The organism is Umezawaea sp. (assembly GCF_036375055.1).
Classification (GTDB): Bacteria; Actinomycetota; Actinomycetes; order Mycobacteriales; family Pseudonocardiaceae; genus Umezawaea.
The window spans coordinates 1-56,649 of the sequence record NZ_DASUSQ010000139.1 but is presented as its reverse complement, the minus strand read 5'-3'; the positions used below and the strand labels follow the sequence as shown (position 1 = coordinate 56,649).

Sequence of the window (56,649 nt, the reverse complement as noted above, 5' to 3'; positions counted from 1 at the left end):
GTTGAGCATCCCCCGTCCGGCGTGCGTGGGCCTCTGGCAGATGAACACCGATCGGTGCTCGGCGAGGTCCCACACGGCTTCGGTGTCGCTCGCGACGAAGGAGGCGGGGAAGCCGAACAACTTCTCGTACCAGGTGAGCGCCGACGGGAAGTCGTCGACGGGGATTCCGGCGTAGAGGTCAAGGGCCATCCGGCCATGCTAGGCGGCCGAGTCGGTCCGGTGGCCGCACGGACGAGCGAATCCCGCGTGCGGCACCGAAGTCGAGGTGTCCTCTCGATCCGGCGCTTCACGTCGACTCGCGGACGACCAGCTCGGGGCGGAACATGATCTGCTGGTGCGAGTGCGCCGCGGGCTGGTCGCACTCCTCCACGAGCAACCGCGCCGCCGTCCGTCCTATGTGGAGGGTCGGTTGGCGCACCGACGACAGCGGCACGGCGGCGTCCGCGGCGAACTCGATGTCGTCGTAGCCCAGCAGGGCGACGTCGTCGGGCACCCGGCGGCCGGTGCTGACCGCCGCGCGCAGCACGCCCAGCGCCAGCAGGTCGTTGGCGCAGAACACCGCCGTCGGCGCGGCACCGCCGTCGAACAGCTCGCGCGCGGCCTCGTACCCGTGGCGGGCCTTGAGCGCGGGCACCTCGACCACGTCGACCGCCACGCCCCGGTCGGCGACGGCGCGGCGCAGCCCGGTGAGCCGGTCCTTGCACTGCCGCAGCGACAGCGGGCCGGTGACGTAGGCGATCCGCCGGTGCCCCGCGGCGACCAGGTGCTCGCCTGCCAGTTCACCGCCTGCCACGTCGTCCACCGCGACCGAGCAGCAGTCCACCCCCTGGTAGTGCCGGTCCACCAGCACGGTCGGCGTGCCGCGGCGGCGCAGCGCGTCGAGCCGTTCGGACATCGGCCCCACGGGGGTGATCAGCATTCCCCTGACCCGCTGCTCCTCCAGCAGTCGCAGGTACCGGTCCTCGCGGGCGGCCTGCTCGTCGGAGTTGCACAGCACCAGCGCGTAGCCCAGTTCGGTGGCCACGTCCTCGATGCCCCTGGCGATGTCGTGGAAGAACGGGTTGGCCAGGTCCAGCACGATCAGGCCCAGCGACCGGCTGGTGCCCGCGCGCAGCTGCGCGGCCTGGGAGTTGCGCACGAACCCCAGTTCCGCGATGGCCGCGAGGACGACCTCCCTGGTCGCCTCGGACACCTTGTCCGGCCGGTTGAGCACGTTGGAGACCGTGCCGAGGGAAACCCCGGCACGTTCCGCCACGTCCTTGATGCTCGGCGCCATCGCGCGATCCTATTCGTCGGGCGACGATTCTGCTGAAACGATTCACTGCCGTCCGGTGAACCGCCACGTCCCGAACGGCACCCGGTGCACCGCGAAACCCGGCTCGACGCGGACGAACTCCGCGCCCGCCGGAGCGGTGACGGCCTCGCGCGACGCGGCCGGGACGTGCACCTCGGCCGTGGACCCGACGGGGACCTCCACGGTGAGCCGCACCTCCGCGCCGACCAGCGACCAGCCGACCGACGCGGTGCCGCGCACGGTCCGGATCGAGGTCCGCGCCCACGTCACGCCGACGCGGGCGTCCGGCCGCACGACGAACGTCTTGTAGCCCGCGTCACCGGGGCGCAGGCCGGCCACGTTCTCGTAGAGCCACTGCACGACCGTGCCCTGGAAGTAGTGGTCGCGCGACCGCGAGTCCGCGGGCCACATCTCCCACATCGTGTCGGCGCCGTTGTCGAACCAGAATCCCCAGCTCGGGAAGCCGCGCTGCACCGCGATGGCGTGCGCCACGTCGGGGAAACCGTGCTGGGTCAACGCCCTGAGCAGCACGCTGGTGCCCAGCGCCCCGGTGTTGAGGTGGTCGCCGCGCGCCCGGACGTCCGCGACCAGCGCCGCCACGACCGACGGCACCTGGCCCGCCGGGACGAGCCCGAACATCAGCGGGATCGCCTGCGAGGTCTGGCGGAAGTCCGGGTCCCGCGCGCTGCGGTAGTGCCCGTCGACGAGGAACTCCGCGTTCAGCGCGTCGCGGCAGGCGTTCGCCGTGGCCCGGTAGCGGGCCGAGACGTCCGCGTGCCCCAGCAGGTCGCCGAGTTCGGCCGTGGCGACCAGCGCGCGGTGCAGGTACGCGGTCGCGGTGAGCCGGGTGTCCTCCGGCGGGTTGCCGCCGTAGCCGGGCGGCAGGTAGTCGCCCAGCGCCGTGGTGGCCAGCCCTCCTCGCAGGCGGCCGACCTCCCAGTCCAGGTACTTCGTCAGCGTCGCCCAGTGGTCGGCCGCGAGCCGCTCGTCGCCGTAGACCCGGTACATCTCGCGGACCAGGAACGGGTACACCGTCGTCCACTCCGGCGAGGGCGCGGCCTCCTGGTAGCCCCAGCCGCCGCTGGGCACGATCACCGGCAGCGCACCGGGACCGGTCTGGCTGTCGGCGAGGTCGCCGATCCACTTGGTCAGGAACCGCTGCACGCCGAACGCGTGGGCCAGCACCGGCGCGCCGAGCTGCGCGTCGCCGGTCCAGCCGTTCTTCTCGAACATCGGGGTGTCGGTGGGGATGCCGTGCAGGTTGTTGAGCAGGGTCCGCTTCATCGCGCGGTCGAGCTGCTCGAAGAACGGCTCGGAGCAGCGGAACGTCCCGGTCTCCGGCACGTCGCTGTGCACGACCCGGCCGACCACGTCGCCCAGCCCCGGCTTGGTCGGGAAGCCGGTGACCTGGACGTAGCGGAAACCCTTGTAGGAGAAGCGGGGCTCCCACGTCTCGACGCCCTGCCCGGAGCAGGTGTACTCGTCGACCTGGTGGCGTCCGGGCACGTGGCCGTTGGTGTTGAGCACGCTGCCGTCGGGGTTGAGCCGCTCGCCGTGGGCCAGCCGGACGACCGTGCCCGCGGGTGCGGTGACGGTGATCCGCGACCACCCCGCCATCGTGCGGCCGAGGTCCACGACGTAGACCCCGGCTCGCAGCTCGGTGACGGCGGTGGCGCGCACGGTCTCCACCACGCGGATGGGTTCGTGCTGCTGGGCCCTCAGGGTGCCGGTCGGCGCGGTGACCAGCGTGGGCTCGCTCCAGCCCTCGACCGCGCGGCGGGCGTCGTAGGACTCCCCCGCGTACAGCGAGTTCGTGACGGTCCGGCTCTCCGCGACCCGCCAGCTCGTGTCCGTGGCGACGGTGGTGCGCGAGCCGTCGGTGTGGGTGATCTCCATCTGTGCCAGCAGCTTCGGCTCGGCGTGCCAGTGCGCCTGCTCCCAGCGCCAGACGTTCGGCGTGGTCATGCCGTAGAAACCGCGGCCCAGCGTCACGTCCAGGGTGTTCGAGCCTTCCTTGAGCTGCGCGGTGACGTCGTGGGTGGCGTAGAGGACGGTCTCCTCGTAGTCGGTGAAACCGGGGTCCAGCACCCGGTCGCCGACCTTGCCGCCGTTGAGCCGGGCGTCGTGGTAGGCCAGCCCGGCGATGTGCAGCCGGGCGCTCGCGACCGGCTTGGCGAGGCTGAACTCCTTGCGCAGCACCGGCGCCGGGGGTTCCACGACCAGGCTCACGCCCCGACCCCACGGGCCTTGGCCGTACGCCGCGAGCACGGTCGCCGCCACCCACCCCGAGTCGTCGAACTCCTTCCGCTGCCACCCGTCCTGCTCGGTCTCGGCGACCTTCCACCCGGTTCCGGTGACCAGTTCCCGTTGCCCGGCACCGGATTCGACGACCAGCCGCACGAGCAGGCCGCCGGGGTTGACCGAGACGGTGCCGCGGTTGGTGGCCAGCGCCGCGAGCACGACCCGGCCACCGGCGGCGCGCACCCCGGCGGTGACGTCGGCGGACCTGCCGAGCTTCCAGCCGTCGACCTGCTCCGGCGAGGACAGCACCTGCTGCCCGTTCAGGAAGAGGGTGAAGTCGTCGTCGGCCGTGGCGATGATCCGCGCGCGGGTGGTCCCCGGTGGCACGTCCAGGCCCGCGCGGAACCAGCGCGGGCCCGCGGGAGCGCCGGACGGGGTCGCGCCGGGCGACCAGATCCACGACGCCGGGTCGAACGACAGCCCGGCGACCGGTGGCGCGGCGCCGATCCACCTCGCGGTCCACGCCGTGCCGAGGAACGCCGTCTCCCACCACTTCGCCGCGCTCCACGCCGAGGGCCTGCCGCGCTGGTCCCACACCCGGACCCGCCAGGTGTACCGGGTGTGCGGGCGCAGCGCGGGACCGTCGTAGACGATCCCGACGCCGCGGTCGGACACCACCTTGCCGGTGTCCCACACCCCGTCCACCCGGACCTGGTACGCGGTCTGCGCGCCACCCGCGCCGTCCGCCGCCAGCACCCACGACAGCCGCGGCTTCGCGACGTCCGTGCCCAGCAGCGTCTCCGCGTACTCGACCGTCGTCGACTCGACCCGCACACCGCCCGCCGGTTCCACATCCGCCGCCGCCGTGCCCATCGGAAGTGCCAAGGCCCCCGCCCCCACCGCCGTGCCCACCAGGAAGTCCCGCCGGTTGACCCCGCCGCTCATCGGTTTCCCCTCGTGAAGGTCATCGGTTCAGGCGCCCCACCCGGCCTGGTCGCCGCCAACGCGGTCCGCGCTGATCCGATCGCCGTAACCGGACCGGCGGTAGGCCCGGACGGGATCGGGGTCGAGCCCCATGTCGGTCCGCAGCTCGGCGAGCAGCGGACGGACGTCGGTGTTGTAGGCGTCCATCAGCACGTCGTTCGACTCCAGCACGTCACCGGAGTCCTGAGCCGCGTCGAGCGCGTCCGCGTCGACCAGCAGCGCCTTCGCCGTGGCCTCCTGGACGTTGAGCACCGAGCGGATGATCGCCGGGATCTTCGCCTCGATGTTGTGGCACTGGTCGAGCATGAAGGCGATGCCCGCCTCCGGCCCCAGCGCGTCGGCGCGGACGATCTCGTGCATGATCCGGAACAGCTGGAACGGATCGGCCGCACCCACCATCAGGTCGTCGTCGGCGTAGAAGCGGGAGTTGAAGTCGAACGCCCCCAACCTCTTCTGCCGCAGCAGGAACGCCACGATGAACTCGATGTTCGTGCCCGGCGCGTGGTGACCGGTGTCGATCACCACCTGCGCCTTGGGCCCGAGTTCGACGCAGTGCGCGAACGCGGTGCCCCAGTCGGGGATGTCGGTGGCGTAGAACGCGGGCTCGAAGAGCTTGTACTCCACCAGCATCCGCTGGTCGTCGCCCAGCCGGTCGTAGACCTCCCGCAGCGCCTCGGCCAGCCTGTCCTGCCGCCGCGCCAGGTTGTCCTGGCCGGGGTAGTTCAGCCCGTCGGAGAACCACAGCTTGAGGTCGCGCGACCCCGTCTGATCCATGATGGACACGCAGTCCAGCAGGTGGTCGGTCGCCTTGCGCCGGATCCGGGGATCCGGGTTGGTGACGCTGCCGAGCTTGTAGTCGTCGTCCTGGAACACGTTGGAGTTGATGGCGCCCAGCGCCACGCCGCGCTCGGCGGCGTGGTCGGCCAGCGCCCGGTAGTCGTCGACGGTGTCCCACGGGATGTGCAGCGCCACCGTCGGCGCGACGCCGGTGAAGGCGTGCACCTGCGCGGCGTCGTCGATCTTCTCGAACGGCGTGCGCGGCACTCCCGGCTGGGTGAACACCTTGAACCGGGTGCCGGAGTTGCCGTACGCCCACGACGGCGTCTCGATCCGCTGTGCGCGCAGGGCGTCCTTCACCCGGTCCGCGGTCTCCGTCATCGTGCCCCCAGGGCTAGAAGTTGAACTGGTCGATGTTGCTCGCGGTGAACTCGGTCGGCGGACCGAGCACCAGTTCGCCCTTGGCGCCGATCGTGTAGTCGCCGAGGTCGCCCGCCTTGAACTCCTCGCCCTCCGCGCCGGTGATCTGGCCGGACGCGAGCGCGCCCGCGGCGTAGACGGCCAGGTAGCCGAGCTTGCTCGGGTCCCACAGCGCGAACGACTTGACCGTGCCGTCCTTGACGAAGTCGCGCATCTGGTTGGGCGTGCCCAGGCCGGTGAGCGCGACCTTGCCCTTGTACTCCGAGGAGCTGAGGTAGCGGGCCGCCGCGGCCACGCCCACGGTGGTCGGCGAGATGATGCCCTTGAGGTTCGGGTGCGCCTGGAGCAGGCCCTGCGTCTTCTGGAACGACGTCTGGTCGTCGTCGTTGCCGTAGGCCGTCTCCACGAGCTTCAGACCGGCGTTGGCGGGCTTGGCCAGCTCGGTCTTCATGATCTCGATCCAGGCGTTCTGGTTGGTGGCGTTGGGGGTCGCCGACAGGATCGCGATCTCGCCCTGGCCGCCGGTCGCCTCCGCGACCATCTTCACCTGCACGGCGGCGATCTCCTGCGCCGTGGCCTGGTTGACGAACACGTCGCGGGCGTCGGCAGCGGCGTCGGAGTCGAACGTGACGACCTTGACGCCCTGCGACCGCGCGGTCTTCAGCGCCGGGGCGACGGCGTTGGCGTCGTTGGCCGACAGCACGAGCGCGTTCTGCTTCTGCTGCGCGGCGGTGTTGATGTAGGTGACCTGGGAGGACGCGCTGGCCTCGGACGGGCCGGTCGCCTTCAGCTCGGCCTTGATCGCCGACGCGGCCTCGTCCGACCCCTTCTGCGCCACGGTGAAGTACGGGTTGTTGACCGCCTTGGGCAGGAAGGTGATCCTCAAGCCCTCCTTGATCGTCGCGTTCGGGTCGGCGGCGGCCGTGCCGCCCGCCGCGGGGGCGTCGGACTGGACGCTGTTCTTGCTGGTGCCGCTGCACCCGGCCAGCGCGACCGCGCCGGACAGCAGCAGCACCAGCGTGGTGACCGCGGGGCGTGGGGTCATGGTGATCGCCTTCCTGTGCTTGACGTGCGAACGCGGGCCGTCAGCGCCGGCGCGAGCACGCTCACCAGGAGCAGCAGGCCGGTGACGACGGTGAGGATCTCGGTGGAGACGTCGTCGAGGATGAGGACGTTGCGCAGACCGCCGAGCAGGAGCACTCCGGCGAGCACACCGCCCAGCGTTCCGCGTCCGCCGAAGATGGAGACGCCGCCGAGGAGGACGGCGGCGACGACCGCGAGTTCCAGGCCGACTCCGTTGTCGGCGCGGGCACTGGAGAAGCGGAACGTGTAGACGATCCCGGCCAGCGCGGACATCGCGCCGGTCAGGACGAACAGCGTGAGCTTGACCCGCTTGACCCGGATGCCGGAGAAGCGGGCGCCCTCCTCGTTCGAGCCGATCGCGTAGACCGACCGGCCGAACGAGCTGGTGTGCAGGGTGATCGCGAACGCGACGGCGAGCACCGCGCACAGCAGGATCGGCCACGGCACCCAGGTGCCGGGAACGGGTGCGGTGCCGAACTCGGTGAAGCTGGCGGGGAAGTCGGCCACGGCCCGGTCGCCGAGCACGACCAGCGCCAGACCCCGGTACAGGGCGAGGGTGCCGATCGTGACGGCCAGGGACGGCAGGCCGAGGCGGGTCACCAGCAGGCCGTTGACCGCTCCGCACACCGCGCCGAGCACGACCACCGTCGGCAGGATCGCCTCCAGCGTCCAGCCCGCGTCCCACAGCTCGCCGATGACCGCGCTGGACAGGCCCAGCACGGACGCGACGGACAGGTCTATCTCGCCGGACACCACGACGAGCGTGAGCGGAAGCGCGATCAGCGCGACCTCGCCGATGTCCAGGCCGAGGTAGAACAGGTTGCCGCCGTCCAGGAACGCACCGCCGGTGCGGATCTGGCCGACGACCGCCACGAGGACCAGGAGAGCGACCAGCGCGGTCTCCCAGCGGGCGAACCGCTCAAGCATCGTGGTCACTCCTTCCGCGCAGCTCCCTGGCGAGCCTCAGCGCCAGGAGCCGGTCGACGGTGATGGCGCCGATGAGCAGTGCGCCGCTGATGGCCTGCTGCCAGAACGCCGGGACGCGCAGCACGACCAGGCAGCTCGCGATCGTGCCGAGCAGCAGCGCGCCCAGCGCCGCGCCGACGACCGTGCCGGAGCCGCCGAAGATCGCCACGCCGCCGACGACGACCGCCGCGACGACCTGGAGTTCCAGGCCGGTGCCCGCCGCCGCGTCGACCGTGCCGTACCGGGCGACCCACAGCGCGCCCGCCAGGCCCGCGACCGTGCCCGACAGCAGGAACGCGGTGAACACCCGCCGTGGCACGGGAATCCCGGCCAGGACGGCGGCCTCGGGGTTGGAGCCGATCGCGTAGAGGTCGCGGCCGGAGCGGTAGGACCGCAGGTACAGCGCGGCGGCGGCAACCACGGCGAGCGTGATCAGCACGAGCACCGGGACGCCGAACAGCCTGCCGTTGCCCAGGTCCAGCAGGTCGTCGGGCAGGTTGGAGGCGTTGATCTGCGTGCCCTGCGCCAGCGCGAAGTCCACGCCGCGGAACACGTGGAGCGTGCCGAGGGTGACCACGAGGCTGGGCACGCGGCCGACCGCGACCAGCAGGCCGTTGACGACCCCGCAGACCAGGCCGACACCCACGCCCACGAGCAGGCCCAGGACGATCGGGACGTCGGGGTGGTCCGCGAACACCCTCGCCGTCAGGAACGCCGAGAGCCCCAGCGTGGAGCCGACGGACAGGTCGACGTTGCGGGTCACCACCACGAGCGTCTGGCCCGCCGCCAGCACGGCCACCACGGAGGCGTTGAGCAGCAGGTCGCGGATGCCCTGCGCCTCCACGAACCTCGGGTTGACCAAGGCGGTCGGGATGATCACCAGCGCGAGCGCCACGACGATGCCCAGCTCGCGGGCGCGGCCCACCAGCGCGGCGACGCGGCGGGCGCGCGAGGGCGCGACGGCGGTCACGAGGCCACCCCCGGCCTGCCCGCCGCGGCCAGCGCCACCCGTTCCTCGGTCGCGTCGGCACGGGCGATGTCGTCCACGAGTCCGCCCTCGTGCATGACCAGCACCCGGTCGGCCATGCCCAGCACCTCGGGCATCTCCGAGGAGATCATCAGCACCGCCACGCCCTCCCCGGCCAGCTCGGACAGCAGCCGGTGCACCTCGGCCTTGGTGCCGACGTCGATGCCGCGCGTGGGCTCGTCGACGATCAGCACGGAGGGCTTGCGCGACAACCACTTCGCGAGCACGACCTTCTGCTGGTTGCCGCCGGACAGCGTGGCGGCGGGCGCGCCGAGGCGCGCGGTCTTGATGCGCAGCTTGAGCGACCAGTCCTGCGCGAGCCGCCGTTCGGCGCCGCGCGGGAGCAGCCCGAACCGGGACAGGCGGCCGAGCGAGGCCAGTGCGACGTTGCGCTCCACCGAGGCGTCCACGACCAGGCCCTGCTGGCGGCGGTCCTCCGGGACCAGGCCGATGCCCGCGGCCATCGCGGCGGTCGGCGAGCCGAGCCTCAGCGGCCTTCCGCCGACCCGCACCTCTCCCGCATCGACGGGGTCGATGCCGAAGATCGCGCGGGCGACCTCGCTGCGGCCCGCGCCGACCAGGCCGGACAGCCCGACGATCTCGCCCGCGCGGACCTGGAACGAGACGTCGGTGAACACGCCTTCCCTGGTGAGCCTGCGGACGTCGAGCAGCACCTCGCCGGGGGTGGTGTCCTGCTTGGGGAACAGCGCGGACAGCTCGCGGCCGACCATGCGGCGCACCAGCCCGTCCGGCGTCTCGCCGTCCAGGGGTCCGTCCCACACGTGCTCGCCGTCGCGCAGCACGGTCGCCCGCCGGCACAGCGCGAACACCTCGTCGAGCCGGTGCGACACGAACAGCACGGCGGTGCCCTGGGCGCGCAGCACCTCGACGACCTCGAACAGCCGGTCGACCTCGCGGGCCGACAGGGCGGCGGTCGGCTCGTCCATCACGACCACCCGCGCGTCGAACGACAGCGCCTTGGCGATCTCGACGACCTGCTGGTCGGCGATGGACAGGCCGCGCGCGGGGCGGACCGGGTCGAGCGCGACGCCGAGCCGGTCGAACAGGGCCGCGGTGTGCGCGTGCATGGCCCTGGTGTCGATGCGGCGCCCCGCCCTGAGGGGCTGGCGTCCGGTGTAGACGTTCTCCGCGATCGACAGGTCGCCGAAGAGCATCGGCTCCTGGTAGATCACCGCGATCCCGGCGGCCCTGGCGTCGGCCGGTCCGGAGAACCGCGCCTCCTCGCCGTCGACCAGCACCCGTCCGCTGTCGGGGCGGTGCACGCCCGCGAGGGTCTTGATCAGGGTGGACTTGCCCGCGCCGTTCTCGCCCAGCAGCGCGTGCGCCTCGCCGGGCACCAGGGCGAGGGTGACGTCGGTCAGCGCCGCGACCGCGCCGAAGGTCTTCGAGACGCGGTCGAGCACGACGAGCGGCTGCTCCTGGGGCAGGTCCACACACGACTCCCGGTACGTGATGAAACGTTTCAATCATGAGGCGTAAGGGAGTGTGCTACGCGTCACATCCGCTGTCAATGGTGCGAACGGACCAGCCTAGGGGCGGCGTTCAACCCTCTGCGATCTCGACCGCGGCGACTCGTGGGGCTCCGGGTGGCGATCGACGGGGTCCCCCGGCTCCACCGCGCCGGGATCGCCGTGCTCGGCGACGAGCGAGGTGTAGATCGGGTTCGGATCGGGCTGCGTCACGGGGCAGACCTCCTGGTTCCGTGGTCGGATCGCCCCTGGTGGGGTCCTGTCGACCGGTGATCCCGCCCATCCTGCGCCGCGCCCCCGGCATCCGCAGGCCATCCGGCGGAAACAGGGGTGGGCGTCGCGGTGGAGATCAACCGGTTCACCGGTACGCTCCCCGGCTCGTCACCCGTTGAGCCGACCGCACCGCGTGACGCGGTCACGGGCTCGATCCGGGGCCCCGTCAAGGTCTTTCACGCCTGGACGAATAGGCGTTCCCGGCCTCCGGGCCGCTCGCGGGCCCCACGTGGCCTGGCCTTCCGCCTTCTCGCGCTGTTCGCGGACGGTATTCACCGAACTGATCGGGATCTCACTAGCTTCCCCCTGGTGACCACGAATCGAGCAGTGCGGCGACACGTCCCGGTCCCCGGAGGGGGCGGACCGAGGCGCTGGGGCCCGCCGCTCGGACTGGCACCGTGGACGGGGTGCGCCACGCGGTCCCGGCGTCGGACATGACGGTGGAACGGCGGTCGGACGGGTGCTCGGGCGGCTCCGCCAGGAGCGCGGGGAAGCCCGCCGCCCGCGAGGTGGCACCGTTCGCGTAGAGGTGGGCGGGTGGCCGGTGCCCGCCACCCGCTCCACCAGACCCACGACGACCGGCTCGGCCGCTCCCCCTACTCCTCCCCGGCCGGGCGGAGCACCCGGCGCACGGCGTCCCGCAGCCACCGGTGGGCCCCGTCGGCGGTGTGGCGCGGGTGCCAGGCCATGCCGATCGTCAGCGGTGGCAACGGCAGCGGGATGTCCAGCAGCCGCAGCCCCAGCGAGTGCGCCGCGTCGCTGAGCGGTGACGGGGGCTCGCCCGGCAGCGCGGTCGGCACCAGGCAGACGACGTCCTCGACCGCGGCCAGCGCCATCGCCCCGAGGTGCCCGGACAGGACGACACCGATCCGCCTGCGGAGCCCCACCCCGGCCAGGGCGGTGTCCAGCGGGCCGGTGAAGCGGCCCCGGCGGCTGACCGCCACGTGCTGGGCCGCGGCCAGCCCGGCGGGCGTCAGCGGGCCCTCGGCGAGCGGGTGCGCGGCCCGGACGCCCGCCGCCATCCGCAGCGTCACCAGTTCCTCGACCCTGGTCTCCGGGTCGACGTGGTCGATGATCCCGATCTCCAGGTCGACCAGGCCCTCGCGCAGCGCCGGGCCCGCCTCCCACTCCTCGGACAGCACCCGCAGCGAGACGCCCGGCGCCCGGCGGCGGGCGAGCCCGAGCAGCCCCGGTGCCAGCGCCGCGCCGACCACGTCCGAGGCCTGCACGGTGAAGGTGCGCCGCAGCGCGGCGGGGTCGACCCTCCCGCTCGGGGTGAGCAGCGCCGCCAGGTCGCGCACCACCGCCGCGGCCTCGCCCCGGAGCACCTGGGCGCGCGGCGTGGGCACCATCGTCTGCCCCGCCCGCACCAGCAGCGGGTCCTGGAGCAGCCTGCGCAGCCGGGCCAGGGTGCGGCTCATCGCCGCGGGCGAGGTGTGCAGCCGCGCGGCGGCCCTGGTGACGCTCTGCTCGGTCAGCAGGGCGTCGAGGGCGACGGCGAGGTTGGCGTCGAGCTTCGAGTCCGGGCTGCTCATCAGCGTTGTTCCATTTCAGGCAATGATCTGATGCTGAAGTTCCCATTGTGGCAAAAGCGGTGGTGTCCACACGATGACGAGGTCACACCGACCCGAAGCAGAACGCGAGGTTCCATGATCGTCATCACCGCACCCACCGGGAACATCGGCAGGCGGCTGCTGCCGCTGCTGCTGGAGGCCGCGCCCGCCCGAGGAGAGGAGCTGCGCGTCGTGGTGCGCGACCCCGCCCGGCTCCCCGAGGCCGTGCGCGGACGGGTCGAGGTGGTCACCGGCTCGCACGGCGACCCCGCGACCGTCGACCGCGCCTTCGCCGGGGCCGACGCCGTGTTCTGGCTGGTGCCGCCGAACGGCTCGCTCCCACCGGACGAGGCGTACAGCGGCTTCACCCGTCCCGCGGCGCAGGCGTTCGCCGCCCACGGCGTCAGCCACGTCGTCGGCGTCTCGGCCCTCGGCCGGGGCACCCCGCAGGCCGACAGCGCCGGGCTGGTCACCGCCACCCTCGCCGTGGACGACCTGATCGCGGGCTCCGGCGTCGCCTACCGCGCGCTGGCAGGCCCGTCCTTCTTCGAGAACCTGCTGGAGGAGGTCGACTCGATCCGCGAGGACGGCGTCTTCACCGACACCGTCGCCGCGGACCGCGCGGCCCCGCTGGTGGCCGTCGCCGACATCGCCGCGGTGGCGGCCGAGCTGCTGCTGGACCGCTCGTGGACCGGCGTCGACAGCGTGCCGGTGCTCGGCCCGCAGGACCTGTCGCCCGAGGACCTGGCCCGCGTCATGACCGAGGAGCTGCGCCGTCCGGTCCGCTACCGGCGCCAGGCGCTCGACGACCTGCGCTCCGCCCTGCTCGGCCACGGTCTCGACCCGGCGTTCGTCGAAGGGGTGGTCGGCATGAAGCGCGCCAAGGACCAGGGCCTGGACGCGGGTGTCGTCCGCGAGCCGGGGGCGCGGCCCGGCACCGGGTTCGCGCGGTGGTGCGCGGAGACCCTCAAGCCCGCCGTCCTCACCGCACCGGAGGCCGTCGGTGCCAGCTGAGCGGACCGAGTCGCCGGTCACCGCGTTCATCCTGGTCAAGACCACGCCCGAGTGGCTGGCGATGACCGTGGCCGAACGCGTCCACGCCTTCACCACGCAGGTCGTGCCGGTGGTCGAGGCCCGCACCCGCGGCGTCAGGTCCCGCTTCTACGACACGGAGTTCTACTCGGCGCGGGTCACCGACATCTGGGTCTGGGAGGCGGACGACCACGCCGCCTACCAGCTCCTGGTCGACGCGCTGCGCGAAACCCCCTTCTGGGACCGCTACTTCGACGTCGTGGACCTGTTCGTGGGCACCGAGAACGGCTACGCCCGCACCTACGGCGTGGACCCGGTGGCCACCCTCTCCACCTGAGGCTCCCCCGCCCGGCCGGTGCGCCCACCGCACCGGCCGGCGGAGCGGACCACCCGGCACCCCGGTGCGACATCGGCGTTCCCGACCAGTGGACGCGGCGCGGCACGTCACCGACCCCTCGACCGTCCGCCTGCCACAATCACGACGTTCGCCGGACGACGAAGGAGCCCGCGTGCCACGCACCTCGGAACCGCTGCGGAAGCTGGGCTTCCTCACCATCGGCCTGTTCGACGCGGCCGACCCGCGCAGGGGCCACGACTCGACGCTGGAGATCATCGAGCTGGGCGAGCGGCTGGGGTTCGACAGCGCCTGGGTGCGGCACCGCCACCTCCAGCACGGCATCTCCTCCCCCGTCGCCGTGCTCGCGGCGGCCACCCAGCGGACCTCGCGCATCGAACTGGGCACGGCCGTGATCCCGGTCGGCTGGGAGAACCCGCTGCGCCTGGCCGAGGACCTGGCCACGGTCGACGTCCTGTCCGGCGGCAGGCTCAACCCCGGCGTCAGCGTCGGGCCGCCGATGCACTACGAGCGGGTCAAGCGGGCGCTGTACCCGGACACCGCCGACGTCGAGGACTTCGGCTACGAGCGCGTCCGGCGGCTGCTGGACTTCGTGCGCGGCGAGGCCGCCACCGACTTCAGCGGGGTCGAGGGCTTCGAGGTGTTCTCCGACCGCGTGCAGCCGCACTCCGAGGGCCTGGGGCGGCGCATGTGGTACGGCGGCGCCAGCCTGCGCTCGGCCCGGTGGGCCGGGGAGAACGGGATGAACTTCCTCACCAGCAGCGTGGTGAAGGCCGAGGAGTCCGAGGACTTCGCCGAGATCCAGCGGTCGCACGTGCGGGAGTTCCGCTCCCACCACCCCGACGGCGACCGGGCCCGCGTCTCGCAGGGGCTCGTGGTGATCCCGACCGACAGCGCGTCGCCGGAGCAGCGCGCCAGGTACGAGGCCTACGCGGAGAAGCGGCTGCCGCGCACCGCCACCCCGCAGGGGCCCGCCCGCCTGCTGTTCGCGCCCGACCTGGTGGGCCCGGCGCGGGAGATCGCCGACCGCCTGCACGCGCACGCCGGGTTCCAGGAGGTCGACGAGGTCGCGTTCGCCCTGCCGTTCACCTTCGAGCACGAGGACTACGTGCAGATCCTCACCGACATCGCCGCGGAGCTGGGTCCGGCGCTCGGGTGGAAACCAGCTCCCTAGCGCACACTTCCCCCTGGACGGAACGTCTCGCACCGCCCGCGGCGGGTACCCGCCCCGTAGAACCCCTTCACCGCGGGAGGAACGCCATGGACGCGCGACAGCCGACCTTCCGGCACGCAGGCGCTCCGATCCCGTGGGAACTGCGGATAGCCGACCACGACACCGCGGGCGCCGTGCGCCGCTCCCTGCGCGAGCACTGCCGCTCCTCGGCGTTCGACGGCCTCCTCGTCGACGACGTGCTGCTGGTGGCGAGCGAACTGGTCGCCAACACCTACGCGCACAGCGACCGGCCGAGGGTGCTGCGGCTGTCGTCGTCGCTGGGCGACGTGCTCGTGGAGGTCGGCCGCGCGGAGCCCGCGCCCGCCCTGCGGTCCTCGCCGCTCTGCCCGAGCCGGGCGAGCACGCTGCTCGACCGGCTGTGCTCGGGCTGGGGCGTGCTCCCCGACCCGGACGGCGGCGAGTCCGCGTGGGCGCTGCTGCCCGGTCAGGTGGTCGGCGGGGCCAGCGCCTCGGCCGTGGTCGGGTAGAGCAGCAGCACGTGCTGGAGTTCCGTCGCGTGGATCGGCCGCAGGACGCGGCGGTCCGACGCCACGACGTGCAGGGCGAGGTGGTGGCGGCAGGCGAGTTCGTGGCACCGCACCAGCATGTTCAGCCCGGACGAGTCCAGGTAGGACACCGACGTCAGGTCCACCACGACCACGGTCGCGGAGGTGCACGCGGTCGCGGCCTCCAGCGCCGCGGCGACCCGGCGCTCCAGTTCCGGCACGGTGTCCAGGTCGAGCTCCCCGGACGCCGTGACCATCACGGCGCCCGCGAGGAACCCGCACCGGACGGTCAGCGACGTCGGTTCGCCCCAGCTCTCCTCCACGGCGACGGCGATCTACCTCACCCCTGAGGGCACGCGGAGCCCGGCACCGGCGCGGGGTCGCGGGACGAACGCCTCCAGCGCCTCGGGGACGCAGCCGTAGACCGCGACCAGGTCGGCGGCCCCGGTGACGGCCAGGACGCGGAGCACGGCGCGCTTGTCGGCGGCCACCACGAAGCGGACCCCGAGCCGCTCGGCGCGGTGGACCGCGCCGATGAGGGCGTTGGTCCCGCTGGAGCCGAAGAAACCCACCCGGTGCAGGTCGAGCACGAGCGTCGCGGGCCGTTCCCCCAGCAACTCGTACAGCACCCACCGCAGCACCCCCGAGGTGGCCATGTCGACCTCGGCCGCGACCGTGAGCACGGTCGCTCCGCGTCGCCGGGAGATCTGGGCGAACCCTGCCGACACCACGTCGTCCATCGTGGACCTCCACTGCGGAATGCCTGGAACCAACCGGAAACCTGGGCGTCTCCTCGTCGTCGAACAGATCGGTCCGTCGACCGTAGGCGCTGATTACTGACGTTGTCTGCCAGCCACCGTCGGTTTCACCGAATTGAGTGACCTGTTGACCGCCAGTCACCATGCTTCCGCATTCCTCCGGCCGACGTGAATCGCGTTATCGCGACGACCGGCGAATCCTCCTACGCTGGTCGCATGAGCAGTGAAACCACGTGGTTGAAGTCCGAATTCGGTTATCCGGTCGCGGTTCTCGGCACGGCTCTGGACGCCGCCGCGGCACCCCTGCGGCACCTGGACGACCCGGCCGCTCCGCGACCGGTCCCCGGCGAGCTGGTGAACCGCGTCCTGCGGGTCTTCGTGAGCACCACGAAGCCGGTGCAGGCCCAGCTCGCCGCGCTCGCCCGCACCGATCCCGGCGGCGTGGTGGCCGACGCGCTGCTGCACGTCCGCCGCGCCTTCGGCCACTTCTGCGCCGACAACGGCCTGCTGGAGGGGCGTGCCGAACTGCTGGCGGCCCGAGCCTCCCTGGAGGTGCCCGCGCCGCCGCCGGACCCGGTGCCCGAACACCCGCGACCGTGATCCCGGAAAGGCGACGCCCACCCACCCGGCGAGGCCCGTCGAACGCGAATTCGTTTTCACCGCCGCCCTCCGACGGGAATTCACCTCATGAGCGGAAAAGGGTTCGACGAGGTTTGGCCAGGCACACTCGATCGGGCAAGACCCCCACGGCGGAAAGCGAGCGCGGTCACTGCGCGTGCAGAAATTTCGTGTTTCGCTCCACGCACGGGTTGACCGGGCGGACAGGCGTTTTTCCCGCGGCGGATCGGGGGTAGCCGCTGCGCGGAAGCAGTCGCCGCACCGCCCGGCCGACCGGGCGGGCACGAGGACGGGGGAAGCCATGTCGACACCACGCGGGTGGAAGGGGTGGGCGACGCGGACCACCGTCGTGACGGTGGTGATCGGGGTCCTGGTCCCGGTCCACGTCCGCGCGACCGCCGAGGCGCGGTTGCCGGAGGGATCGGCGGACCACTACGCGGGCTCGCAGATCGCCAAGCACGAGGGGACCGACCGCTCCTCGACGGCCGTTCCACGGGTGTCCACCGACGGCGCGGTCCAGGGCATCGACGTGAGCAGCCACCAGGGTGAGGTCGACTGGGCCGCGCACTGGGACGAGGGCAACCGGTTCGCCTACGTCAAGGCGTCGGAGGGCACGGGCTACCTCAACCCGTGGTTCGACTCGCAGTACACCGGCGCCTACGCCGTCGGCATGATCCGCGGCGCGTACCACTTCGCGCTGCCGGACCGGTCGGACGGCGCGACCCAGGCGCACTACTTCATCGACAACGGCGGCGGCTGGTCGGCCGACGGCCAGACCCTGCCGGGTGTGCTGGACATCGAGTACAACCCGTACGGCGACACCTGCTACGGCATGGCGGGCAGCGCCATGGTCGACTGGATCCTGAGCTTCAGCGACACCTACGCGGCGCGCACCGGTCGGTGGCCCGTGATCTACACCTCGACGCACTGGTGGGCCCAGTGCACCGGCAACCTGGGCGACTTCAGCTCCACCAACCCGCTCTGGGTCGCCAGGTACTCGGACTCGGTGGGCGAACTGCCGTACGCGTGGGAGTTCTACACGATCTGGCAGTACACCTCGACGCCGCTGGACCAGAACGTCTTCAACGGTTCCTACGACCGGCTGGTGGCGCTGAGCACCGGGGTTCCGAAGGTCCGCGGGTGATCTCCGCGCTCGTCAGCCGTGCGCGGAGGGCGTCGAGCGCGTTCGCGGCACGAGCGAGCCCGAGGTGGTCGACGTAGTCGCGCGACTCGACGACGAACCCCCTCTCGGACCCGCAGGGCGATGACGCCCGGCACGGCCCGGTCCCCGTCGCCGCGGTGGGTGAACTCGCCGACGACCACCTCGGGGTCGGCGGTGCGGTGGACGCGCACGTCCTCGACGCGGAAGCCCGCCAGGCCCGCCGACGCCGCCGCGGCGAAGTGCCGCCGGAGCGCGTCGCGGGTGAGCAGCGGGGTGTCGCCGAGCGGGGCCATCGGGTGCCGCACGTCGGTGCCCTCGGCGTGGAACCCGGCCAGCACGTCGACCTGGTCGCGATCACCGTGGAGGTCCTCGGCGAGTCCGGCGGCGCGGGCTCGACCGAGGCGGTCGCGCGCCGGGCGGGTGTCGGGATCGGCACCGTCTCCGGCACTTCCCCACCTAGCGGGCACTGGTCGAGGCCGCGGTCGTCCGGCACCCCGCGCTGCTCGCCGGGACGGCGCGGGCGCGGGGCGAGGGCGGCGGGGCCGGGGCGGTGTTCCGGGAGACGTTCTCGGGCGCTCCGGCGAAGCTCGCGCTCGTCGCGCTGCTGGAGGACCCCGCGGGCCCGACGGGGCTCACCGACCGCGTGGAGGCCTCGGCCACCGCGGTGCGCGACGCCGTCGAGGGGTGTCCCGCGCCCAGCGGGACGGTGAGGTGCGCGCGGACGCGACGGTGGACGAGGTCTACCTGCCGATCAGGGCGCCGGTCGACGCCAGGGGCGACCGGACCGCCGTGGGCAGGGCGGCCGACATCGTGCTGGACGGCCCGTCCCCCCGGCGTTCCGAACAGGACCCACCGCCGCGGGAAGGGCGAAGCCGAACGGCTCGCCGCCGGTTCCCGGCGCGCCGGGAACCGGCGGAACCGGTTCTCGCGAGAACGCGCGTCACACCAGGTGCTCACCGTTCAGCTCGGACCGGCAGCCGTCGATGAACACGGGCGGTAGGGCCACCCGGACGACCGGTGCCAGTTCGCCGTCCTCGTCCCTGGTGATCCCGGTGACGTCCGTGATGAGCACGACGGGCAGCAGGTGGAAGTTGACGACGAAGGTGAACCCGTCGCCGACGGTGAACACGACCGGCTCCCCGCGGTGGCTCCACACCCGCACCGCGTCCGTCATGTCCGGAACGGTGACGTCCTCGCACTCCACGAGGAACGGAAGTTCGTAGACCCTGAGGTACGCCACCATGTCCGGACCGTACGACGCCGGGGAGCGGGCGGCACCCCCAATCCGCCACGCTCGCCCGGAAAGGTGCTCCCGAGGCCCCAAACCACCGTTTCGGGTCTCGGTCCAGGCCTGAACGTCGTAGAATCCACCGAATTCACGATCGGGTAATACCGTTACAGGTGAATGATCGTTGCGAACCGCACATCCTCCTCCCGCTTTCAGCAGAATGGACACACCGGACCGATGACCGGTGACGTCCTTTTCGGGGAGATGACTCGTGGTGCTCGGCAAACCGCACGTCCGGAACATCGTGTGCACGACCGCGGCCTGCGCGCTGTCGTTGGCCGCGATCACCACCATGCGGCTGGCGGGGGCCTCCGGCGACGCGGAACCGCGGTCGTTGCCCACCAACGAACTGATCACCGTTCGCACCCAGCCCTCGAAGGCCCCGGCGGCGTCGGCGACACCGGACGCGGTGCGGGTCCGCCCGTCCGGCGCGGACCTGCCCGACGGCCCTCCCGTGCCCACGCTCGGGTACGGGACCTGGCACGTGGTCCCCGGCGGCGGCGCGACCGGGAACGCGGCGGCGCACACCTTCACCGTGGAGGTCGAGGACGGGGTGCGCACGGCCGAGGGCGACGCGGCGTTCGGCACGGTGGTGCAGCAGGTGCTGGACGACCCGCGCGGGTGGACCGCGGGCGGTGCCACGGCGTTCCGCCGGATCGACGCGGGCGAACCCGACCTGCGGGTCAGGCTCACCGCCCAGCGGACGGCGCGCGAGCTGTGCGGGTTCGAGCTGCCGTTCGACACCTCGTGCCGGATCGGCGGGGTGGTCCACCTCAGCGCGGCTCGCTGGACGCGCGGCGCGACGGCGTTCGACGACCTCGCGGACTACCGCCGGTACATGGTCAACCACGAGGTCGGCCACTTCCTCGGCCACCCGCACGAGCCGTGCGACGCCCACGGCAGCCCCGCGCCGGTGATGATGCAGCAGACGTTCAGCACCGCCAACGACGAGCTCACGCGCATCACCGGGGGGAACGCGGAGCAGGCCGACGGGAAGGTGTGCACCGCCAACCCCTGGCCCCACCCGTGATGCCTGGAGGGGAATCCACCGGGAGCGTCGCGCTCCGATTCCGAAAGGTCCCGGACAGGCGCGACGGCTGCTCCCGTTGAGATCGTTTTCCTCTCACAGAGGACGATCCACAGGAGAAGCCGTCGCGTGATCTGCGGCCAGCTCACCCACCCGTCGACCTGGTCACGAAGGTCCTGCCCCGCGATCCCCGACGCGCCGGGGACCCTGGCCGGGCAGCATCACCGGCCTCGGGGCGGTCCGCGCACGGGGCCTGGTCGAACTCCCGGCCCCGGCTCGCACGATCGTGCGGCAGGATCGGTTCCGACACTGCTGGTAGACGAATCCGCGCACAACGCTCCGGGGAATCGTCGAGTTCAGTCGTCGAGGTTTCCCGACATCGCGCAGAAATCGGGAGAGGAACTGACCGTCTCGTGGTAGCCGGGGGCCGCGACCGGCACCGCCGCGCCGTTCAGGACGTTCTTGATCGACACCTGCACCCCGAGGGCGTTGATCTCGTTGTCGCAGATCGCGCCGACGACGTTGACGTTCTCGGCCACACTCGTGCCGTTCACGTTGACCAGGCCCACCTGCCGGCGTTGGCCCTGGTCAACGCTCCCGTCCTGGCCGACGGTGCCGTCGGCGCGACACGCGTCACCGCAGTCGCCCTCCGAGGCGGAGGCCATTCCGCCCAGCATGACCACACCAGCGGCCGTGGCGACGACAACGGTCCCGATCTTCTTGAGCAACGGAGGATCCTCACGATAGTATTCCACGCGACGTGGACGGAACAACGCGACGACAACAGCGGTTCCGAACACCACGCCTTTCGACGGTCGCGACGGAAATTACCGTTCCCCGCGATCGGCGACCAAATCGATTACACGATCGTGTAACGCTCCGCGGAAATTGTTCGACCTTGCCGAAGCGCACCGCCGGTCACTGGGCGCCCTCCGCGTCCAGTTCGACCTCGGTCCGCAGACCGCCGACCTCCTCCGGCCTCCTGCTCCGCGGTATGCCGACGGTCCCCCGGAACGACGGCAGCACGTCGAGCAGGCCGGAGAACTCCCGCGTCCACTCCTCCAGCACCCGCTGCCGTTCGGCGAACCGGGCCAGCAGTCGTGCGCACCCGCTCGCGGCGGCCCGCAGGACGTCGCCCGCCGCGTCGGTCGAGGACGCCAGCCGCTGCCTGCCGTCCCGTTCCTCGTCCTCCAGCGCCCCCGCCCTCGACGCGACGGCCCGCTGCTCCCGCGCGACGAGCAGGCGGGCCTCCCGACGGGCGTCCTCGACCACGGCGAGCGCGTCCTGCCGCGCCCGCCCGACCACGTCGCGGGTGTGCGCGTCCTCCGCCGAGCGGACCTCCTCCCCCGCGTGCAGCCGGTCGAACTCGGCGAGCGCCGCTCGCGCCTCCGCCAGCTGGCCGTCCAGGACGCACGCCAGGTCGGCGTAGGCCTCGGCCTCCTCGACCGCGGCCTCCCTCCGCGCCGCGGCGTCGGCGAGAGCCTCGTCGACGGCGAGCCGGTCGTAGCCCCGGAACCGGAGGGGCAGCGTGGGCTGCGACGCCGCGAACACCTCCCGCAGCGCCACGGGCCACTCGGCGCGGCTCACGAGCCCGCCCCGGCCGTGGAGGCCGCGCGCAGGTGGGCGAGCGCGCCCGCCAGGTCGGCCACGTCGCGCACCGTCGCGTCGACGAGCCGCGCGGCCTGCCGCGCCGCGTCCTCCAACCGGCGCACGCCCTCCCGGTGGGCCTCGGCCAGTTCGGCCCGGCGCGCGGCGAGCGTCCGCTCACCGCGTTCGGCGGTGGCGCGTGCTCTGGCTCGCCCGTCCTCCTCGATGGACCGCGCTTCGCGCGTCGCCACGTACACCAGGTGGCGCACGTAGCACGCCAGGGGTTCGCGCGTCGGGTTCTCGGCGTGCAGCCACTCGTACTCGTGCAGCGTCGCGTGGACGCGCCCCAGCTCGGCCGCCGCGGCCCTGATCCGCAGCACCGCCTCCTCGTGCTTCGCCCGAGCGGCAAGGGTTTCGGCCTCGATCGCGGCGAGTTCACCGTGGACCGAACGGGGGTCGTACCCGCGGAGGCGGACGGGGAAGCGGGGTGGTGGAGGTGCCGTCGACTCCTCCAGAAGACCGCGCTGGGCGTTGGTGCGCATGGGCTTCCTCCCTGACGACGAGCTTCCGGCCCGGTGGTCCGCCAGCCGGGTCGAGCGTCGCCGAGGAATAGCCTGCGTTCGACGGTCGCAATCCTGCCCGAGCACCGTGCCACCCGTTCGTGTGGCCGCGTTGCGGTTGACTTTCACGGGCTGTCAACGTTTCCGCCGTTTCCGTTCGGCGACGTCACCCACTGCGGTCGACCGCGCGCGGTCGGGTTTCCGCCACGTCGAGCACGGGGTAGTCCGGTTTTCCCGGAGCACCACGGAGACCGCGATGAGCGTTTCACCGTCCGTCAGCACACGAGGTGTGGTCATCGTCGCGGTGGCCATGGCGGTCACGGCCGTGGCCGCCACCAGCACCAGCGTCGTCCACAGCAGAGGAACGGCCCTGGTGGTCCAGGGGATCGAGGACGGCGCGGTCGTGCGCTCCCCCGACGTGGGCAGGCTCGCCATCAGCTCGGAGGACGCCGACGCGCTCGACTCGGTGGAGGTGACGATCGACGGCGCGGCCGTGCCGACCCGCCGCGACGGCGACCGGCTGACCCCGGAGGCGGTGGACCTGGGCGAGGGGGAGCACCGGCTGGTCGTGCACGTGGCCAACGCCCTGCCGTTCCTGCCGGGCACGAGCACCGAGCGGGTGTTCACCGTCGACGACACGGCCCCGACGGTGTCTGCCGACGCTGTCGACGCGGTGTCGCTGCGCGGGCCGGTCACCGTCGCGGGAACCGCGGAGGGGGCCGAGTCGGTGCTGGTCGACGAGCAGCGCGTGCCCGTCGAGGCCGACGGGTCCTTCAGCGCCTCCCTCACCGCCGTGCCCGAGCAGGTCCGCATCGAGGCCGTGGACAGGGCGGGCAACGCCGGGCACCACGACCTGCGGGTCACCGCCCGGCACCCCGGTATGAGGGCCGTGCACATGAGCGCGAGCGCGTGGGCGTCGCAGGCGCTGCGCGACCCCGTCCTGGAACTGGTGCGGGAGAAGAGGATCGACACCGTGCAGCTCGACGTCAAGGACGAGAGCGGCGAGATCGGCTACGACTCGCAGGTGCCGCTGGCGAAGCGGATCGGGGCGGGCACGAGCACCTACGACGCGGGGGCCGTGATCGCCCAGCTGCACGACATGGGCGTGCGGGTCGTCGGCAGGCTGGTGGCGTTCCGCGACCCCGTCCTGGCCAGGGCGGCGTGGGAGAGCGGCGCCAAGGACCAGGTCGTGCAGGACGAGAACGGCACGCCGTGGTCCGGGGGCTACGGCGGCTACGCGTTCACCAACTTCGCGCACCCCGAGGTGCGGGCCTACAACATCGACCTCGCCGTCGAGGCGGCCTCGCTCGGGTTCGACGACGTCCTCTACGACTACGTCCGCCGCCCCGACGGCCCGCTCGCCCGGATGCGGTTCCCCGGCCTGACCACGACGCCCGAACTGTCCATCGCGGACTTCCTCGGCGAGTCCCGCGCGGCGGTGCGGCCGAAGGGGGCGTTCGTCGGCGCGTCGGTGTTCGGGATCGCCGCGCGCAGCGGGTCCGACGTCGCCCAGGACATCCCCGCTCTGGCCGCGCGGGTCGACTACGTCGCGCCCATGGTCTACCCGTCGCACTGGGGTGCGGGCGAGTACGGCGTCGCCGACCCCGACGGGCAGCCCCACGACATCGTCCGGAACTCGGTCGCCGACTTCGTGGCGGTGACCCGTGGCTCCGGGACGGTGGTCGTACCCTGGCTCCAGGCGTTCTCCCTCGGCAAGCAGTACGGGCCGGCGGAGGTGCGCGCGCAGGTCGAGGGTGCGGCGGAGGCGGGCGCGACCTCGTTCCTGCTGTGGAACGCGGCCTGCGCCTACGACCCCGAGGGGCTGCCGCCGGGCTGACCGGGGCTTCAGGCCGTGTAGCGGTTCACCGAGTCCGGGTGGATGACGAGGCGGACCTGGTCCAGGGCCAGCAGTCCGGCCAGGTCGTCGGCGCGGTGGGGTTCGTCGAGGTCCCAGTAGCGGGCGGCCAGGCGCGAGCACAGCTCGTGCGCCCCACCCGGTTCCACGGTGGTGCGGCCCGCGACCGACACCCAGCGCTCGCGTTCACCCACCGGGGCGGCGACGACGATCGAGGCGCGGGGGTCGCGGCGCAGGCGGCGCACCTTGAGCGAGTCCGGGTCGGTGAACAGCTGGATGGTGCCCTCGGCGGTGGCCTCGAACCACACCGGCCGGGGTTGCGGCGGGAGCGGTCCCGCGGCCACGGTCAGGAACCCGTGCAGGGGGCGGCGGAGGAAGTCCAGGTCCTCGGCCGTCAGTGAACCGGTGTCGGTGCTCATCGCAGTCCTTCCTTCGGGTCGTGCCGGGGGTGGTCAGCGCCGCCAGGCTCCCGCCGCGGCGGCCCGCACGACGTAGTCCTCGAACGTGCGGGGCGCCCGGCCCAGCACGGTGGCGAGGTCGTCCGTGGTCGCGGCGATCAGCCCGCGTTCCATCAGCACGAACATCTCGGCGACGTGGTGCGCGTCCTCCTGCCCGACCCCCTGCGCGACCAGGGCCGCGGTGTACTCGTCCGGGGAGATCCGCCGGTAGGCGATGGGCAGCCCGGACGCGCGGGAGATCATCTCGACGGCCTCGCCGAACGTGATCCCGCGCGGTCCGGTCAGCTCGTAGACCGCCCCGGCGTGCCGACCGGGTTCGCCGATCACCGCGGCGGCGGCGTCGGCGACGTCCTCGACGTCGATGAACGGCTCGGGGACCGACCCGGACGGCAGCGCCAGCTCCCCGGCGACCAGCGGGGCGTGGAAGACGTCCTCGTCGAAGTTCTGGGCGAAGTTCGACGACCGCAGGACGGTCCACTCCAGCGCCGAGGCGCGCACGGCGTCCTCGGCCGACCGCATGTCCAGCCCGAACGGCGAGTCGCCCCAGGTGTCGGCGCCGCGCCCGGACAGCAGGACCAGCCGCCGCACCCCGGCGGCCTCGGCGCGCGCCACGAACTCGTGCACCGGACCCGGCACGCGCGGGGGCACCACGTAGGCGACGGCGGCACCGCGCAGGGCGTCGTCCCAGCCGCCGGGGTCGGACCAGTCGAACGGGGTCCGGCTCGACCGGGAGGCGGCGCGCACCGGCGTGCCGCGCAGTCGCAGCCGGGCGGCGAGACGGCGACCGGTCTTGCCCGTCGCGCCGAGAACCAGGGTGGTGTCGTTGCTCATGGGGTCGAGTCAACCCGTCCGGTTCGGACGAGCCCATGGGTGAGAAGCCGGATTGCCTGTCCATTCGTCTAAGGTCGGTGGGGTGGACGCCTTCAGTGACCTGATCCGCGGGGTGCGGGCCCACGGCTCGCTGTTCGGCAGCACCACCCTGGCCCCGCCCTGGGCGCTGCACTTCGTGGACGGTGCGCCGCTGACCCTCTGCACCGTCCTGACCGGGTCGGGCTGGATCGTGCCGGAGCACGGCCTGCCCGAGCCGCTGCGCGCCCGCGAGACGATCGTCGTGCGCGGCCCCTCGACGTTCCGCTTCGTCGACGAGGTCGGCACCCTGGCCGACCCGATCGAGTGCGGCGAGCACTGCGCGACGCCCGAGCAGGGCGGGACCCGGCACCGGCTCGGCTGGGCCGACGACTGCGGGGACGCCGGTGTCGTGCGCGGTGCGACGACCCTGATCGTCGGCGCCTACCCGGTGCGCGGCGAGATCAGCCGCCGACTGCTGGACGCGCTGCCCGTCGTGCTGCGCGTGGACGCCGGGGGCGCGGCCGACGCCGTGCTGGACCACCTCGCCGCCGAGGTCGCGGTCGACACGCCGGGCCAGCAGGTGGTGCTCGACCGGCTGCTGGACTGGATGCTGGTCTGCATCCTGCGCGACTGGTTCGACCGGCCCGGCGGCGCGCCACCGGCCTGGTGGGCCGCCCAGCGTGACCCGGTGGTCGGCCAGGCGCTGCGCCTGCTGCACGCCGAGCCGGCGGCCCCGTGGACGGTCGCGTCGCTGGCCGACCGCACCGGGGTGTCCCGCTCGACGCTGGCCAAGCGGTTCGCCGACCTGGTCGGCGAACCGCCGCTGACCTACCTCACCCGCTGGCGCATGACGCTGGCGGCGGACCTGCTGGTCGAACGGCAGGCCGCGACCGTCGCGGACGTCGCCCGCACCGTGGGCTACTCCGACCCGTTCGGGTTCAGCGCGGCGTTCAAGCGGGTCAGGGGCACCAATCCGAGCGAGTTCCGGCGAACCGCGTCGGCCGGGGCCGGACGACCCGCCTGACCTGGAATCCCCCGGCTGCGGAAGCCCCGGTGCGGCGATCACCGAAAAAATCTTGAAGAAATTTTCCGCGCCCCGCCCCGAGACAAAACCGCAGCTCAGAAGCCCAGATCGGGACCTTCGGCCCGCGTGTCGAGCTTGACACGGCCCACAGGGCCGCTCATCGCGCCCGTTTTTGTCGGTGCTCACCGGCACCATCTCGAACAGGTGTTCGTTTTTGGTGTTGGCGAGCCGAGAGGAGCGTGCGATGCGGGTGAGGCTAGACCCCAGGCAGTGGCCCGGCCGTGTCATCCCCGAGACCGATTCCGAGATCGACACGGCTGTCGAAGCCGTGTGCCTGCGCGCGAGTTGGGTGGACGCGGACCGCCAGGCCGTCCGCGCGGTGCTGGTGCCGTGGTTCGCCGAGGAGTGGTCGGTCGACGCGGTGCTCGCGGCCGTCGACCACCGGCCGGACGGGTCGTGGCAGGGCAGGCCGCGCGGCCGTGACCAGGAGGCGCACGAGTTCCTGAGGGCCCGGCTGCGGGCGTGGTCCGGCAGCGGCGGTCAGCGGGCGAAGCCACCGGTGCCGGGCGTGCCGTTCGGCCGGTGGTGGCGGGTGCACCGGCGCAACGCGAAGCTGTACGAGCCGCGTGAGAGGGTCCCGCTGGGGCAGGCGGGCCAGGAGGCGCGCGAGGAGTCGCGGGCGCGGGCGCGGGCCCACCTGCAAGACCCGGTGGAGCGGGCGCGGGCGAAGGCCGAGCGCTGGCGCGAGGCGCTGGACTCGCTGCTCGTGCCGGGCAAGGCGGTGCCGACGTTCGAGGACTCGCGGCGACTGCTGGTCGACCGGGTCGTGCCGCGCACGGTGTGCGCGCACTGCGGGTCGGGGCAGGTGATGATCCGCCGCGCGGCATGAGGCGGTCGAAGGGGATGAGCAGCCGCACTTCGGCCGGTGATCAGCGGGCGTGACGTCCGCGGTGGGCCCTGTTCCGCACGAGGCCTGATGGCCGCTACCTCGGTGGACCCTGTTCCGCACGGGGCTGGATTGCCGCTACCTCGGTGGGTTCGTTCCGCAATCGCGGCGGATCCGTTGCGCGCCGCGGCCGGATGGACGCCACCCCGGCGGGTCTGTTCCGCCGTCGTCGGGTGGAACGCCACCTCGGCGGGTGTCTTCAGCGTGCCCGGAAACGGCTGCACCGCCGGGCTCCGACTGGGACCGCGCGGTGATCCGTGCTGCCCCGCGTTTCGTGCTGCCCTGCGTTTCGTTCTGGCCCCGCGTTTCGTGCTGGCCCGCACGGGATGCGCCGACCTGAGGTGCGGGGCGGTGGGAGAGTCTTCCACCCCGTCGGAGGGGCGGCACGTCGGGGTCATTGTGCACGCGTCCGCGTGCGGTGCCGGTCCGCCGCGCCGACGCGGTGGCGGAGGGGTCCCCGATTCGGCCGTCCGTGCGCCGCGCAACCCGGACCCTGGCCGCCCACGGGGTTGAGGTGTTGTCGTCGGTGGTACCCGACCTGCGGTTCCCGGTGACTGGAGGGTGCGGCGATGGCTCGGGCGATCTGGAGTGGAGCGATCAGCTTCGGGCTGGTCACGATCCCGGTGGCGCTCTACGGCGCGACCCGCGACCACACCGTGCACTTCAACCAGTTCGAGCGCGGCACGTCCGACCGCATCCGCAACCAGCGGATCAACGAGCGGACGGGCGAGGAGGTCGACTACGCCGACGTCGTGAAGGGCCACGACGTCGGCGGGGGTGAGTACGTCGTGGTCGAGCAGGAGGAGCTGGACGACATCGCGCCCGGCCGGTCCCGCACGATCGACATCGACGCGTTCGTGGACCTCGACGACATCGACCCCGTCTACTTCCAGAAGAGCTACTGGCTGGGGCCCGCGAAGTCCGAGTACGTCCGCCCGTACCGCCTGCTGGTGCGGGCGCTGGCGAAGACCGGGAAGGCGGGCATCGCCACGTTCGTCATGCGCGGCAAGCAGTACCTGACCGCGATCCGCGCGGACGGCGACCTGCTGGCGCTGGAGACCCTGTACTTCGCCGACGAGATCCGCGACCCCGCGGACGTGCTGGACGAACTCCCGACGGGCGACCGCGCCAAGCCCAAGGAGGTCGCCATGGCGACGGCCCTCATCGAGTCCATGAGCGGCCCGTGGCGGCCGGAGGAGTACCGCGACACCTACACCGCCAAGGTGGAGAAGCTGCTGCGCGCCAAGCGGGCGGGCAAGAAGACCGCGTCCGCCGCGGAACCGCCGGAGGCGACCGAGGTGGTCGACCTCATGGAGGCGCTGCGCCGCAGCGTGGAGGGCACCCGCGCGAAGCAGCCCTCCCTGTCCGACCTCAGCAAGGCCGAACTGGTCGAGCGCGCCAAGGCGCTGGGCATCAGCGGTCGCTCCAAGATGAAGCGCGCCGAGCTGGAGAAGGCCGTGCGCCGGGCGTCCTGAGTCGACACCACACCCCCGCACCACGGGGGTGCCGGGGTTCCCTCGACCGGTGCGGACCGCCGTCCGACGCCGAGAACGCTCCGCGCAGGAGGGGTCCGGTCGACGACGGTGCCGTGACCGACCGGGCCACGCCGCCAGCGCCGACCGCCACCGCACCGTCACGCCGAGGCACCCACGCCGCCACCCACCACCACCCCGCCACACCGAGGCACTCACGCCGACATCCACCACCGCACCGTCACGTCGAAGCACCCACGCCGACATCCACCACCGCACCGCCACACCGAAGCAGCCACACGAACACCCACCACCGCGCACCGTCACGCCAAAGCACTCACGCCGGCATCCACCACCACCCCGCGACGCCAAAGCACTCACACGAACACCCACCACCGCACCGCACACCGAAGCACTCACGCCGACATCCACCACCACCCCGCGACGCCGAAGCACCCACGCCGACATCCACCACCGCACCGACGAACGTCCGCGCGAGCCCCGCCCGCTGATCGTGCGCGGCACCTCCCCGGCACCGGCCGCGACCACGGCGGCTACCGTCCGGGTCTGCCCCGCAGGTGAGCGAAATGGAGCCGTGCCCGTGCCGACCCCCGCGAGTTCCGCTCTCCCCCGCGTCGACTACGCCGACGCCCACTCCGCGGACCTCCCCGAAGGCTCCTCCGCGGACCCGCGCGCGTGGGTGGACAGGCTGTTCGCCGCACCGCCGCCCGCGTTCCGGCTGCTGGTGGGCGCGCTGGGGTTCGGGGAGCGCGGGGTGCCGTTCCCGGAGCTGGCCCGCACCGACACCGAGGTGGTGCTGGGGGTGGACGGTCTGCACCTGGACTTCCGGGTCGGTGTGCACGTCTCCCCGGACGGTCGACGGCTCACGGTCGGGACGGCCGTCGGGTTCCACAACCCGTTCGGCAGGCTCTTCTTCCTGCCGGTCCGGCTGGTGCACGGGGCCGCGGTCCGGTCCCTGCTGCGCGGCGCGACCGGACATCGGCCGGAGAACGGCTGAGCCGCTCCCCGGCCGACGGTGCCCATGCCGGGAGGGGGGACCACCCGGCAGTGGCGGTCATCGGGGCAGGTACGCCCTGTTGGCCTTGGAGAACTCGAACCCGTTGAACCTGTCCCAGTTGATCGACCACGTCATCAGGCCGCGCAGGTTCGGGTACACGGCCCTGGGCTGGTAGGCCCCGCAGTTCGTGCCCTTCGTCAGGCAGTCCAGCGCCTTGTGCGTCTCGGCGACCGTCGTGAAGCCGCCGCCCGCGTTGACGCTCGCGGGCAGGCCGAAGGCGACCTGGTCCTGGCGGAGGCCGGGGAACACCCTGGTGGTGTCGCCGCGGACGGGGAAGCCCGCGAGGACCATGTCGGTCATCGCGACGTGGAAGTCGGCCGCCCCCATGAAGTGGTACTGGTTGTCCAGGCCCATGACCGGGCCGGAGTTGTAGTCCTGCACGTGCAGCAGGGTCAGCGAGTCGCGCAGGGCGTGGATGACGGGCAGGTACGCGCCGGTGCGGCTGTCCGCGCCGCCCTGGCCGCCGTAGAACTGGTAGCCGACCTGGACGAAGAACGTCTCGGGCGCCATGGTGAGCACGAACTTGGCGCCGTAGCGGGCCTTCAGCGTCTTGAGCGCGGAGATCAGGTTGACGATGACCGGCGTGGTCGGGTTGCGGAAGTCGGTGTCACCGGCGTTCAACGAGAGCGAGTGGCCCTCGAAGTCGACGTCGAGGCCGTCGAGGCCGTACTTGTCGATGATGGCCGAGGCGGAGCTGACGAACGCGTCGCGCGCGGCCGTCGTGGACAGCTGCACCTGGCCGTTGGCGCCGCCGATGGAGATCAGCACCTTCTTGCCCGCGGCCTGCTTGGCGCGGATGCCCGCGATGAACTCGGCCTCGGACTCGACGTTCGGGCACTCGGCGACGGGGCACTGGCTGAACCGCAGCTGGCCGGACGTGGCCGAGGTGGGTTCGGCGAAGGACAGGTTGATGATGTCCCAGTCGTCGGAGACGTCCTTCATCCTGATGTACCCGGAGCCGTTGGCGAAGCTGGCGTGCAGGTAGCCGACGAGCACCTTCTTCGGCAGGCCGGTCACCGGCGGCTGCGGGGTGGTGGTGGTCGTGGTGGTCGTGGTCGTGGTGGTCGTCGTGGTGCTGGTGGTGGTCGGCGGGGTCGTGCCGCCGGTGCACGCAGCGCCGTTGATCTTGCAGTTGGCGGGGCTCGCGGTGCCCGCGACGTTGAAGCCGAAGGTCACCGCGGCGCCGGGGGCCACGGTGCCGTTGTAGTCGCGGTTGGTGAACGTGTAGTGGCCGGAACCGTTGGTCTGCAACGAGTCCCAGTACGCGCCCACGGTGGTGCCCGCGGGCAGGTCGAACTCGACCTTCCAGCTCGACACCGTCGTGCTGGTGTCGTTCTCGACGACGAACTGGGCGGTGTAGCCCGTCTCCCAGCTCGACGTCTTGGTGAAGGTGGCCGTGACACCCGCGGCGTACGCGGGCGCGAGGCTCACCAGCACCGCGCCGAGCATCAACGTCACCACCGCCGCCACCCTGGCGGCCAGCACTCGTGACATTCGTCCTCCTAGTGGTGGCGGCCTCCAGGTGGTCTTTCCGGAATTGGACTAGACCATCTGACCACTGTCAAGGCTCGGCGCCAAAACGCCTCCGACCGAACATCCGACGTATAGGGTGCCGAAGTGCAGATCCCGTGGCGCGCTGCCCCCCGAGCCGCGCTCTCCAGCCCGCTGACCCTGCTGGTCAGCGTCGTGACGTCGCTGCTGCTGAGCTTCGTGGTGGCCGCCGCCGTCCTGCACTCCTCCGCCTCCGGCAGCGCCGCCGTCGCCTACCAGGCGGACCGGCTCTGCGACCAGCTGCTGCACCCCGGCCTGGACCAGAACACCAAGCGACCCGTTCCGCTTCAGTCGGTGAACGAGGTCATCGACATCGCGACCGAGGCCGCGGGCGGGGCCGAAGTCCTGACGGGCACCTACACCGAGGTGCGCAGGACCGACTTCGGCGGCGCCGAGACGTTCGCGAGGTTCGGCTACCGCGACGGCGCGCTCGACCGCCTCCAGGTCCTCGAAGGCGGGTCGCGCGACGGGCTGTGGGTACCGCTGAGCCTGACGAGGACCGTGGACGGCTTCCAGCTCGGGCAGCGCGGCATGGGCGGACGGCTGCCCCCGGTGACCGCGGTCTACGCCGACCTCAACGACCCGCTCGACCAGTGGTGGTGCACCGAGCGGCAGTTCGTCATCCCGAACCCGATCGACAAGAACACCGACGTGACCAGCGCCGTGGTCTGGACGCCCAGCAGGCAGGCGTTCCTCGACCTGCCGGAGAGCGTCACCGCGGGCGGCGTCGGCATGACCGTCCGCTTCCCCACCGAGACCCCGGCCACCGCGGCGCAGGCGCAGGCCCTGCTGGAGCGCGGGACCGCGGTGCTGGACCGGGCGAACCAGGGGCTGCGCCGCAACGTGGTGCTGCCGCTGGTGGTCGAGAACGCGCGGGCGACCATCGGCAACGTCCGCTCGGCGATCCTGCCGCTGACCCTGATCAGCCTGCTGATCGGGCTCGCGGGCGTCGCCACGGTGACGTCGGGCTGGGTGCAGCGCGGCCACACCGAGCTGCGGATGCTGTGGTGCCGGGGTTCCGGCCCCGCGGCGCTGGGCGGTCGGGCCGTGCTGGAACTGGGGCTGCCGCTGCTGCTGGGCGGCACCGCCGGTCTGGGCGTGGCCTGGCTGCTGCTCCCCGTCTACGCCCCGTCGACCTCGCTGGAACCCGGCACGGTGCCGACGGCCGCGGCGGCGGTCGGCGTCGCGGTGCTCGCGAGCCTGGCGGTGACGTGGCTGGTCGCCGCGTTCCGCACGCACCGCGCCTTCCAGGGCCGTCCGTCGAGCGGCCGGGCGCGGCGGGTGTTCGCCGCCGTCCCGTGGGAGCTGGCGACCGGCGCGCTGGCGTTCCTCGCCTGGCAGCGCCTGCTCGGCAGCGGCCTGTCCACGCCGCTGAAGATCGGTGGGCTGCCGCGGATCGACGCCGCCGCGCTCGCGTTCCCGCTCCTGGTCGTGCTGACCACGGCGCTGCTCGCGGCGAGGGTGTCGCGCGTGCTGCTGCGGCTGTCGCACCGGCTGTCGCTGTGGCACCTGCCCGCCGCGCAGATCGCGGTCCGCAGGCTCGCCGCGACCGCCGGTCCCGTCACGGGCGTGCTCCTGGTCGGCGTCCTGGCCATCGGCACGATCGCCGTGGGCAGCACCGTGGCGGGCGCCCAGAAGGCGTCGCTGGACGACAAGTCCGGCTTCTACACGGGCGCGAACAGCGTGGTGCAGATCAGCACGGACCTGGTCACCGGCGCGCGGGAGCTGCCCGCGGAACTGCGCGGCTCGACCACGGTCGTCGGCGTCAGCAGCCAGTACGAGCGCACGGCGCTGGTGGTCGACCCGGCGACGTTCACCGACGGCGCCTACCTCGGGTCCACCGATCCCGACGAGCTGCGCGCCAGGCTGACCGAGCCGCTGAGGATCGGCGCGACGCCGAACCGCGAGGTCCTGCTGCCGGGGCTGCCGCCGCTCAACCCCGCCGCGGGCCTCCCGTCGTTCCCCAAGATCGGCACCTCCGGGTACGTGGTGCCGATCGACCGGGTCGCCTCGGTCGAGGACGTCAACACCTGGTACCTGTGGTCGTCGAAGTCGGCGGTCGACCTGGTCCGGCCGTTGCAGGAGGCCGAGATCGGCTACCGCAACGTCGAGGAGCGCTCCAAGGCGATCTCCGGGCTGCCGTTCCTGACGATCCGGTGGACGTTCACGTTCGTCACCGCCATCGGCGGTGTGCTGGCGATCGTGGCGGCCATCGCGCTGCTGCTCGCCATCGAGGTGCGCAGGCGGCAGAACGCCGTCGCGGGCGCGCTGAGCACCCGGATGGGCATGAGCCCGGCCACGCTGCTGAGCAGCCACCTGGTCGAACTCGGCGCGCTGACCGGGCTCGCGGTCGTCGTGGGCGGCGCGGCGGGCGCGATCGGCACCGGGTTCGCCGTGCCGCGACTGGACCCCGCGCCGCGCCTCGCGCCGGGGCCCGTCCTGCCGAACCTGTTCCCGCTGTTCGCCACCACGGCGGTCGGCAGCGCGCTGGTCGTCGTGGCCGCGGCGTGGATCGCGCTGCGGGCCGCTCGGGCCGCTCGAATCGGGGAGTTGATCCGTGGCTGACCACGTCCTGAGGCTGGTGGAGGTGGGCGTCGACTACCGGACGCCCGCGGGTTCGGTGACGGCCGTGTCCGACGTGAGCCTCGACGTGCCGTCGACCGGCATCACCGTGCTGGCCGGGCCGTCGGGGTCGGGCAAGTCGACGCTGCTGCGCGTGCTGAGCCTGGTCGAGCGGCCGACGCTGGGCAACGTCGAGCTGCGCGGGGCAGGCACGGCGACGCTGTCGAACCGCGCGCGGCGGGCGTTGCGGCGCACCGACGTGGCGCTGGTGTTCCAGAACCCCGGCGACAACCTCATCGGGCACCTGACCGTCGGCGACAACCTGCGCGCGGCGGCCCAGTCCGCGGGCAGACCCGAACGGGTGGACGACCTGCTCGACCAGCTGGGCCTGCCCGGCACGGCGACCTGGAAGGTGACGGCGCTGTCCGGCGGTCAGCAGCAGCGGCTCGCGTTCGGCTGCGCGCTCGCCCGCGGCGCGACCGTGGTGCTCGCCGACGAACCGACCTCGCAGCTCGACGCCGCGTCCGCCGACCTCGTCCTGGAGACCCTCGTGGACCTGTCCCGCCGCGGCGTCCCGGTCGTGGTCGCCTCGCACGACCCGAGGCTGATCGCGCTGGCGGACACCTGCTTCACGCTCCGGGACGGGGTGCTGGCATGAGCCTGCGGGCCGAGGACGTGCACCGGTCGTTCGACCACCCGAGCGGCGCGGTGCACGTGCTGCGCGGCGTCGACCTCGCGGTGGAGCCGGGTGAGCTGGTGACGCTGTCCGGTCCGTCCGGGTCGGGCAAGAGCGCGCTGATCACCCTGCTGTGCGGGTTCGACCAGCCCGACAGGGGCACGGTCGCGGTGTGCGGGCGGTCGCTGGCCACTCCCCCGGCGTGGCGGCTGTGCGCGGTGCTGCCGCAGGCGCTGGGGCTCTCGGGCGAGCTGACCCTGTCCGAGAACATCGCGCTGCCGCTGCGCCTGGACCCCGAGCGGCGCGGTGAGCCGGTCGCCGACGCGGTGGACGGGCTGATGGCCGAACTCGGCATCGACGGGCTCGGCGACCGCTACCCGGCCGAGGTGTCGTTCGGCCAGCAGCAGCGCGCGGCGCTCGCCCGCGCCGTGATCGCCGGACCGGGGGTGCTGCTCGCCGACGAGCCGACCGCGCACCTGGACCACCGCAGCGCGCCCGCGGCCGTGCGGGTGCTGCGCCGGGCCGCGGACGCCGGGTCGGCCGTGCTGGTCGCCACCCACCACGACCTGGTGCACGAGGCGGCGGACCGCACGCTCGTCCTCGACGCGGGCCGGATTTCCGTAAAGTAGGCGCCGATGTCCCCCCTAGCGCGCCGAGCCACGGCCCTCCTCGTGGTGTTGCCCCTCATCGCCGTCCTGACGGTGGTCAGCGACCACCGCTTCGCGGCACCGCCGGGGCCCGCCCGCGACGCGCCCACGGCCATGGTGGCCATGGGCGACAGCACCATGTCCGGGGAGGGTGCGGGCAGCTACGAGCCCGGCACGGACGGTGAGAACGGCAACTGGTGCCACCGCTCGCTGCGGGCCACCATCAACAGGACGACCGTGGCGGGCATCGACAAGACGTTCAACCTGGCCTGCTCCGGCGCGAACTCCGAGCAGGTCGGGCTGACCGACAAGCTCCAGAACACCGAGCAGTCCCAGGCGAAGCGGCTCGCCGCCATCGCGCGGGTGAACCGCGTGGCGGTCATCGTGGTCGCCGTCGGCGCGAACGACGACCCCCGGTTCTCCGACGTGCTCAACCGGTGCGTGCAGGCCTGGTTCGAACGCGGCGCCGACTGCACCGCGACGCTGTCCGACGACTGGCGCGGCCGGGTCGACCGGATGGTGCCGAAGGTGGAGAGGGCGTTGCGGGACATCCGCTCGGTGATGGACGCCGAGGGCTACACGCAGCGCTCGTACTCGCTGGTCGTCCAGTCCTACGCCTCCCCCGTCGCGTCGTCGGTCCCGGCCGACCTCCAGAACCTGGCGGGCTGCCCGCTGCGCACCGCCGACATGGCGTGGGTCCGCGACACCGGCGTCGGCGTGCTGGCCAAGGGCATCCAGACCGCCGCGAACCGCGTCGACGCCCGCTACCTCGACCTCACGCGGGCGGGCGCGAAGCACGAGGCCTGCACCGGTGGCGGCAAGCCGGAGAGCGAGTGGTTCACCCGGCTGACGGTCGACTTCGACGGTCTGCGCGACCAGGACCGCGCCTCGCACGCGTTGCAGGAGTCGTTCCACCCCAACGCCCGCGGCCACGAGCAGGTCGGGCGGTGCCTGTCGGAGTTCCTCGCCACGACCGCGAAGACCGCCGCCTGCGTGGTCGACGACAAGGGCGCCCTCAAGGCAGTGGCGAACCCGACGGCCGACTGACCCGCTTCGCGAACACGAAGCGATCCGCGTCCGCCCGATAGGCGGTGGACGGCCGACCATTGAGGAACGGGCTGTGCCGAACGGCCGCGGGCGCGGCGCACACCGCGCCGGGTGGCGGTCGTGGTGGGCGACGTCCGCACCCGCGGTGAACTGCCCGAACAGGGCGACCACTCCGAGAAATGCGGAACCCCGCACACCGACCCCCATTCGGACTGAAAGTTTTCAGCGCTCCGGTACTCCTGCCGCCTTTCGTCGCAATGGCCGGCACATCGCGGCGGTTGTCGCTGTTCGCCACCCGCCCTAGCGTGTGCAACCGTTCACGGGAACCCGCACACCACGGCCTCATCGTCGCGGCCACTCCTGGTCAAGACCCCCTGAAGAGGTCGAGGTCATGCGTACCCTGCTGCTCTTCGACGGTCTCGGTGGCAACAACGACACCCTGGTCGTCGCACTTCGCGAGCTCTATTCCCGACCGGAGAACGCCGCTTACTTCCACACGGTGTTCACCGTTCTGGACGACGTCCTGAAATACATCGGAAACGATACGCGCGATGCGGTCATCCCCACCGACTTGTCGCTGAAACAATGGCTCGAATCGGAGTTCCCCGCCACCGCTCTGCGGAATTCCATCGTGGCCGGGATCTGCGTGCACGTGTGCCAGGTGTGCCACCTCCAGCCGACCGGGCCCAGCGCGGACGACGTGGTCGTGGCCGCGCTCGGGCACAGCATCGGGCTCCAGGCCGCGGTGGTGGCGGGGGTGCGGGCCCGGCGGGTGGACGAGTTCCTGGCGCTGGCAGCGAGTTCGCTCAAGCTCGTGGCGCTCAGCCTCGTGCGCGGCCACCAGCTCGACGAGACGCGCGTCGTCAGCCCCGAACTGGTGAGCCGGTACCTGGCGCGCGACGGGAAGGGGCGGACGCCGAGCCCGATGGCGGCGCTGACGGGCATGTCGCGGCACGACCTGAGCCGGGCCGTCCGGGGCCACGGGCGGGTGTCGGTGAGCCTGGTCAACTCCCCCACCACGCAGGTGCTCAGCGGGTCGACCGCGGACCTGCTCGACTTCTACTTCGCCCACGAGGACGTGTTCGCGCGGGACCGGGTGAGCTGGGCGTTCCTGTCGAACTCGATCCCGTTCCACAGCTCCGCGCTCGCTCCCGCCGCCCTCCGGGTCCGCGACGACCTCGGGTTCATCGGCCCGATGCCCGGCGCGGACGCGCTGAGGGTGCCGGTGTACGCCACCGACGCGCCCCGCGACCTGCGGCGGTCGACCGACCTGGTGCAGGAGTTCCTGGACCAGGTGCTGGTGCGGCCCATCGAGTGGGAGCTGGCGGCGGGCCACGCGATCGGCGACGCCGGGATCGAGCGCGTGGTGGATTGCGGTCCCGGCCCCGGCGCGCGCCGGTTCACCCGCGAGTGCCTGCGCGCCGACGCGCGTCCCGTGCGCTTCGAGTCCGTCCAGCAGTTCTCCCGCCGAGCCCGTTAGGAGCACCGCCATGCGTTGTCTGCTCTTCCCCGGTCAGGGCGTGCAGCGGAAGGGGATGGGGGCGGAGCTGTTCGCCCGCTTCCCGGACGCCACCGCGGTCGCCGACGAGGTCCTCGGCTACTCGATCGAGGAGCTGTGCGTCCGCGACCCCGAGCGGCGCCTGCGCGACACCCGCTACGCGCAGCCCGCCGTGTTCTTCGTCAACGCCCTCATGGGGTTGGCCGCCGAGACGGCCCACGACTGCTACGCCGGGCACAGCCTCGGCGAGTACAACGCGCTCGTCGCCGCGGGCGTGCTCGACCTGGAGGCCGGGCTGCGGCTGGTGCGGCGGCGCGCGGAGCTGATGTCGGAGGTCACCGGCGGCGGGATGTCGGCCGTGCAGGGCGTGCCGGTGGCGTTCGTGCGGCGCGCGCTGATCGAGACCGGGCTGACGGGGGTGTTCGTGGCGAACCTCAACGCCGACACGCAGACCACGATCGCGGGTGACCGCGCGGAGGTCGCGGTGGCGGCGAAGGCCATCGCCGCGCTGCCGGGCGCGCGGGTCGTGCCGATCAACGTGAGCGGCCCGTTCCACACGCCGCTGATGGCGCCCGCCGAGGCGCGGTTCCGCGAGGTGCTGGCGGGTGTCGAGTTCGGCCCCGCCCGCGCGCCCGTGGTCTCCAGCGTCACCGGCGAGCTGTTCGACGGCCCCGACCTGCTGGCCCGCCAGCTGTCGTCACCGGTCGAGTGGGTGCGCGCCGTGACGACGCTGCGCGCGGCGGGCGTGACCGCGTTCGACGAGGTCCACGGCACCACCCTGAGTTCGCTCGTCAGCAAGATCGCCTGAGGAAGGGTTTTTCGATGAACACGGACATCGCGATCGTCGGCGTCTCGGTCGACGTGCCGGGAGCCCACGACCTCGACGCGTTCTGGCGGGTCATCAGCACGGGGTCGAGCAGCGTGCGGCCGTTCCCGCCGGACCGGCGGCAGAAGCTCGACCAGTACGTCCACTACCTGCGGGCCACGACCGTCGACCCGGTGAACGAGCCGGACGTCGACTACCACAACGGGTCCTTCCTGGACACCGTGGACACGTTCGACTACGCCGCGTTCGGGATGAACCCGCGGCAGGCGACGCTGACCGACCCGCACCACCGGATGGTCATGCGGGCGATGTTCCTGGCGTTCGAGGACGCGGGCTACTCCGCGGACCGGTTGCGCGGCAGCAGGACCGGCGTGTTCGTCGGGTTCGCGGTCAACCCCGGCTCGACGTACCTGGACTACATCTGCCGGATCGACCCGACGGTGGGCCAGCAGGCGATCACCGGGAACATCCCGACGATGCTGGCGAACCGGCTGTCGCACCTGCTGGACCTGCGCGGCCCGAGCCTGGTGGTGGACACCGCGTGCTCGGCGACGCTGGTCGCGGTGCACCAGGCCAAGAACGCGCTGCTGGTGGGCGACTGCGACATGGCCGTGGTCGGCGGGGCGCGGATCGTGTTCGCGCCGGTGAAGCACCCGCACTCCAACATCGGCATCGAGTCCTCCGACGGCGTGACCCGCACGTTCGACGAGGCCGCCGACGGCACCGGGTTCGGCGAGGGGTCGGGCGCGGTCGTGCTCAAGCGCCTGGAGCGGGCGCTGGCCGACGGCGACCAGGTCTACGCGGTCCTCAAGGGCAGCGCGGTCAACCACGACGGCAACACCGAGGGCATCACCAACCCCGACTCCGACTCGCAGGCCGAACTGCTGCTGGCGGCGTGGCGCGACGCGGGTGTCGACCCGCGCAGCATCGGCTACTTCGAGGCGCACGGCACGGCGACCCGCGTCGGCGACCCGATCGAGCACGAGGGCATGAAGCGGGCCTTCGCGAAGCACACCGACGACCGCGGGTTCTGCGCGGTGGGCACGGTCAAGGCCAACGTCGGGCACCTGTTCGAGGGGTCGGGGGTGATCGGCCTGATCAAGGCGGTCGCCGTGCTGCGCAACGGGATGATCCCGCCGCAGGCCAACTTCACGACGCCGAACCCGAAGCTCGACTTCGCGTCCGGCCCGCTGTACGTCCCCACGGCGCTGAGCCCGTGGGAGTCCGAGGGTCCGCGCCGGGCCGGGGTGAGCGCGTTCGGGCTGGGCGGCACCAACGCGCACGCCGTGCTGGAGGAGCACACCGCGGCCGAGCGGCCGGAGCCGTCGGAGGGCGAGGTCCTGTTCACGCTGTCCGCCGCCACCCCGCGTTCGCTGACGTGGCTGGTGGAGCGGTACGTCCGGTTCATCGACGGCGGTGGGCTCGCCGACGTCGACATCGCCGACATCACCTACACCACCAGGGTTTCGCGCAGCTCGCACCGGCACCGCGTCGCGCTCGTCGTGTCCGGTGTGGACGATCTGCGCCGCGCCCTGGCCGAGCTGCTGGTCAACGGGCAGCCGCCGGTCACCGGTCCGCTGGCCGCCAAGGCGAAGGCGTACCTGGCGGGCGGTCCGGTCGACAGCTCCCCGCCCGCCGACCGCGCGCCCCGGATCGTGCGGCTGCCCGCCTACGCGTTCGACGAGACGCCGGCGTGGATGGAGTTCCCGGACACCTGGCGCGAGCAGCTCTCGCTCGCGGCCACCGACGAGCGCCACCCGGTGACCCACGACGTCGAGTTCCAGCCCACGCCCGCGCTCCCGGTCACCGAGGTGCCCGCGGGCGCGTCCGTGGTGGCGCTGGTCGACCCGGACACCGACGCCGAGGCGTTCCTCGCGACGGCCGAACTGGGAGCGGTGCGGGTGCTGCGGCTGGGCGCCGACTTCACCGCCGACGACTTCGACGGGATCGCCGGGCTGGTCGCCGACGAGAACGTCACGCACGTCGTGCACGCGCTCGCGTTCGAACCGGCCCCCGCCACCGACGTCGAGGAGGTGAGCAGGCGCACGACCAAGAACCTCACCAGCCTGTTCCACCTGTCCAAGGCGCTGATGGCGGCGGGCGTGAAGGTCGACCTCGCGGTGCTCACGCGGACCGCGGTCTGCGCCGAGGAGGGCGACACCACGGCCGTGACCGAGAACGCCGCGCTGGTCGGCTTCGGCAAGGTGATCGGCCGCGAGTACCCCTACATCAAGGTCAAGCACCTCGACGTGGACACGGCGGTGCCCGGCGACGCGCTGCGGGCGGAGCTGTTCTCCGCCGAGCACGGCCTGTTCGTGCTGCGCGGTTCCGCACGGTCGCGCGAGGTGTTCGTGGAGGTGCCCGAGGTCGACACCGACGGCCCCGAGACCTACCTCAGGCCCGGCGGCACCTACCTGATCACCGGCGGCACGGGCGCGCTCGGCCTGGCGGTGGCGCGGTCGTTCGCCGAGAAGCAGCCCGACACCACGCTGGTGCTGCTCAGCCGGTCGGGGATGCCGCCGCGCGAGGAGTGGGACGACCTGCTCGCGGCGGGCACGGCGACCGAGCGGATCACCGCGGTCCGCGACCTGGAGGCCGGGGGCACCAGGGTGGTCGTGCGCGCGGCCGACGCGGGTGACCCGACGGCGCTCGCGGCGGCCGTGACCGGGATCCAGCAGGACCACGGCCGCATCGACGGCATCGTGCACGCCGCCGGTCTGCCCGGTGGCGCGACGCTGATGTTCCGCCTGCCCGAGGACTTCGACGAGGTGGTGCGGGTGAAGCTGCACGGCGCGTTCGTGCTGGACGAGCTGACCCGCGCCGACCGGCCCGACTTCGTCGTGCACTTCTCGTCGGTGGCCTCGGTCTTCCCTGCTCCCGGCCAGGCGGACTACGCGGCGGGCAACTACTACCTGGACAACCTGGCCCGCTCGCGGGCGGGCGGCCCGTGCCACGTGGTCGCGCTGGACTGGGTGGCGTGGAAGGAGATCGGCATGGCGGTCGACCACGGCACCAACGGCGACACCATGTTCAAGGCCCTCCCCACCTCCGTCGGCCTCGACGTCGTGGACGCCGCCCTGCGGTCGCGCAGGCCCCGGCTGTTCGCCGGTGAGCTGAACTACCGGGGCGAGCTGATCCACCTGCTGCGCTCCTACGACGTGCCGCTGTCGGCCGACATCGACGCCAAGGTCGAGCGCGAGATGCACGCGCTGGAGGAGCGGCTGCTCAAGGCGTCGGAGAAGATCAAGGCCACCGTCGCCGCCGTGCGGGTCGAGCTGAAGGGCCGCGACACCGACGAGTACACCGACGTCGAGCGGTCGGTGGCCCAGTGCCTCGCGCTCGCGTTCGGCTACCCCGCGCTCGACGTCGAGGCCGACTTCTTCGAACTGGGCGGCGACTCCATCATGGCCGCGTCCGTGGCGAGCACGATCGCCGTCCGCCACGGCGTGCACTACGACGTCGCGGACCTGCTCGCCGACCGCACGGTCTCCGAGATCGCCTACCACGTCGAGGAACTGGCCGAGTTCGCGGAAGACGCCGCCTGATGACGGACATGACCACGGGGCCCGCGCTGCGCAGGATCGTCGGCTTCGCGCTGCCCCTCACCGCGGCCAACCTGCTCCAGCAGGGGTACGTGCTGATCGACGGCATCCTGGTCGGGCACTACGTCGGCGTCGACGGCCTCGCGGCCGTCGGCGTCGCGAGCCCGATGTTCTACCTGCTCAACGCGATGTTCATCGGCCTCGGCACGGCGTTCACCATCCGGCTCGCGCACCTGCGCGGCGCCGGGCAGGACGGTGAGCGCCGGGGCGTGGTGCTGGCGCTGGCCCTGGTCACGGCGGTGTGGTCGGCCGGGTGCGTCCTGCTGGCGACCGTGCTGGCGGAACCCGTCCTGTCGGCGATGGGGATCCACGGGCGGCTGGCGGAGGACTGCGCGCTGTTCTTCGGCACGCTGTCGCTCGGCTTCCCGGCGATGTTCGGGCTGGCCGCCGTCAGCGCCTACTTCCGGGGGCTCGGCGACTCGCGGGCGGCGATGTGGGTGCAGGGCTTCGGCAACGTGGTCAACATCGTGCTGGTCTGGTTCTTCCTGTCCGTGCTGGGCCTGGGGATCGGTGGCGCGGCGCTGGCGACGGTGCTCGCGAGCGCCGTGGCGCTGCTGGTCGGGCTCGTGGCCGCCCGGCGCCTGTACCCGTTGGGGCGCGAGCGGTCCGAGCCCGCCGTGCGGCGCGAGCTCGTGGACGCCGTGCGGCTGGGGTTCCCGTTGGCGAGCCAGCACATCATCCTCGCCGTGGGGATCATGGTGCTGGTCTGGATCATCCAGTCCTACGGGACCGTCGTGCTGGCGGCGTTCACGGTGGTGTCCCGGCTGGAGCTGTTCACCGGGATGCTGTTCCTCGACCTCTCCGGCGCGGTGACCGCGTTCGTGGCGCAGAACCTGGGCGGCGCGGACCGGGAACGCGCGCGGCGGGGGCTGGTGCAGACCGTCGGGCTGACGGTCGGGCTCACCGCGGTGGTCACCGCCGTGGTGCTGCTGGCGCGCGGCCCGATCGCCGGGCTGTTCACCGCCGACCCGGCGACGCGCGAGCTGACCGAGCGGTACATCCTGATCATCTACCCGTTCCTGGTGCTGTACACGGTGATGGTGGTGCTGCACGGGTACCTCAACGGGGCCCGCCGCACGACCGCGCCGCTGATCTGCACGCTCATCGCGTTCGTCGTCGTCCAGGTCCCGTTCGCCTACCTGCTCAACGGCCCGTTCGGCATCGACGCCGTCATGTGGGCCGTCGTCGCGGGCTGGACGGCGGGCCTGTCCTACACCGCGTACTGCCTGCGGGACGTGCTGTTCACGCGTGCCGCCGTCGAGCTGAGGGGCGTGTCGTGATCACCGAGAGCACGGTCAGGGCCGAGTTCCACGGCGGGCGCTCCCGCGTCGGCCCGTTGACGTGGGGCCAGCGGGGCACCTGGGACGGCATCCACCAGTGGCTGCCGGAGGTGAAGCCGTTCTTCGTGCTGACCCGGTGGCTGCCCGTCCCGCTGCCGCTGTCGGTCGGCGACGTGCTGGAGCAGATCAGCGAACTGCTGCTGAGGCACGAGTCGCTGCGCACCCTGTTCCACGCGTCGGCGCGCGGGGACGCCACGCAGGAGGTGCTGGCCTCCGGCGCGGTCGACGTGACCCTGTTCGACCGGCCCGCCGACGACCCGGTCGACTTCACCAGCATCGTGACCGACTGCCTGGTGCGGGCCGGTGCCACGGCGTTCGCGCACGACGAGGAGCTGCCGATCCGGATCTCCCTGGCGCTGCACGAGGGCATCCCCGTGCTGGTCGTGCTCGGCGTCTCCCACCTGGCCGCCGACCACAGCGGCACCGAGCTGCTCGTCGCCGAGCTGGCGGCCATGCTCCGGGCCCGCGCCGACGGGGAGCCCGTGCCCGCGGCCAGGCCGTCGGTGCAGCCGGTGGACCTGGCCACCCGGCAGAACTCGCCGGACGGCCAGCTGCTCAACGTCGAGGCGATGCGGTACCTGCGGGAGCACGCGGCGCGGATGCCGTCGCCCGCGCCCGCGCGGGCCGTCGCGCTGGAGCCGAGGTTCGTGCGCGGCGAGATCGAGTCCGGCGCGCTGCCCGTGGCGGTCCGGGCGGCGGCCCGACGGCTGCGCACGAGCACGTCCGTCGTGCTGCTGTCGATCACCACCGGTCTGCTCCGCTGCTTCTGCCCCGGCCCGGCCTACCGGCTGGACGTCATGCAGGGCAACCGGTTGGAGCCGGACCTGTTCACGGCGGTGACGACGCTCAACCAGGCCGTGAAGACCGTGGTGGACCTGGACGCCGCGGACTTCGACGAGGTGCTGCGCCGGTCGGCCGCGACGATGGCCGCGGCCAAGCGCCACGCCCGCTACGACGGCCGGTTGGCCGCGGAGGTGCTCCGCGGGGTCGACCTGCCACCGGGCTGCCAGGTCAACGACATGTGGTCCACCCTGCCCCGCACGCGCGCGACGTCCACCGAGGCGACCACGCTCGCGTGGCCGGAGCGGACCGCCCACGAGGACATGGCTCTGTACCTGGACACCGGGGGTGCGCCGGAGCGGATGCGGCTGTCGCTGATGGCCGACACCGCGCTGCTGCCGCCCGACGGCATCCGCGCGTTCCTGTTCGCGTTCGAGCGGCTCGCGGAGGAGCTGGCGGTCGGGGACGTGCCGCTGGAGCGGTTCGGGGAGGTGTTCGCCGGGGCGGCGGTCTAGGGCCGCAGTTCGTCGTCCAGCACCGCGTAGACCAGCTCCTCGCCCCACTCGCCCTTGAAGATGTCGCTGTGGCGGAAGTGCGCCTCCTTGCGCATCCCGAGGCGCTCCATGAGCCTGATCGACGCGGTGTTGCGGCCGTCGCAGCGGCCGATGATCCGGTGCAGCCCGAGGTGGGTGAAACCCAGCCGCAGCGCCACCAGCGCCGCCTCGGTCGCGTACCCGTGACCACCGTGGTCGGGGTGGAAGACGAAGCCGAACTCGCCCTGCCGCCACTCCTCGTGCAGCCACTCGACGTGCACCTCGCCGATCACCTGGCCGGTGTCGCGCCGCTGCACGGCCAGCGTGCACGACTCCCCCACCGCCGTCGGCCACGGCACGGCGACCTTGGCCTCCAGCGCGACGCGGCTCTCCTCGCGGGTCCGCGCCGACCAGTACAGGTAGCGCGCCACCTCCGGCAGCGACTGCCAGGCGTGCACGGCGTCGAGGTCGTCCATCGTGAAAGGACGCAGCACCAGCCGTTCGGTCGTGATCGGGAAGTCGGGTCTGGCCACCCCCGCACACTACTAAGCTGCCGCGAATGCCGATCGACTTCTCCGACCACGACCCCTCCTGGCCCGCCGAGGCCGCGCGCCGCATGGCCGAACTGCGGCCCCTGTTCCCGATCGTCGAGCACGTCGGCAGCACCGCGGTCCCCGGTCTCGCCGCGAAACCCGTGATCGACCTGATGGTGTCCACACCGGACCTGGCCGCGGTGCTGGCCGACGAGAGCGCACTCACCGCGCTGGGCTACGTGCGCGAGGAGACGGGGATGCGCGACCGGCTGTTCTACGGCCGCGACACCGACGGCGTCCGCACCCACCACCTCCACGTCATCCCGGCCGAGAACTGGGACACCCGCAACGAACGCCTGCTCCGCGACCACCTCCTCGCCCACCCCGAGGCCGCCGCGGAGTACGGCGAGCTGAAGCGCGGTCTCGCGGCGACGGAGTCGGACGGGCTGGCGTACACGAAGGGCAAGACGGCGCTGATCCAGCGGCTGGTGGACCGGGAGCGCGAGGCGCGCGGGCTGCCGCCGAGCGACGTCTGGGAGGACTGAGCGGCGGGTGGGAACGGGTCCGCCGGGTCGTGCGGAGCACGGCGGGCGACGCACGGCGCCGTCGCCGCGGCACCGGCCCGGTGCGGTGACGGTGACCTGGTGGACGGAGCCCGGCCGCTGGGTTCCGGGATCGGCGGGGTGAGCGGCCCACCTCGGCGGCCCCTTCACCGCAGGAGCCGGGAACCCTAGCCTGGGGCGGTGCACACCAGCGAAGAACACCTCCTCCGACGGGCGATCGGCCTGGCCCGCGCGGCACGGGACGCGGGCGACCCGCCGTTCGGCTCGCTGCTCGCGGCGGCCGACGGGACCGTGCTGGCCGAGGACCGCAACACCGTCCTGTCCGACGGCGACATCACCGCGCACCCGGAGCTGAAGCTGGCCCGGTGGGCGGCGCGCGAGCTGGACCCGGCCACGGCGGCGGCCACCACGATGTTCACGAGCTGCCAGCCGTGCGGGATGTGCGCGGGGGCGATCGACCGGTCCGGGCTGGGCCGGGTCGTCTTCGCGCTGTCGACCGAGCAGCTCCTGGCGCTCAAGCCCGGCGGCGGGTTCCCCGGCTTCCGCCAGGAGGGTCCCGCGCTCCTCGACGAGGCGTCGGCCGTGGTGGACGGCTTCTACACCTAGTCCGCGGGCTGCGTCGTCCGCGCGGCGGGCGCCCAGCGCACCCCGCGGTGCGCCCCGGCCAGCTGCACCTGGTCGCGGCCGAGGCGTTTCGCCTCGTACAGGGCGGCGTCGGCCGCGGCCAGCACACCCTCCACGGTGTCCTCGTCGACCTCCGGCCAGATGGCCACGCCGATGCTGACGCCGAGCCCGGTCACGGAGCCGCCCCGGCCGTCGTCGATCCCCAGGCCGAACACCCTGGCCCGGATGCGTTCCGCGATGGCCAGGGCCTCGGCGCGTTCGACCATCGGCAGCAGGACGGCGAACTCCTCGCCGCCGAACCGGCCCACCGAGTCACCGCGGCGGACGGCGCCGGACAGCGTCGAGGCGATCTCGCGCAGCACCTCGTCGCCGACCTGGTGGCCGTAGCGGTCGTTGATGTCCTTGAAGTGGTCGACGTCGATCATGAACAGGCCGGTGGTCGCCGGGGTCTGCTGGTCGCGGGAGCGCTGGAGTTCCAGCCTGGCCCTGAGGTGCCACGCCTCGGCGTTGAGCAGTCCGGTCTTGTTGTCGGTGCGGGCGGCCAGTTCGAGCTGGTGGATGAGCACCGTGCGGTGCAGGGCGACGGCCGCGACGACCATCGGCAGCGCGAAACCGGGCCACCAGGCCACGGCCAGCGCCACGAACGCGCCCAGCGCCAGCTGGCCCACCTCCAGGAGGTTGTCGGCCGCGCTGCCCACGGCCTCGCCGATCCGGCGCAGCCTGACGGTGATGGCGATGACGATCCCGACCAGCAGCGAGTTCACGCCCCACTGGGCGGCGGCGGCGCCGACGATGCCGACCAGGTCGCCAGGGCCGGACGGGGCGCCCGCCAGCAGGTGCTCGCGCAGACCGGAGACGTGCGCGACGCCGTTCGCCGCCAGTGCGGCGAGCACCATCATGGCGACGGTGAACACGCAGCGGTGCGGCGGCCTCGACGCGTCCCACCGGCCGACCACCCACCACCGGTGCAGGTAGATCGAGACGACCAGCAGCACGGTGGGCAGCGGCGGCAGGACCAGCGCGCCCGCGAAGATCCAGATGCTGCACAGGTCGACGTGCGGGAGGCGGCTGTGGTCGCGGCGGATGCGCTCGATCCAGCGCGAGCAGTGCAGGTGGGCGAACGCGCAGGCGGCCAGCACGGCCGCGACGAGCCACGACCGGGCCTCCACCGGCCCCTGACCGGTCAGGAATACCGCTACTGCCGCACCCGTGTCCACCAGTAGCACGTAGGCCAACGCCCGTGCGGGCAGGGACCATAGTGACCAGCGCGTGACGCGCCGGGAACCGCAGGCTCCAGCCGGAGCGTCCGCGCGATGTCCCATGCCCTTGCCACCTCACGACGCGGTAACCCTGGCGGCGACCAGGACCGGACGGACCGTCACGGTAATCGTGACCAGGGGCGATGTCAGCCGCTGCCGGGGTGACACGACGCCGGAGGAGGTGCTGACCGTGCGCGACAAGATCTGGTGATCCACCCTCCGCTTCCAGCCGTACGCCCAGGTGAGCGAGAGGAGGTGGACCGACGTGCGCGACAAGATCTGGTGAAGCGGTCAACCATCGGTAGTCGTCACCCCGGCCGACACACGCGACCACGAGGTGGCCGCGGCGAGCGCGAGCACCGTTCCCGCGGCCCCCGCGGCGGCGATCGACCCCGCGATCGAGCCGCTCCACTGCGCCACGAGCCCACCACCGGCCACGCCGAGCCCCTGCGCGGCGACCAGGCTGGTGCGGGCGAACCCGAGCGCCTGCCCCCGGTGCTGGTCGGGGACCAGGCGGACGAACGTCGCACCCGCCGTGACCTGGTAGGCGCTGAACAGCCCGGACAGCGCCAGCAGCGCCACGGCGACCCCGAACCCCGGCGACGCGAGGTAGCCGACCAGCGGCAGCGAGGTGCCGACGGCGAGCACGCCCAGCAGCCGCACCCGTGCGGCCGACGGCACGAACCGCAGCAGCAGCGTGCCCACGACCATGCCGACCGGGTCGGCCGCCAGCAGGACGCCCACCCCCGCCGCCCCGGTGCCGACGTGCTCGGAGAACGGGGCGGCGAGCCCCTCCGGGACGACGCTGAACGCGGCCAGGCAGCCTAGCGCGACCAGCACGCGGAGCCTGCGGTCGTGCCACACGAGGCCCGCGCCCGCCCTGACCCGCGTGAACCACGGGTCCGCGGCGCGTCCGCTCGGCGGCGGTGTCAGCGAGGCCGGACGGGTCCGCAGGCCGAACCGCAGCAGTGCCGCGGACAGCGCGAACGTGACGGCGTCGACCGCGAGCGCGCCGGACGTGCCGAGGCCCGCGACCACGAGCCCGCCGCCCGCGAACCCGAGCAGCAGGCCGACCTGGTGGGTGATCAGGTGGATCGACTGTCCCGCCTCGTAGCGGCGGTCGCCCAGCACCAGCGGCAGCAGCGCGCCCTGGGCGGCGGCGAACGGCGGCTCCGCCAGCTGCACGAGCACCAGCAGGGCCGCCACCAGCGGCAGCGGAGTGCCGGGCAGGGCCATCACGGCCACCAGCGCGGCCCGCACCAGATCGCTGCACACCATCACCGTGCGGCGCGGGTAGCGGTCGGCGAGACCGGTGAGCAGCACACCGGACAGCAGGCCCGGCAGCATCGTGAGCGCGTAGGTCAGCGCGGTCCACGCCGGTGAGCCGGTCCGCTGGAACACCAGGACCGACAGCGCGAGCCGGGCGAGCTGGTCGCCGACGACCGACGCCAGCGACGCGCACCAGAGCACCCGGAACTCCGCGACGCCGAAGGCCGCTCGAAACCCGCTCCCGGCGTCCGCGCGCATGGTCATCACCGTGGCAGACCTGATCACGGCGATCCACCAGTTCACATGCATGAAACTGAATCAGGTTGTTGAACTTGTGGTCTGGACCGTTTACCTTCTGATCACGCCGCTGCCCACGGGGCGACCAAGCCCACGACGGAAGGTTCCCCCCGCCACCTGGCGCAGCGCGTGCGACTTCTCCCCCGAGGGCGGCAGCCACACCATCCAGCAGTCGGTGAACCGGTCCACCGGGCAGATCACCGTCTGGTACGACGGCAGGCAGGTGCTGTCGACCAGCCACGACGCTCTGACCCTCAGGTCCGAACCGGGGTCCTGGCCAGCACCCGGTCCAGGACCCCGGCCAGGAACCGCGCCGGGTCCGGACTCGGGGTCGTGGCCCGCATCGCGACGATCCCGTCCGGACGGACGAGCAGGGCCCCGTCGGCGGGCAGCCACGGGACCGTGACGCGGTGGGCCGGGAGGCCGACCTCCGCCGCCGCGGCGAGCCAGGGTTCACCCGCCAGCAGGGTCCAGCGGGACGCGACCAGGTCGAGGGTGGAGACCCCGTCGATCCACGCGTGCGGCACCCGCGACCCCGGCGACCCGTCCAGCGCGGCGGCCAGGTCCACCGTGGACGGCAGTTCCGGGCGGGGGTCGACGACGGCGGCCGAGTCGTAGCGCTGCCCCAGGTGCACGACCGGGGACGCCCAGACCCCCGCCGCCTCCCTGGCCGCGTCGGCCTCCGGACCGCGGCCCCAGTGCAGGTTCGGGTCGGCCAGCCGGCGCATCGCCTGGTCCAGCGTCGCCGCGGCGACCGGTTCGCGTTCGTGCGCGTAGGTGTCGAGCAGCCCGGCGCCCGCCTCGCCGCGGTGGACGGCGGCCAGCTTCCACGCCAGGTTGTGCGCGTCGGCGACCCCGGTGTTGAGGCCGAACGCGCCCAGGGGCGACACGGTGTGCGCGGCGTCGCCGACGAGGAACACGCGGCCGGCGGTGAAGCGGTCGGCCAGGGCGCTGCGGGGGCGCCACGAGAGCACGCTGCGCACCTCGACGTCGAGGTCGGGGTCGCCGACCGCCGTCCGGACGACGGCGGCGCAGCGCTCGTGGGTGAAGTCCTCGGGGCGTTCGCCCGCGTTGACGTGGAAGACCCAGTTCGCCTCACCGTCCACGGTGGCCAGCAGGCCGGGCGCGTCCGGCGTGGTGATCGTGCAGGTGGCGAAGGACGTGCCGCGCAGGTGGGGCCGCAGGTCGGCGCGGAACAAGATGTTGATCATCGACTTGCCCAGGTCGCCCGGCCCGGACGTGCCGACGCCGAGCGCGGTCCGGACGGGGCTGTGCGTGCCGTCTGCGGCGACCACGTGGGCGCAGCGCAGCGAGTAGCGGCCGTCCGGCCCCTCCAGTTCGACGTCGACCCCGTCGGCGTCCTGCGCGATGCCGACCAGCCGCGTCGACCAGCGCAGGTCCGCCCCGCGCCGCGCCAGGTGGTCCGCCACGACGGCGTCGAGCCGGTCCTGCGCGCACACGCCGCGCAGCCGGAACGGCGTCACGTCCGGTTCGTCGGCGGACGGGGTCGGCATCGGCACGGTCACGACGTCGCCCGCGCCCATCTCGACCACGGTCCGCGCCACCGCCTTCCCCACCCCTCCCCGGAGGTCGACCGCGACCGCGTCGACGGCCGCGTCGAGCCCGAGTTCGCGCAGGACCTCGACCGTGCGCGGGCCGATGCCGGTGGCGCGCGGGTGGACCGACGGCCCCGGCCGCCGCTCGACGAGCACCGCGCGGACGCCGTGGTGGACCAGCAGCGCCGCGGTGAGCAGCCCGACGCTCCCCCCTCCGATCACCACCACTTCTGGATACGCTGTTTCCGTCATGGATACACCGTATCCAGAAGGTAGGATCCGGGTCAACGGAGGAGAGGACCAGCCCCGATGACCGACCCCGCGCCCCACTCGGTGTGGACCCGACCGCGCCCGGAACCCCGCCGCCGCGCGCCGGGCGTGGACCAGTTCGTCACCGCCGCCCTGGCGGTCGCCGACGCGGAGGGCCTGGCGGCCGTGTCGATGCGACGCGTAGCAGGCGACCTGGGCTCGGGCACGGCCTCGCTCTACCGCTACATCACCAACCGCGACGAGCTGCTGGACCTCATGGTCGACGCGGCCCAGGGCGAAACCCCGCTCCCCGAACCGACCCGCGACTGGCGCACCGACCTGGCGGCCGTGGCCCACGCACTGCGCGCGACCCTGCTCCGCCACCCGTGGCTCGCGGGCGAGTTGGCGGGCAGACCCTCACTGGGCCCCAACGCACTCCGGCGGTCGGAGGCCGCACTGCGCGCGGCAGCCGCACTCACCCCCGACGCCACCCTGTCGTCGCAAGCGGTCCGCGCCGTGCACGCCTACGTGCTCGGCTCGGTCGCCACCCAGCAGGCCGACCGCGGCGCCGAGCACCGCACGGGCCTGACCGAGGACGAGTGGCGACGCAGCCTCGGCCCGTACGTCGACGAGGTCATCGCAGCGGGCGACCACCCCCTGCTGGCCCGCCACGTGCTGGAAGCCGAGGACCTGACCCCGGACGCGGAGTTCACCTTCGGCCTGGACTGCCTCCTGGACGGCCTCGCCGCCCGCCTGCGCCGCTGAACCGACGGCCCCGAAACACCTCGGGCCTCGCTGACGGCCCCGTCCCCGCGCGGGACCGGTCAGCTCGATCGTGCGGGTCACCGCCGGTTCGGTGTCCGGACGCGGCTCGGGTTCGGGGTAGATCGGGACGCGCAGTTCGCCGCGGAGGTCGTCCAGTTCGCTCGCGCCTTCGGCGAGGACGTGGTCGGCGAAGGCGGTGCGCACGGGGGACCGTACCGACCTCCCGTCGTCGCGGACGAACGGTCCGGCCCCCCTGGCCCGCACGTCGTCCACGTGCGAGCACCCGGACCAGCGACCGTCAGGCCTTCACGCCCTCGCTCCGACCGGCGCCGAACTCGTTCGCCACGAGACCGCGGACGAGGTCGACCACCTCCGGCGACGCCTTCTCCACCGAACCGCTGTCGTACGGCGGCTCGGGGTCGTACTCGATCGCCAGCTGGACGCCCTGGGCGAACACGTCACCCCACAGGATCCCGGCCAGGGTCAGCGCCATGTCGATGCCCGCCGACACCCCGGCGCCGGTGATCACCGAGCCGTCGCGCACGACCCGATCGGTGCTCACCTCCGCTCCCAACGACGCCAACAGGTCACGCAGCGCCCAGTGCGTGGTGGCGCGCTTCCCCTCCAGCACTCCCGCCGAGGCCAGCAGCGTCGACCCGGTGCAGACCGACGTCGTCCAGGTCGCGGTCGGGTGGACCTTGCGGAGCCAGGCGGCGACCGTGCCCTCCGCCAGCACCTCGTACGGTTCGCCGCCGGGAACGACGATCACGTCCGCGCGGTCGAGGGTGTCGAAGGTCGTGGTCGGGACGATGCGCATCGCGGAACCGGCCGGCACCGGGTCGAGGGTGGCGGCGACGAAGTGCGAGGTCACGTCGGGTCCGGGCGAGAGGACGTCGTAGGGGCCGACCAGGTCCAGCGCGGTCATGTTGGGGTAGAGCACGAAAGCGATGTCCACTGCGTTCTCCTCAGCAGGTGGTGCGGAAGCGGGACCGGTAGCCGCCGGGCGACACGCCGATCACGCGGTGGAAGGCCCTCCTGAGCGTTTCGGGCGAGCCGAAGCCGCTGCGGCGGGCGACGACGTCGAGCGCCTCGTCGCCGGAGTCGAGCAGTTCGGTGGCGAACTCGACGCGAGCGCGTTCGACGTACCGCGCGGGTGGCAGGCCCACCTCGCGCGGGAACACCCGCGCCAGGTGGCGGGCGCTCATGGCGGCGCGGTCGGCCATGTCGGAGACCGTCCACGACGCCGCCGGGTCGGCCGCGATGTCGTCCAGCAGCACCCGCAGGCCCTCGGAGCGGACCGCGGGCACGCGGGAGCGGACGCTGAACTGCGACTGCCCGCCCGGCCGCTGGAGGAACACCACCAGCCAGCGGGCGATCTCGCGGGCCACGTCCTGGCCGTGGTCGTCGGCGACGAGCGCCAGCGACAGGTCGATCCCGGCCGTCACGCCCGCCGACGTGGTGATCCGGCCGTGCCGCACGAAGATCGCGTCCGGCACCACCTCGACCTCCGGGTGCCGTCGGGCGAGTTCGCGGCAGAACGCCCAGTGCGTGGTGGCCCGGCAGCCGTCGAGGACACCGGCCGCGGCGAGCAGACCGGCGCCGGTGCACACCGCGGCGACGCGGCGGGCGGTCCCCGCGAGCCTGGTGACGTGACCGATGAGGACCGCGTCGTCGACCGCGGCCCACGAGCCGAAGCCGCCGACGACCAGCAGCGTGTCGACCGGGCCGTCGATGTCGGCCAGGTCCTCCGTCAGCAGCTGGAGACCCGCCGTGGCCCGCATGGGGCCGCCGCCGACCGTGGCCACGCGGACCCGGTAGTCCGCGCCCGTGGCCCACCGCGCCCCCTCGAACACCTCCACCGGTCCGGCGACGTCCAGCAACGCCACGTCGGCGTAGCCGACCACCACCACATCCCGCACACCTCCACTGTGCTGGCCCGATCCGAGGGCGGCAACGACACGTGGCCCTCGGATCCCGCCATCACCGCACGCCCGCGGCCACCGCCGCCCGCACCGCCGCGGGCAGGCCGTCGGTCCACGGCTCACCGTGGCCGGGGTGCACCGAGCGGACGTCGTGCTCCTCCAGCGCCCGCAGCGACTCCAGCGCCGCGCGGCCGTCGTGGGTGAACGCCCGGCACAGCAGCGTCGGCCCGACGTGGCCGACCATCTCGTCGCGGGTGACGAGCGCGTCGCCGGTGAAGGCGTGCTCGGGGAACACGAACACCGTGCTGCCGTGGGTGTGGCCGGGTGTGTGCACGGCCAGCGGGCGGCCGGGCACGTCGTCGAGCCTGCCGTCGGCGAAGAGGACCGGCTCCGCGACCGGCCGGGTGCGCAGGGCGCCGAGCCGCAGCAGGTGCAGCGGCGTCCGCAGTCCGCTCGGCCTGCGCAGCGCGTAGCCGACGATCGACTTCTCCGGGCGCGCGTCGGCGGCGGGCTTCAGGGGCGCGGCGGCCAGCGCGGCCTCGGCCTCGTGCACGTGGACGCGCGCGCCCGCCTCGGTCCGCAGCCGCTCGGCGAGCCCGATGTGGTCCGGGTGCCCGTGGGTCACGAGGACGTCGGTGATGTCCGGGGGCGCGCACCCGAGCCGGTCCAGGTCGGCCAGGAAGCCCTTCCAGTGGCCCGGCAGACCGGCGTCGACCAGCACCAGGCCCTCGCCGGTGTCGACGAGGTAGAAGTTGACCAGCCCGTCACCGAGGCGGTGCACCACGCTCATCGTTCGGTCTCCCTCGTCGTCGACGACCGGTATCTCCGCATGATCTTGCCCGCGTGCGCCGCGCCGACGTACCGTGGCACCGCTTGATCGCAGTGACTCGCTCGCAAGGGTGCCGCCGCCGGTCCTTTTCCGCGTACGAGGAGATCGGCATGCGCACAATCAGCACCGGCTGGCGAGCGGCCGTCGGCGCGGCCACCGTGGTGGCCACCCTGACCGCAACGACCGGCGCCGCGACCGCGGCCCCGGCGTCCACGGCCACGCTCACGATCGACACGGCCCACCCGGCGGGGCGGCTGGCGTCCGACTTCGTCGGGCTGTCGTTCGAGATGAGGGAACTCGGCATCGGCAACCTCGACGCCGCGAAGGGCAACGCCGCCGCCCTGTTCAAGACGCTGGGCCGCGGCAACGTCCGCATCTCCGGCAACACCCTGGACCGCGACACCCTGTGGGTGCCGCGGGGTCAGCAGCCGCCGAACCCGTTGCCGGGGTGGGTGAACGACGTCGTCACCCCGACCGACGTCGAGCGGCTGGACAGGTTCCTGTCGGTCACCGGCTGGACCACCATGGTCGGCATCAACCTGGGACGCTGGGACGCGGCGCTGGGCGAGGACCAGGCCAGGTCGATGGCGTCGATCCTGGGCCGCAAGCTCGTCGCCGCCCAGTGCGGCAACGAGCCGGACCAGTGGGTGGGCAAGGGTTTCCGGCCCGCCGGGTACGCCTACGCCGACTACCGGGAGGACTGGGAGACGTGCGCCGCCGCGGTCGGCGGCACCCGCGTCGCCGGTCCCGACACCGCGGGCACCTCGTCGACGTGGGCGGCCTCGCTCGCCGCGGACGAGAAGGACCGGATGTCCATGCTCACCGTGCACCAGTACAGCTCGGGCCCGGACGCCACGATCGCGAAGCTGCTGTCCCCGACGACCGTGACCGACCAGCTCAGGTCCGTGTCGAAGAACCTGGAGGCGGCCAGGGCCAACGGGCTGGCGTTCCGGGTCGACGAGGCCAACTCCGCCTACGGCGGCGGGGTCGACGGCGTGAGCAACACCTACGCGTCGGCGTTGTGGGGCCTGGACTACAGCCTGTCGATGGCGCAGGCCGGTGTGGACGGCATCAACGTCCACGGTGGACTCGGCGTGTGCAACGAGCCGATCTGGAACGGCAAGTTCCAGCGCTACACTCCGATCTGCGCCGCGACCGCGGCCGACGAGCAGGCCAAGGTGTACAAGGCGATGCCGATCTACTACGGCCTGTGGATGGCGCGGCAGATGGGGTCCGGCAGGTTCCTGCCGCTCACCCTGTCGACCGACCGCAACGTCACCGCGTACGCCGTGAAGGGCGACGACGGCCGCACCCGCGTCGCCGTGGTGCAGAAGGACGAGACCACCGCGGCCCCCGTGCACCTCGACATCGCCGTGGACGGCCGGGCGCGCGGCGCCGAGGTGCTGCGCCTGACCGGTGACAGCCTGGGGACCGAGGCGACGGCCGTGCAGGGCGCCACCGTCGACCGCCGGGGCCACCTGAAGCCGAAGCGCGCGGAGCGGCTGCGCGTCCGCGACGGCAAGCTCGGCGTCGACGTGGCGGCGGGCAGCGCCGTGGTCATCACGCTCGACGGCTGCTGACCGACCGGTGGGCGGCCTCGACCCGAGACCGCCCACCGAGGTCCGGAGTCCCGTCCGGTGGCACCGTCGGAGGGCGAAGCCGCCCGCGACCTCGCCGATGCCCCGACTGCCGCCGGTGGTGATCGCGGTGGTCGGCCGGGCGTCGCTGGTGGTTCCCGTCGACTTGAGGGGCGGTTCGTCCTCTACGCGACCGCCGACCACCGATTGACAGGTGTCGAACAGGATCGGACCGCGGTCGACCGGTC

The 56,649-nt window shown here is 72.9% G+C and carries 52 protein-coding genes (1 of these 52 only partly in view); 26 read left to right on the top strand and 26 right to left on the bottom strand.

Annotated elements, in window-relative coordinates; translation table 11 throughout:
- The 9 genes from VFZ92_RS34610 to VFZ92_RS34570 all read right to left on the bottom strand — a co-directional run.
- Window positions 1-189: the 5' portion of a VOC family protein gene (locus VFZ92_RS34610; RefSeq protein WP_330880845.1), read on the bottom strand. It extends 159 nt beyond the left edge of the window; only the first 189 of its 348 coding nucleotides appear in the window; it begins with the start codon at window positions 187-189; its stop codon lies off the left edge, out of view.
- Between the two features lie 97 nt (window positions 190-286).
- Window positions 287-1,276 carry a LacI family DNA-binding transcriptional regulator gene (locus VFZ92_RS34605; protein WP_330880843.1) on the bottom strand — a complete coding sequence of 330 codons (990 nt, stop codon included), beginning with the start codon at window positions 1,274-1,276 and terminating at the stop codon, window positions 287-289.
- Between the two features lie 42 nt (window positions 1,277-1,318).
- Entirely contained in the window at window positions 1,319-4,480 is a 3,162-nt protein-coding gene (locus VFZ92_RS34600) for a family 78 glycoside hydrolase catalytic domain (protein WP_330880841.1), read from the bottom strand.
- Between the two features lie 27 nt (window positions 4,481-4,507).
- On the bottom strand, window positions 4,508-5,677 hold the full coding sequence (gene rhaI / locus VFZ92_RS34595) for an L-rhamnose isomerase (RefSeq protein WP_330880839.1): 1,170 nt from the start codon (window positions 5,675-5,677) through the stop codon (window positions 4,508-4,510).
- A gap of 13 nt (window positions 5,678-5,690) precedes the next feature.
- On the bottom strand, window positions 5,691-6,761 hold the full coding sequence (rhaS, locus tag VFZ92_RS34590) for a rhamnose ABC transporter substrate-binding protein (RefSeq protein ID WP_330880837.1): 1,071 nt from the start codon (window positions 6,759-6,761) through the stop codon (window positions 5,691-5,693).
- Entirely contained in the window at window positions 6,758-7,726 is a 969-nt protein-coding gene (locus tag VFZ92_RS34585) for an ABC transporter permease (RefSeq protein ID WP_330880835.1), read from the bottom strand. Before VFZ92_RS34585 ends, rhaS begins: the two co-directional genes overlap by 4 nt.
- A complete protein-coding gene (locus VFZ92_RS34580) occupies window positions 7,719-8,735 on the bottom strand; it encodes an ABC transporter permease (RefSeq protein ID WP_330880833.1) in 1,017 nt (338 codons plus the stop codon). The genes VFZ92_RS34585 and VFZ92_RS34580 overlap by 8 nt, the downstream gene beginning before the upstream one ends.
- Entirely contained in the window at window positions 8,732-10,246 is a 1,515-nt protein-coding gene (locus tag VFZ92_RS34575) for a sugar ABC transporter ATP-binding protein (protein WP_330880831.1), read from the bottom strand. The genes VFZ92_RS34580 and VFZ92_RS34575 overlap by 4 nt, the downstream gene beginning before the upstream one ends.
- A 905-nt stretch (window positions 10,247-11,151) precedes the next feature.
- A complete protein-coding gene (locus tag VFZ92_RS34570) occupies window positions 11,152-12,090 on the bottom strand; it encodes a LysR family transcriptional regulator (RefSeq protein ID WP_330880829.1) in 939 nt (312 codons plus the stop codon).
- 114 nt (window positions 12,091-12,204) lie between these two features.
- On the opposite strand from VFZ92_RS34570, the gene VFZ92_RS34565 reads away from it, so the two are divergent.
- From VFZ92_RS34565 to VFZ92_RS34550, 4 genes are all read left to right on the top strand, one after another.
- Window positions 12,205-13,122, top strand: coding sequence for an NAD(P)H-binding protein (locus VFZ92_RS34565; RefSeq protein ID WP_330880827.1), 918 nt, complete (start codon window positions 12,205-12,207; stop codon window positions 13,120-13,122).
- Window positions 13,112-13,477 carry a darcynin family protein gene (locus tag VFZ92_RS34560; protein WP_330880825.1) on the top strand — a complete coding sequence of 122 codons (366 nt, stop codon included), beginning with the start codon at window positions 13,112-13,114 and terminating at the stop codon, window positions 13,475-13,477. The genes VFZ92_RS34565 and VFZ92_RS34560 overlap by 11 nt, the downstream gene beginning before the upstream one ends.
- A 172-nt stretch (window positions 13,478-13,649) precedes the next feature.
- Entirely contained in the window at window positions 13,650-14,669 is a 1,020-nt protein-coding gene (locus VFZ92_RS34555) for an LLM class flavin-dependent oxidoreductase (RefSeq protein ID WP_330880823.1), read from the top strand.
- 86 nt (window positions 14,670-14,755) lie between these two features.
- Entirely contained in the window at window positions 14,756-15,196 is a 441-nt protein-coding gene (locus VFZ92_RS34550; RefSeq protein WP_330880821.1) for a hypothetical protein, read from the top strand.
- Here the strand turns inward: VFZ92_RS34550 and VFZ92_RS34545 are convergent.
- A complete protein-coding gene (locus tag VFZ92_RS34545) occupies window positions 15,154-15,537 on the bottom strand; it encodes an STAS domain-containing protein (RefSeq protein WP_330880819.1) in 384 nt (127 codons plus the stop codon). The genes VFZ92_RS34550 and VFZ92_RS34545 overlap by 43 nt on opposite strands.
- A gap of 12 nt (window positions 15,538-15,549) precedes the next feature.
- The gene (locus tag VFZ92_RS34540; RefSeq protein WP_330880817.1) at window positions 15,550-15,954 is read right to left on the bottom strand and encodes an STAS domain-containing protein; all 405 of its coding nucleotides are present in this window, start codon (window positions 15,952-15,954) and stop codon (window positions 15,550-15,552) included.
- A 234-nt stretch (window positions 15,955-16,188) separates the two neighbouring features.
- On the opposite strand from VFZ92_RS34540, the gene VFZ92_RS34535 reads away from it, so the two are divergent.
- On the top strand, window positions 16,189-16,572 hold the full coding sequence (locus VFZ92_RS34535) for a hypothetical protein (protein ID WP_330880815.1): 384 nt from the start codon (window positions 16,189-16,191) through the stop codon (window positions 16,570-16,572).
- A 319-nt stretch (window positions 16,573-16,891) separates the two neighbouring features.
- Window positions 16,892-17,734, top strand: a complete 843-nt coding sequence (locus tag VFZ92_RS34530) for a lysozyme (protein WP_330880813.1) — start codon at window positions 16,892-16,894, stop codon at window positions 17,732-17,734.
- Here the strand turns inward: VFZ92_RS34530 and VFZ92_RS34525 are convergent.
- Window positions 17,683-18,219, bottom strand: coding sequence for a hypothetical protein (locus tag VFZ92_RS34525; protein WP_330880811.1), 537 nt, complete (start codon window positions 18,217-18,219; stop codon window positions 17,683-17,685). The two genes, VFZ92_RS34530 and VFZ92_RS34525, sit on opposite strands and share 52 nt — an antisense overlap.
- Window positions 18,220-18,692: 473 nt before the next feature.
- Window positions 18,693-18,995 (bottom strand): hypothetical protein, encoded by a 303-nt coding sequence (locus VFZ92_RS34520; RefSeq protein ID WP_330880809.1) that lies wholly within the window; start codon window positions 18,993-18,995, stop codon window positions 18,693-18,695.
- Between the two features lie 256 nt (window positions 18,996-19,251).
- Between VFZ92_RS34520 and VFZ92_RS34515 the strand changes: the two genes are divergently transcribed.
- Window positions 19,252-20,070 carry a DUF3152 domain-containing protein gene (locus VFZ92_RS34515; protein ID WP_330880807.1) on the top strand — a complete coding sequence of 273 codons (819 nt, stop codon included), beginning with the start codon at window positions 19,252-19,254 and terminating at the stop codon, window positions 20,068-20,070.
- Window positions 20,071-20,423: 353 nt separating this feature from the next.
- On the opposite strand, the gene VFZ92_RS34510 is transcribed toward VFZ92_RS34515, so the two are convergent.
- The 3 genes from VFZ92_RS34510 to VFZ92_RS34500 form a co-directional block, all read right to left on the bottom strand.
- Complete coding sequence (locus VFZ92_RS34510) at window positions 20,424-20,795, bottom strand: hypothetical protein (protein ID WP_330880805.1); 372 nt, start codon at window positions 20,793-20,795, stop codon at window positions 20,424-20,426.
- Between the two features lie 190 nt (window positions 20,796-20,985).
- Window positions 20,986-21,654: a hypothetical protein gene (locus VFZ92_RS34505; protein ID WP_330880803.1), complete on the bottom strand. Its 669-nt coding sequence runs from the start codon at window positions 21,652-21,654 to the stop codon at window positions 20,986-20,988.
- Window positions 21,651-22,196 carry a hypothetical protein gene (locus VFZ92_RS34500; RefSeq protein WP_330880801.1) on the bottom strand — a complete coding sequence of 182 codons (546 nt, stop codon included), beginning with the start codon at window positions 22,194-22,196 and terminating at the stop codon, window positions 21,651-21,653. The genes VFZ92_RS34505 and VFZ92_RS34500 overlap by 4 nt, the downstream gene beginning before the upstream one ends.
- A 274-nt stretch (window positions 22,197-22,470) precedes the next feature.
- Between VFZ92_RS34500 and VFZ92_RS34495 the strand changes: the two genes are divergently transcribed.
- Entirely contained in the window at window positions 22,471-24,051 is a 1,581-nt protein-coding gene (locus VFZ92_RS34495; protein ID WP_330880799.1) for a putative glycoside hydrolase, read from the top strand.
- 8 nt (window positions 24,052-24,059) lie between these two features.
- Here VFZ92_RS34495 and VFZ92_RS34490 read toward each other — a convergent pair whose 3' ends face one another.
- The gene (locus VFZ92_RS34490; protein WP_330880797.1) at window positions 24,060-24,488 is read right to left on the bottom strand and encodes a pyridoxamine 5'-phosphate oxidase family protein; all 429 of its coding nucleotides are present in this window, start codon (window positions 24,486-24,488) and stop codon (window positions 24,060-24,062) included.
- 33 nt (window positions 24,489-24,521) lie between these two features.
- Entirely contained in the window at window positions 24,522-25,358 is an 837-nt protein-coding gene (locus VFZ92_RS34485; RefSeq protein WP_330880795.1) for an NAD(P)H-binding protein, read from the bottom strand.
- 82 nt (window positions 25,359-25,440) lie between these two features.
- Between VFZ92_RS34485 and VFZ92_RS34480 the strand changes: the two genes are divergently transcribed.
- From VFZ92_RS34480 to VFZ92_RS34465, 4 genes are all read left to right on the top strand, one after another.
- A complete protein-coding gene (locus VFZ92_RS34480) occupies window positions 25,441-26,400 on the top strand; it encodes an AraC family transcriptional regulator (protein ID WP_330880793.1) in 960 nt (319 codons plus the stop codon).
- A gap of 244 nt (window positions 26,401-26,644) precedes the next feature.
- The gene (locus VFZ92_RS34475) at window positions 26,645-27,289 is read left to right on the top strand and encodes a hypothetical protein (RefSeq protein ID WP_330880791.1); all 645 of its coding nucleotides are present in this window, start codon (window positions 26,645-26,647) and stop codon (window positions 27,287-27,289) included.
- A gap of 626 nt (window positions 27,290-27,915) precedes the next feature.
- On the top strand, window positions 27,916-28,821 hold the full coding sequence (locus VFZ92_RS34470) for a Ku protein (protein ID WP_330880789.1): 906 nt from the start codon (window positions 27,916-27,918) through the stop codon (window positions 28,819-28,821).
- Window positions 28,822-29,419: 598 nt separating this feature from the next.
- Window positions 29,420-29,836 carry a DUF2867 domain-containing protein gene (locus VFZ92_RS34465; RefSeq protein WP_330880787.1) on the top strand — a complete coding sequence of 139 codons (417 nt, stop codon included), beginning with the start codon at window positions 29,420-29,422 and terminating at the stop codon, window positions 29,834-29,836.
- A 57-nt stretch (window positions 29,837-29,893) separates the two neighbouring features.
- Here the strand turns inward: VFZ92_RS34465 and VFZ92_RS34460 are convergent, their stop codons facing one another.
- On the bottom strand, window positions 29,894-31,390 hold the full coding sequence (locus VFZ92_RS34460) for a chitinase (RefSeq protein WP_330880785.1): 1,497 nt from the start codon (window positions 31,388-31,390) through the stop codon (window positions 29,894-29,896).
- Window positions 31,391-31,513: 123 nt separating this feature from the next.
- Here VFZ92_RS34460 and VFZ92_RS34455 point away from each other — a divergent pair, with 123 nt between their 5' ends.
- The 9 genes from VFZ92_RS34455 to VFZ92_RS34415 all read left to right on the top strand — a co-directional run bounded on the left by VFZ92_RS34455 (window position 31,514) and on the right by VFZ92_RS34415 (window position 44,940).
- Window positions 31,514-34,012, top strand: a complete 2,499-nt coding sequence (locus tag VFZ92_RS34455; RefSeq protein WP_330880783.1) for an ABC transporter permease — start codon at window positions 31,514-31,516, stop codon at window positions 34,010-34,012.
- Window positions 34,005-34,667 carry an ABC transporter ATP-binding protein gene (locus tag VFZ92_RS34450; protein ID WP_330880781.1) on the top strand — a complete coding sequence of 221 codons (663 nt, stop codon included), beginning with the start codon at window positions 34,005-34,007 and terminating at the stop codon, window positions 34,665-34,667. Before VFZ92_RS34455 ends, VFZ92_RS34450 begins: the two co-directional genes overlap by 8 nt.
- On the top strand, window positions 34,664-35,314 hold the full coding sequence (locus tag VFZ92_RS34445; protein WP_330880779.1) for an ABC transporter ATP-binding protein: 651 nt from the start codon (window positions 34,664-34,666) through the stop codon (window positions 35,312-35,314). The genes VFZ92_RS34450 and VFZ92_RS34445 overlap by 4 nt, the downstream gene beginning before the upstream one ends.
- Before the next feature lie 6 nt (window positions 35,315-35,320).
- Complete coding sequence (locus tag VFZ92_RS34440) at window positions 35,321-36,379, top strand: GDSL-type esterase/lipase family protein (RefSeq protein WP_330880777.1); 1,059 nt, start codon at window positions 35,321-35,323, stop codon at window positions 36,377-36,379.
- Between the two features lie 391 nt (window positions 36,380-36,770).
- The gene (locus tag VFZ92_RS34435) at window positions 36,771-37,859 is read left to right on the top strand and encodes a hypothetical protein (protein ID WP_330880775.1); all 1,089 of its coding nucleotides are present in this window, start codon (window positions 36,771-36,773) and stop codon (window positions 37,857-37,859) included.
- Between the two features lie 10 nt (window positions 37,860-37,869).
- Entirely contained in the window at window positions 37,870-38,685 is an 816-nt protein-coding gene (locus VFZ92_RS34430) for an ACP S-malonyltransferase (RefSeq protein ID WP_330880773.1), read from the top strand.
- A gap of 14 nt (window positions 38,686-38,699) precedes the next feature.
- The gene (locus tag VFZ92_RS34425) at window positions 38,700-42,248 is read left to right on the top strand and encodes an SDR family NAD(P)-dependent oxidoreductase (protein ID WP_330880771.1); all 3,549 of its coding nucleotides are present in this window, start codon (window positions 38,700-38,702) and stop codon (window positions 42,246-42,248) included.
- An 8-nt stretch (window positions 42,249-42,256) separates the two neighbouring features.
- Window positions 42,257-43,585, top strand: coding sequence for an MATE family efflux transporter (locus tag VFZ92_RS34420; RefSeq protein WP_330880769.1), 1,329 nt, complete (start codon window positions 42,257-42,259; stop codon window positions 43,583-43,585).
- Window positions 43,582-44,940: a hypothetical protein gene (locus VFZ92_RS34415; protein WP_330880767.1), complete on the top strand. Its 1,359-nt coding sequence runs from the start codon at window positions 43,582-43,584 to the stop codon at window positions 44,938-44,940. Before VFZ92_RS34420 ends, VFZ92_RS34415 begins: the two co-directional genes overlap by 4 nt.
- On the opposite strand, the gene VFZ92_RS34410 is transcribed toward VFZ92_RS34415, so the two are convergent.
- On the bottom strand, window positions 44,937-45,491 hold the full coding sequence (locus tag VFZ92_RS34410; protein WP_330880765.1) for a GNAT family N-acetyltransferase: 555 nt from the start codon (window positions 45,489-45,491) through the stop codon (window positions 44,937-44,939). The two genes, VFZ92_RS34415 and VFZ92_RS34410, sit on opposite strands and share 4 nt — an antisense overlap.
- 26 nt (window positions 45,492-45,517) lie before the next feature.
- Between VFZ92_RS34410 and VFZ92_RS34405 the strand changes: the two genes are divergently transcribed.
- Both VFZ92_RS34405 and VFZ92_RS34400 read left to right on the top strand, forming a co-directional pair.
- Window positions 45,518-46,036, top strand: coding sequence for a GrpB family protein (locus tag VFZ92_RS34405; protein ID WP_330880763.1), 519 nt, complete (start codon window positions 45,518-45,520; stop codon window positions 46,034-46,036).
- 198 nt (window positions 46,037-46,234) lie between these two features.
- The gene (locus VFZ92_RS34400; protein WP_330880761.1) at window positions 46,235-46,660 is read left to right on the top strand and encodes a nucleoside deaminase; all 426 of its coding nucleotides are present in this window, start codon (window positions 46,235-46,237) and stop codon (window positions 46,658-46,660) included.
- On the opposite strand, the gene VFZ92_RS34395 is transcribed toward VFZ92_RS34400, so the two are convergent.
- The 3 genes from VFZ92_RS34395 to VFZ92_RS34385 form a co-directional block, all read right to left on the bottom strand.
- Entirely contained in the window at window positions 46,657-47,895 is a 1,239-nt protein-coding gene (locus VFZ92_RS34395) for a GGDEF domain-containing protein (RefSeq protein ID WP_330880759.1), read from the bottom strand. The genes VFZ92_RS34400 and VFZ92_RS34395 overlap by 4 nt on opposite strands.
- Before the next feature lie 333 nt (window positions 47,896-48,228).
- Complete coding sequence (locus tag VFZ92_RS34390) at window positions 48,229-49,470, bottom strand: MFS transporter (RefSeq protein WP_330880889.1); 1,242 nt, start codon at window positions 49,468-49,470, stop codon at window positions 48,229-48,231.
- A 287-nt stretch (window positions 49,471-49,757) separates the two neighbouring features.
- Entirely contained in the window at window positions 49,758-51,311 is a 1,554-nt protein-coding gene (locus VFZ92_RS34385) for an FAD-dependent monooxygenase (RefSeq protein WP_330880757.1), read from the bottom strand.
- A 57-nt stretch (window positions 51,312-51,368) separates the two neighbouring features.
- On the opposite strand from VFZ92_RS34385, the gene VFZ92_RS34380 reads away from it, so the two are divergent.
- The gene (locus VFZ92_RS34380) at window positions 51,369-52,073 is read left to right on the top strand and encodes a TetR/AcrR family transcriptional regulator (protein WP_330880756.1); all 705 of its coding nucleotides are present in this window, start codon (window positions 51,369-51,371) and stop codon (window positions 52,071-52,073) included.
- A gap of 298 nt (window positions 52,074-52,371) precedes the next feature.
- Here VFZ92_RS34380 and VFZ92_RS34375 read toward each other — a convergent pair whose 3' ends face one another.
- The 3 genes from VFZ92_RS34375 to VFZ92_RS34365 form a co-directional block, all read right to left on the bottom strand.
- Complete coding sequence (locus VFZ92_RS34375) at window positions 52,372-53,028, bottom strand: DJ-1/PfpI family protein (protein ID WP_330880754.1); 657 nt, start codon at window positions 53,026-53,028, stop codon at window positions 52,372-52,374.
- Between the two features lie 10 nt (window positions 53,029-53,038).
- The gene (locus tag VFZ92_RS34370) at window positions 53,039-53,992 is read right to left on the bottom strand and encodes a GlxA family transcriptional regulator (protein ID WP_330880752.1); all 954 of its coding nucleotides are present in this window, start codon (window positions 53,990-53,992) and stop codon (window positions 53,039-53,041) included.
- A 61-nt stretch (window positions 53,993-54,053) separates the two neighbouring features.
- On the bottom strand, window positions 54,054-54,785 hold the full coding sequence (locus tag VFZ92_RS34365) for an MBL fold metallo-hydrolase (protein WP_330880750.1): 732 nt from the start codon (window positions 54,783-54,785) through the stop codon (window positions 54,054-54,056).
- Between the two features lie 149 nt (window positions 54,786-54,934).
- Here VFZ92_RS34365 and VFZ92_RS34360 point away from each other — a divergent pair, with 149 nt between their 5' ends.
- Both VFZ92_RS34360 and VFZ92_RS34355 read left to right on the top strand, forming a co-directional pair.
- Complete coding sequence (locus VFZ92_RS34360; RefSeq protein ID WP_330880748.1) at window positions 54,935-56,404, top strand: glycosyl hydrolase family 79 C-terminal domain-containing protein; 1,470 nt, start codon at window positions 54,935-54,937, stop codon at window positions 56,402-56,404.
- 57 nt (window positions 56,405-56,461) lie between these two features.
- Window positions 56,462-56,649, top strand: a 188-nt coding sequence (locus VFZ92_RS34355; protein WP_330880746.1) for a hypothetical protein, incomplete at its 3' end; no start/stop codon positions are given.

What these genes read in the sequence shown, in the direction of transcription:
- VFZ92_RS34605 (WP_330880843.1), bottom strand. Translation starts at nt 1,276, where the DNA reads ATGGCGCCGAGCATCAAGGACGTGGCGGAACGTGCCGGGGTTTCCCTC.
- VFZ92_RS34600 (WP_330880841.1), bottom strand. Translation starts at nt 4,480, where the DNA reads ATGAGCGGCGGGGTCAACCGGCGGGACTTCCTGGTGGGCACGGCGGTG.
- rhaI (WP_330880839.1), bottom strand. Translation starts at nt 5,677, where the DNA reads ATGACGGAGACCGCGGACCGGGTGAAGGACGCCCTGCGCGCACAGCGG.
- rhaS (WP_330880837.1), bottom strand. Translation starts at nt 6,761, where the DNA reads ATGACCCCACGCCCCGCGGTCACCACGCTGGTGCTGCTGCTGTCCGGC.
- VFZ92_RS34585 (WP_330880835.1), bottom strand. Translation starts at nt 7,726, where the DNA reads ATGCTTGAGCGGTTCGCCCGCTGGGAGACCGCGCTGGTCGCTCTCCTG.
- VFZ92_RS34570 (WP_330880829.1), bottom strand. Translation starts at nt 12,090, where the DNA reads ATGAGCAGCCCGGACTCGAAGCTCGACGCCAACCTCGCCGTCGCCCTC.
- VFZ92_RS34565 (WP_330880827.1), top strand. Translation starts at nt 12,205, where the DNA reads ATGATCGTCATCACCGCACCCACCGGGAACATCGGCAGGCGGCTGCTG.
- VFZ92_RS34550 (WP_330880821.1), top strand. Translation starts at nt 14,756, where the DNA reads ATGGACGCGCGACAGCCGACCTTCCGGCACGCAGGCGCTCCGATCCCG.
- VFZ92_RS34540 (WP_330880817.1), bottom strand. Translation starts at nt 15,954, where the DNA reads ATGGACGACGTGGTGTCGGCAGGGTTCGCCCAGATCTCCCGGCGACGC.
- VFZ92_RS34535 (WP_330880815.1), top strand. Translation starts at nt 16,189, where the DNA reads ATGAGCAGTGAAACCACGTGGTTGAAGTCCGAATTCGGTTATCCGGTC.
- VFZ92_RS34530 (WP_330880813.1), top strand. Translation starts at nt 16,892, where the DNA reads ATGTCGACACCACGCGGGTGGAAGGGGTGGGCGACGCGGACCACCGTC.
- VFZ92_RS34520 (WP_330880809.1), bottom strand. Translation starts at nt 18,995, where the DNA reads ATGGTGGCGTACCTCAGGGTCTACGAACTTCCGTTCCTCGTGGAGTGC.
- VFZ92_RS34500 (WP_330880801.1), bottom strand. Translation starts at nt 22,196, where the DNA reads ATGCGCACCAACGCCCAGCGCGGTCTTCTGGAGGAGTCGACGGCACCT.
- VFZ92_RS34495 (WP_330880799.1), top strand. Translation starts at nt 22,471, where the DNA reads ATGAGCGTTTCACCGTCCGTCAGCACACGAGGTGTGGTCATCGTCGCG.
- VFZ92_RS34490 (WP_330880797.1), bottom strand. Translation starts at nt 24,488, where the DNA reads ATGAGCACCGACACCGGTTCACTGACGGCCGAGGACCTGGACTTCCTC.
- VFZ92_RS34485 (WP_330880795.1), bottom strand. Translation starts at nt 25,358, where the DNA reads ATGAGCAACGACACCACCCTGGTTCTCGGCGCGACGGGCAAGACCGGT.
- VFZ92_RS34475 (WP_330880791.1), top strand. Translation starts at nt 26,645, where the DNA reads ATGCGGGTGAGGCTAGACCCCAGGCAGTGGCCCGGCCGTGTCATCCCC.
- VFZ92_RS34470 (WP_330880789.1), top strand. Translation starts at nt 27,916, where the DNA reads ATGGCTCGGGCGATCTGGAGTGGAGCGATCAGCTTCGGGCTGGTCACG.
- VFZ92_RS34460 (WP_330880785.1), bottom strand. Translation starts at nt 31,390, where the DNA reads ATGTCACGAGTGCTGGCCGCCAGGGTGGCGGCGGTGGTGACGTTGATG.
- VFZ92_RS34445 (WP_330880779.1), top strand. Translation starts at nt 34,664, where the DNA reads ATGAGCCTGCGGGCCGAGGACGTGCACCGGTCGTTCGACCACCCGAGC.
- VFZ92_RS34440 (WP_330880777.1), top strand. Translation starts at nt 35,321, where the DNA reads ATGTCCCCCCTAGCGCGCCGAGCCACGGCCCTCCTCGTGGTGTTGCCC.
- VFZ92_RS34435 (WP_330880775.1), top strand. Translation starts at nt 36,771, where the DNA reads ATGCGTACCCTGCTGCTCTTCGACGGTCTCGGTGGCAACAACGACACC.
- VFZ92_RS34430 (WP_330880773.1), top strand. Translation starts at nt 37,870, where the DNA reads ATGCGTTGTCTGCTCTTCCCCGGTCAGGGCGTGCAGCGGAAGGGGATG.
- VFZ92_RS34425 (WP_330880771.1), top strand. Translation starts at nt 38,700, where the DNA reads ATGAACACGGACATCGCGATCGTCGGCGTCTCGGTCGACGTGCCGGGA.
- VFZ92_RS34420 (WP_330880769.1), top strand. Translation starts at nt 42,257, where the DNA reads ATGACCACGGGGCCCGCGCTGCGCAGGATCGTCGGCTTCGCGCTGCCC.
- VFZ92_RS34405 (WP_330880763.1), top strand. Translation starts at nt 45,518, where the DNA reads ATGCCGATCGACTTCTCCGACCACGACCCCTCCTGGCCCGCCGAGGCC.
- VFZ92_RS34390 (WP_330880889.1), bottom strand. Translation starts at nt 49,470, where the DNA reads ATGACCATGCGCGCGGACGCCGGGAGCGGGTTTCGAGCGGCCTTCGGC.
- VFZ92_RS34385 (WP_330880757.1), bottom strand. Translation starts at nt 51,311, where the DNA reads ATGACGGAAACAGCGTATCCAGAAGTGGTGGTGATCGGAGGGGGGAGC.
- VFZ92_RS34380 (WP_330880756.1), top strand. Translation starts at nt 51,369, where the DNA reads ATGACCGACCCCGCGCCCCACTCGGTGTGGACCCGACCGCGCCCGGAA.
- VFZ92_RS34365 (WP_330880750.1), bottom strand. Translation starts at nt 54,785, where the DNA reads ATGAGCGTGGTGCACCGCCTCGGTGACGGGCTGGTCAACTTCTACCTC.
- VFZ92_RS34360 (WP_330880748.1), top strand. Translation starts at nt 54,935, where the DNA reads ATGCGCACAATCAGCACCGGCTGGCGAGCGGCCGTCGGCGCGGCCACC.